This is a genomic window from Streptomyces sp. NPDC043896 (assembly GCF_056435605.1).
The window spans coordinates 39,993-89,409 of record NZ_JBWKEE010000024.1; the positions used below are offsets into that span (position 1 = coordinate 39,993).

The 49,417-nt window shown below is 71.8% G+C and carries 72 protein-coding genes and 1 tRNA gene (2 of these 73 only partly in view); 16 read left to right on the forward strand and 57 right to left on the reverse strand.

Features of this window, described 5'->3' with window-relative positions:
- Both AC069X_RS29295 and AC069X_RS29300 read left to right on the forward strand, forming a co-directional pair.
- Positions 1 to 203: the 3' portion of a cyclic pyranopterin monophosphate synthase MoaC gene (locus tag AC069X_RS29295; RefSeq protein WP_478733371.1), read on the forward strand. The gene continues 70 nt to the left of window position 1, outside the view; 203 of the gene's 273 nt are visible here — the last part of the coding sequence; its start codon lies off the left edge, out of view; its stop codon occupies positions 201 to 203.
- A complete protein-coding gene (locus AC069X_RS29300) occupies positions 136 to 876 on the forward strand; it encodes a TerD family protein (RefSeq protein WP_478733133.1) in 741 nt (246 codons plus the stop codon). The genes AC069X_RS29295 and AC069X_RS29300 overlap by 68 nt, the downstream gene beginning before the upstream one ends.
- A gap of 106 nt (positions 877 to 982) precedes the next feature.
- Here the strand turns inward: AC069X_RS29300 and AC069X_RS29305 are convergent, their stop codons facing one another.
- Positions 983 to 1,756: a TerD family protein gene (locus tag AC069X_RS29305; protein ID WP_478733135.1), complete on the reverse strand. Its 774-nt coding sequence runs from the start codon at positions 1,754 to 1,756 to the stop codon at positions 983 to 985.
- 194 nt (positions 1,757 to 1,950) lie between these two features.
- Between AC069X_RS29305 and AC069X_RS29310 the strand changes: the two genes are divergently transcribed.
- From AC069X_RS29310 to AC069X_RS29325, 4 genes are read left to right on the forward strand one after another with little or no spacing between them, the layout of a single operon-like run.
- Positions 1,951 to 3,126 (forward strand): HpcH/HpaI aldolase/citrate lyase family protein, encoded by a 1,176-nt coding sequence (locus tag AC069X_RS29310; protein WP_478733137.1) that lies wholly within the window; start codon positions 1,951 to 1,953, stop codon positions 3,124 to 3,126.
- 11 nt (positions 3,127 to 3,137) lie between these two features.
- Positions 3,138 to 5,624 (forward strand): phosphoribosyltransferase, encoded by a 2,487-nt coding sequence (locus AC069X_RS29315; RefSeq protein ID WP_478733139.1) that lies wholly within the window; start codon positions 3,138 to 3,140, stop codon positions 5,622 to 5,624.
- Positions 5,621 to 6,454: an HAD family hydrolase gene (locus tag AC069X_RS29320; protein WP_478733141.1), complete on the forward strand. Its 834-nt coding sequence runs from the start codon at positions 5,621 to 5,623 to the stop codon at positions 6,452 to 6,454. The genes AC069X_RS29315 and AC069X_RS29320 overlap by 4 nt, the downstream gene beginning before the upstream one ends.
- Positions 6,451 to 7,110 carry an O-methyltransferase gene (locus AC069X_RS29325; protein WP_478733143.1) on the forward strand — a complete coding sequence of 220 codons (660 nt, stop codon included), beginning with the start codon at positions 6,451 to 6,453 and terminating at the stop codon, positions 7,108 to 7,110. The genes AC069X_RS29320 and AC069X_RS29325 overlap by 4 nt, the downstream gene beginning before the upstream one ends.
- A 78-nt stretch (positions 7,111 to 7,188) precedes the next feature.
- Here the strand turns inward: AC069X_RS29325 and AC069X_RS29330 are convergent, their stop codons facing one another.
- The 3 genes from AC069X_RS29330 to AC069X_RS29340 all read right to left on the reverse strand — a co-directional run bounded on the left by AC069X_RS29330 (position 7,189) and on the right by AC069X_RS29340 (position 9,437).
- A complete protein-coding gene (locus tag AC069X_RS29330) occupies positions 7,189 to 7,395 on the reverse strand; it encodes an FmdB family zinc ribbon protein (RefSeq protein ID WP_388936127.1) in 207 nt (68 codons plus the stop codon).
- A gap of 9 nt (positions 7,396 to 7,404) precedes the next feature.
- Positions 7,405 to 8,124, reverse strand: coding sequence for a DUF4383 domain-containing protein (locus AC069X_RS29335; RefSeq protein WP_478733145.1), 720 nt, complete (start codon positions 8,122 to 8,124; stop codon positions 7,405 to 7,407).
- A 68-nt stretch (positions 8,125 to 8,192) separates the two neighbouring features.
- Positions 8,193 to 9,437 (reverse strand): hypothetical protein, encoded by a 1,245-nt coding sequence (locus AC069X_RS29340; RefSeq protein WP_478733147.1) that lies wholly within the window; start codon positions 9,435 to 9,437, stop codon positions 8,193 to 8,195.
- Positions 9,438 to 9,543: 106 nt separating this feature from the next.
- Here AC069X_RS29340 and AC069X_RS29345 point away from each other — a divergent pair.
- Both AC069X_RS29345 and AC069X_RS29350 read left to right on the forward strand, forming a co-directional pair.
- A tRNA-Val gene (locus tag AC069X_RS29345) sits at positions 9,544 to 9,618 on the forward strand.
- A 547-nt stretch (positions 9,619 to 10,165) separates the two neighbouring features.
- Positions 10,166 to 10,408: a helix-turn-helix domain-containing protein gene (locus tag AC069X_RS29350; protein WP_478733149.1), complete on the forward strand. Its 243-nt coding sequence runs from the start codon at positions 10,166 to 10,168 to the stop codon at positions 10,406 to 10,408.
- A gap of 196 nt (positions 10,409 to 10,604) precedes the next feature.
- On the opposite strand, the gene AC069X_RS29355 is transcribed toward AC069X_RS29350, so the two are convergent.
- The 4 genes from AC069X_RS29355 to AC069X_RS29370 form a co-directional block, all read right to left on the reverse strand.
- A complete protein-coding gene (locus tag AC069X_RS29355; RefSeq protein WP_478733151.1) occupies positions 10,605 to 10,868 on the reverse strand; it encodes a hypothetical protein in 264 nt (87 codons plus the stop codon).
- Positions 10,869 to 10,942: 74 nt separating this feature from the next.
- The gene (locus AC069X_RS29360; protein ID WP_478733153.1) at positions 10,943 to 11,578 is read right to left on the reverse strand and encodes a class I SAM-dependent methyltransferase; all 636 of its coding nucleotides are present in this window, start codon (positions 11,576 to 11,578) and stop codon (positions 10,943 to 10,945) included.
- 234 nt (positions 11,579 to 11,812) lie between these two features.
- Positions 11,813 to 12,325 (reverse strand): glycine-rich domain-containing protein, encoded by a 513-nt coding sequence (locus AC069X_RS29365; RefSeq protein ID WP_478733155.1) that lies wholly within the window; start codon positions 12,323 to 12,325, stop codon positions 11,813 to 11,815.
- Between the two features lie 263 nt (positions 12,326 to 12,588).
- A complete protein-coding gene (locus AC069X_RS29370; protein ID WP_478733157.1) occupies positions 12,589 to 12,795 on the reverse strand; it encodes a hypothetical protein in 207 nt (68 codons plus the stop codon).
- Positions 12,796 to 13,110: 315 nt separating this feature from the next.
- Between AC069X_RS29370 and AC069X_RS29375 the strand changes: the two genes are divergently transcribed.
- Both AC069X_RS29375 and AC069X_RS29380 read left to right on the forward strand, forming a co-directional pair.
- The gene (locus AC069X_RS29375; RefSeq protein ID WP_478733158.1) at positions 13,111 to 14,343 is read left to right on the forward strand and encodes a helix-turn-helix domain-containing protein; all 1,233 of its coding nucleotides are present in this window, start codon (positions 13,111 to 13,113) and stop codon (positions 14,341 to 14,343) included.
- Positions 14,344 to 14,355: 12 nt separating this feature from the next.
- Positions 14,356 to 14,826 (forward strand): hypothetical protein, encoded by a 471-nt coding sequence (locus AC069X_RS29380; RefSeq protein ID WP_478733160.1) that lies wholly within the window; start codon positions 14,356 to 14,358, stop codon positions 14,824 to 14,826.
- A gap of 58 nt (positions 14,827 to 14,884) precedes the next feature.
- Here the strand turns inward: AC069X_RS29380 and AC069X_RS29385 are convergent, their stop codons facing one another.
- The 35 genes from AC069X_RS29385 to AC069X_RS29555 all read right to left on the reverse strand — a co-directional run bounded on the left by AC069X_RS29385 (position 14,885) and on the right by AC069X_RS29555 (position 40,104).
- Positions 14,885 to 15,262 carry a hypothetical protein gene (locus AC069X_RS29385; protein WP_478733162.1) on the reverse strand — a complete coding sequence of 126 codons (378 nt, stop codon included), beginning with the start codon at positions 15,260 to 15,262 and terminating at the stop codon, positions 14,885 to 14,887.
- Positions 15,252 to 15,686: a hypothetical protein gene (locus AC069X_RS29390; protein WP_478733164.1), complete on the reverse strand. Its 435-nt coding sequence runs from the start codon at positions 15,684 to 15,686 to the stop codon at positions 15,252 to 15,254. Before AC069X_RS29390 ends, AC069X_RS29385 begins: the two co-directional genes overlap by 11 nt.
- The gene (locus AC069X_RS29395) at positions 15,686 to 15,949 is read right to left on the reverse strand and encodes a hypothetical protein (RefSeq protein ID WP_478733166.1); all 264 of its coding nucleotides are present in this window, start codon (positions 15,947 to 15,949) and stop codon (positions 15,686 to 15,688) included. Before AC069X_RS29395 ends, AC069X_RS29390 begins: the two co-directional genes overlap by 1 nt.
- Before the next feature lie 21 nt (positions 15,950 to 15,970).
- Positions 15,971 to 16,894, reverse strand: coding sequence for an N-acetylmuramoyl-L-alanine amidase (locus AC069X_RS29400; protein ID WP_478733168.1), 924 nt, complete (start codon positions 16,892 to 16,894; stop codon positions 15,971 to 15,973).
- A 60-nt stretch (positions 16,895 to 16,954) separates the two neighbouring features.
- Complete coding sequence (locus tag AC069X_RS29405; RefSeq protein WP_478733170.1) at positions 16,955 to 17,494, reverse strand: hypothetical protein; 540 nt, start codon at positions 17,492 to 17,494, stop codon at positions 16,955 to 16,957.
- Positions 17,494 to 18,030, reverse strand: coding sequence for a hypothetical protein (locus AC069X_RS29410; protein WP_478733172.1), 537 nt, complete (start codon positions 18,028 to 18,030; stop codon positions 17,494 to 17,496). The genes AC069X_RS29405 and AC069X_RS29410 overlap by 1 nt, the downstream gene beginning before the upstream one ends.
- Before the next feature lie 11 nt (positions 18,031 to 18,041).
- On the reverse strand, positions 18,042 to 20,351 hold the full coding sequence (locus tag AC069X_RS29415; protein WP_478733173.1) for a carbohydrate binding domain-containing protein: 2,310 nt from the start codon (positions 20,349 to 20,351) through the stop codon (positions 18,042 to 18,044).
- Positions 20,348 to 22,768 carry a hypothetical protein gene (locus AC069X_RS29420; RefSeq protein ID WP_478733175.1) on the reverse strand — a complete coding sequence of 807 codons (2,421 nt, stop codon included), beginning with the start codon at positions 22,766 to 22,768 and terminating at the stop codon, positions 20,348 to 20,350. Before AC069X_RS29420 ends, AC069X_RS29415 begins: the two co-directional genes overlap by 4 nt.
- 135 nt (positions 22,769 to 22,903) lie before the next feature.
- Complete coding sequence (locus tag AC069X_RS29425) at positions 22,904 to 23,335, reverse strand: hypothetical protein (protein ID WP_478733177.1); 432 nt, start codon at positions 23,333 to 23,335, stop codon at positions 22,904 to 22,906.
- 14 nt (positions 23,336 to 23,349) lie between these two features.
- Positions 23,350 to 23,853, reverse strand: a complete 504-nt coding sequence (locus AC069X_RS29430) for a hypothetical protein (protein WP_478733179.1) — start codon at positions 23,851 to 23,853, stop codon at positions 23,350 to 23,352.
- Between the two features lie 2 nt (positions 23,854 to 23,855).
- Entirely contained in the window at positions 23,856 to 24,842 is a 987-nt protein-coding gene (locus AC069X_RS29435) for a phage tail tube protein (RefSeq protein ID WP_478733180.1), read from the reverse strand.
- A complete protein-coding gene (locus tag AC069X_RS29440; RefSeq protein WP_478733182.1) occupies positions 24,842 to 25,045 on the reverse strand; it encodes a hypothetical protein in 204 nt (67 codons plus the stop codon). The genes AC069X_RS29435 and AC069X_RS29440 overlap by 1 nt, the downstream gene beginning before the upstream one ends.
- Positions 25,046 to 25,060: 15 nt before the next feature.
- Positions 25,061 to 25,522 (reverse strand): hypothetical protein, encoded by a 462-nt coding sequence (locus AC069X_RS29445; protein ID WP_478733184.1) that lies wholly within the window; start codon positions 25,520 to 25,522, stop codon positions 25,061 to 25,063.
- Positions 25,522 to 26,358: a hypothetical protein gene (locus tag AC069X_RS29450; protein WP_478733186.1), complete on the reverse strand. Its 837-nt coding sequence runs from the start codon at positions 26,356 to 26,358 to the stop codon at positions 25,522 to 25,524. The genes AC069X_RS29445 and AC069X_RS29450 overlap by 1 nt, the downstream gene beginning before the upstream one ends.
- Positions 26,359 to 26,368: 10 nt before the next feature.
- A complete protein-coding gene (locus tag AC069X_RS29455; RefSeq protein WP_478733188.1) occupies positions 26,369 to 26,758 on the reverse strand; it encodes a hypothetical protein in 390 nt (129 codons plus the stop codon).
- Between the two features lie 11 nt (positions 26,759 to 26,769).
- Positions 26,770 to 27,180 carry a hypothetical protein gene (locus AC069X_RS29460; protein ID WP_478733190.1) on the reverse strand — a complete coding sequence of 137 codons (411 nt, stop codon included), beginning with the start codon at positions 27,178 to 27,180 and terminating at the stop codon, positions 26,770 to 26,772.
- A gap of 59 nt (positions 27,181 to 27,239) precedes the next feature.
- Positions 27,240 to 28,715 carry a phage major capsid protein gene (locus AC069X_RS29465; protein ID WP_478733192.1) on the reverse strand — a complete coding sequence of 492 codons (1,476 nt, stop codon included), beginning with the start codon at positions 28,713 to 28,715 and terminating at the stop codon, positions 27,240 to 27,242.
- A 2-nt stretch (positions 28,716 to 28,717) separates the two neighbouring features.
- On the reverse strand, positions 28,718 to 29,710 hold the full coding sequence (locus AC069X_RS29470) for an HK97 family phage prohead protease (protein ID WP_478733194.1): 993 nt from the start codon (positions 29,708 to 29,710) through the stop codon (positions 28,718 to 28,720).
- Positions 29,710 to 31,083, reverse strand: coding sequence for a phage portal protein (locus AC069X_RS29475; RefSeq protein ID WP_478733195.1), 1,374 nt, complete (start codon positions 31,081 to 31,083; stop codon positions 29,710 to 29,712). Before AC069X_RS29475 ends, AC069X_RS29470 begins: the two co-directional genes overlap by 1 nt.
- Positions 31,080 to 31,277, reverse strand: coding sequence for a hypothetical protein (locus AC069X_RS29480; protein WP_478733196.1), 198 nt, complete (start codon positions 31,275 to 31,277; stop codon positions 31,080 to 31,082). Before AC069X_RS29480 ends, AC069X_RS29475 begins: the two co-directional genes overlap by 4 nt.
- Positions 31,259 to 32,761 (reverse strand): terminase, encoded by a 1,503-nt coding sequence (locus tag AC069X_RS29485; protein WP_478733198.1) that lies wholly within the window; start codon positions 32,759 to 32,761, stop codon positions 31,259 to 31,261. Before AC069X_RS29485 ends, AC069X_RS29480 begins: the two co-directional genes overlap by 19 nt.
- Entirely contained in the window at positions 32,721 to 32,984 is a 264-nt protein-coding gene (locus AC069X_RS29490; protein WP_478733200.1) for a hypothetical protein, read from the reverse strand. The genes AC069X_RS29485 and AC069X_RS29490 overlap by 41 nt, the downstream gene beginning before the upstream one ends.
- A 272-nt stretch (positions 32,985 to 33,256) precedes the next feature.
- Positions 33,257 to 33,697 carry an ATP-binding protein gene (locus AC069X_RS29495; RefSeq protein WP_478733202.1) on the reverse strand — a complete coding sequence of 147 codons (441 nt, stop codon included), beginning with the start codon at positions 33,695 to 33,697 and terminating at the stop codon, positions 33,257 to 33,259.
- Positions 33,682 to 33,921: a hypothetical protein gene (locus tag AC069X_RS29500; RefSeq protein ID WP_478733204.1), complete on the reverse strand. Its 240-nt coding sequence runs from the start codon at positions 33,919 to 33,921 to the stop codon at positions 33,682 to 33,684. The genes AC069X_RS29495 and AC069X_RS29500 overlap by 16 nt, the downstream gene beginning before the upstream one ends.
- Positions 33,921 to 34,205 carry an HNH endonuclease gene (locus AC069X_RS29505; protein WP_478733206.1) on the reverse strand — a complete coding sequence of 95 codons (285 nt, stop codon included), beginning with the start codon at positions 34,203 to 34,205 and terminating at the stop codon, positions 33,921 to 33,923. Before AC069X_RS29505 ends, AC069X_RS29500 begins: the two co-directional genes overlap by 1 nt.
- A gap of 13 nt (positions 34,206 to 34,218) precedes the next feature.
- Entirely contained in the window at positions 34,219 to 34,788 is a 570-nt protein-coding gene (locus tag AC069X_RS29510) for a hypothetical protein (RefSeq protein ID WP_478733208.1), read from the reverse strand.
- A gap of 85 nt (positions 34,789 to 34,873) precedes the next feature.
- Positions 34,874 to 35,173, reverse strand: coding sequence for a hypothetical protein (locus tag AC069X_RS29515; RefSeq protein WP_478733210.1), 300 nt, complete (start codon positions 35,171 to 35,173; stop codon positions 34,874 to 34,876).
- Positions 35,167 to 35,928, reverse strand: a complete 762-nt coding sequence (locus tag AC069X_RS29520) for a hypothetical protein (RefSeq protein ID WP_478733212.1) — start codon at positions 35,926 to 35,928, stop codon at positions 35,167 to 35,169. Before AC069X_RS29520 ends, AC069X_RS29515 begins: the two co-directional genes overlap by 7 nt.
- A 3-nt stretch (positions 35,929 to 35,931) precedes the next feature.
- Positions 35,932 to 36,378 carry a hypothetical protein gene (locus AC069X_RS29525; protein WP_478733214.1) on the reverse strand — a complete coding sequence of 149 codons (447 nt, stop codon included), beginning with the start codon at positions 36,376 to 36,378 and terminating at the stop codon, positions 35,932 to 35,934.
- A gap of 351 nt (positions 36,379 to 36,729) precedes the next feature.
- The gene (locus tag AC069X_RS29530; protein ID WP_478733216.1) at positions 36,730 to 36,867 is read right to left on the reverse strand and encodes a hypothetical protein; all 138 of its coding nucleotides are present in this window, start codon (positions 36,865 to 36,867) and stop codon (positions 36,730 to 36,732) included.
- 21 nt (positions 36,868 to 36,888) lie between these two features.
- Entirely contained in the window at positions 36,889 to 37,527 is a 639-nt protein-coding gene (locus tag AC069X_RS29535; RefSeq protein ID WP_478733218.1) for a hypothetical protein, read from the reverse strand.
- A 125-nt stretch (positions 37,528 to 37,652) separates the two neighbouring features.
- On the reverse strand, positions 37,653 to 38,204 hold the full coding sequence (locus AC069X_RS29540; protein ID WP_478733220.1) for a hypothetical protein: 552 nt from the start codon (positions 38,202 to 38,204) through the stop codon (positions 37,653 to 37,655).
- On the reverse strand, positions 38,201 to 38,755 hold the full coding sequence (locus tag AC069X_RS29545) for a hypothetical protein (protein ID WP_478733221.1): 555 nt from the start codon (positions 38,753 to 38,755) through the stop codon (positions 38,201 to 38,203). The genes AC069X_RS29540 and AC069X_RS29545 overlap by 4 nt, the downstream gene beginning before the upstream one ends.
- Entirely contained in the window at positions 38,755 to 39,738 is a 984-nt protein-coding gene (locus AC069X_RS29550) for a DUF2637 domain-containing protein (RefSeq protein ID WP_478733223.1), read from the reverse strand. Before AC069X_RS29550 ends, AC069X_RS29545 begins: the two co-directional genes overlap by 1 nt.
- Positions 39,739 to 39,807: 69 nt before the next feature.
- Positions 39,808 to 40,104 carry a hypothetical protein gene (locus AC069X_RS29555; RefSeq protein ID WP_478733225.1) on the reverse strand — a complete coding sequence of 99 codons (297 nt, stop codon included), beginning with the start codon at positions 40,102 to 40,104 and terminating at the stop codon, positions 39,808 to 39,810.
- 138 nt (positions 40,105 to 40,242) lie between these two features.
- On the opposite strand from AC069X_RS29555, the gene AC069X_RS29560 reads away from it, so the two are divergent.
- The 6 genes from AC069X_RS29560 (at position 40,243) to AC069X_RS29585 (ending at position 42,283) form a co-directional block, all read left to right on the forward strand.
- Positions 40,243 to 40,548, forward strand: a complete 306-nt coding sequence (locus AC069X_RS29560) for a hypothetical protein (protein WP_478733227.1) — start codon at positions 40,243 to 40,245, stop codon at positions 40,546 to 40,548.
- Positions 40,526 to 40,699 carry a GIY-YIG nuclease family protein gene (locus AC069X_RS29565; protein WP_478733229.1) on the forward strand — a complete coding sequence of 58 codons (174 nt, stop codon included), beginning with the start codon at positions 40,526 to 40,528 and terminating at the stop codon, positions 40,697 to 40,699. The genes AC069X_RS29560 and AC069X_RS29565 overlap by 23 nt, the downstream gene beginning before the upstream one ends.
- 270 nt (positions 40,700 to 40,969) lie before the next feature.
- On the forward strand, positions 40,970 to 41,293 hold the full coding sequence (locus AC069X_RS29570) for a hypothetical protein (protein ID WP_478733230.1): 324 nt from the start codon (positions 40,970 to 40,972) through the stop codon (positions 41,291 to 41,293).
- Between the two features lie 62 nt (positions 41,294 to 41,355).
- Positions 41,356 to 41,589, forward strand: a complete 234-nt coding sequence (locus AC069X_RS29575) for a hypothetical protein (protein WP_478733232.1) — start codon at positions 41,356 to 41,358, stop codon at positions 41,587 to 41,589.
- A gap of 109 nt (positions 41,590 to 41,698) precedes the next feature.
- Positions 41,699 to 42,010 (forward strand): hypothetical protein, encoded by a 312-nt coding sequence (locus tag AC069X_RS29580; protein ID WP_478733234.1) that lies wholly within the window; start codon positions 41,699 to 41,701, stop codon positions 42,008 to 42,010.
- Positions 42,011 to 42,067: 57 nt separating this feature from the next.
- Positions 42,068 to 42,283: a hypothetical protein gene (locus tag AC069X_RS29585; RefSeq protein ID WP_478733236.1), complete on the forward strand. Its 216-nt coding sequence runs from the start codon at positions 42,068 to 42,070 to the stop codon at positions 42,281 to 42,283.
- Position 42,284: 1 nt separating this feature from the next.
- On the opposite strand, the gene AC069X_RS29590 is transcribed toward AC069X_RS29585, so the two are convergent.
- From AC069X_RS29590 to AC069X_RS29655, 14 genes are all read right to left on the reverse strand, one after another.
- Complete coding sequence (locus AC069X_RS29590; RefSeq protein ID WP_478733238.1) at positions 42,285 to 42,968, reverse strand: hypothetical protein; 684 nt, start codon at positions 42,966 to 42,968, stop codon at positions 42,285 to 42,287.
- Between the two features lie 89 nt (positions 42,969 to 43,057).
- Entirely contained in the window at positions 43,058 to 43,651 is a 594-nt protein-coding gene (locus tag AC069X_RS29595; protein ID WP_478733240.1) for a hypothetical protein, read from the reverse strand.
- Positions 43,652 to 43,751: 100 nt separating this feature from the next.
- Entirely contained in the window at positions 43,752 to 44,024 is a 273-nt protein-coding gene (locus AC069X_RS29600) for a hypothetical protein (protein ID WP_478733242.1), read from the reverse strand.
- Positions 44,021 to 44,260, reverse strand: coding sequence for a hypothetical protein (locus AC069X_RS29605; protein WP_478733243.1), 240 nt, complete (start codon positions 44,258 to 44,260; stop codon positions 44,021 to 44,023). The genes AC069X_RS29600 and AC069X_RS29605 overlap by 4 nt, the downstream gene beginning before the upstream one ends.
- The gene (locus tag AC069X_RS29610) at positions 44,257 to 44,433 is read right to left on the reverse strand and encodes a hypothetical protein (protein WP_478733245.1); all 177 of its coding nucleotides are present in this window, start codon (positions 44,431 to 44,433) and stop codon (positions 44,257 to 44,259) included. The genes AC069X_RS29605 and AC069X_RS29610 overlap by 4 nt, the downstream gene beginning before the upstream one ends.
- Positions 44,430 to 44,978: a thioredoxin domain-containing protein gene (locus AC069X_RS29615; RefSeq protein WP_478733247.1), complete on the reverse strand. Its 549-nt coding sequence runs from the start codon at positions 44,976 to 44,978 to the stop codon at positions 44,430 to 44,432. Before AC069X_RS29615 ends, AC069X_RS29610 begins: the two co-directional genes overlap by 4 nt.
- Positions 44,979 to 45,023: 45 nt before the next feature.
- On the reverse strand, positions 45,024 to 45,434 hold the full coding sequence (locus tag AC069X_RS29620; protein WP_478733249.1) for a hypothetical protein: 411 nt from the start codon (positions 45,432 to 45,434) through the stop codon (positions 45,024 to 45,026).
- Positions 45,435 to 45,486: 52 nt separating this feature from the next.
- Complete coding sequence (locus tag AC069X_RS29625; RefSeq protein WP_478733251.1) at positions 45,487 to 45,801, reverse strand: hypothetical protein; 315 nt, start codon at positions 45,799 to 45,801, stop codon at positions 45,487 to 45,489.
- A 14-nt stretch (positions 45,802 to 45,815) separates the two neighbouring features.
- A complete protein-coding gene (locus AC069X_RS29630) occupies positions 45,816 to 46,478 on the reverse strand; it encodes a zinc finger domain-containing protein (protein WP_478733253.1) in 663 nt (220 codons plus the stop codon).
- Positions 46,475 to 47,437: a mucin-2 gene (locus AC069X_RS29635; protein ID WP_478733255.1), complete on the reverse strand. Its 963-nt coding sequence runs from the start codon at positions 47,435 to 47,437 to the stop codon at positions 46,475 to 46,477. Before AC069X_RS29635 ends, AC069X_RS29630 begins: the two co-directional genes overlap by 4 nt.
- A gap of 96 nt (positions 47,438 to 47,533) precedes the next feature.
- On the reverse strand, positions 47,534 to 47,968 hold the full coding sequence (locus AC069X_RS29640) for a hypothetical protein (RefSeq protein WP_478733257.1): 435 nt from the start codon (positions 47,966 to 47,968) through the stop codon (positions 47,534 to 47,536).
- Positions 47,969 to 48,092: 124 nt separating this feature from the next.
- Positions 48,093 to 48,401: a WhiB family transcriptional regulator gene (locus AC069X_RS29645; protein WP_478733259.1), complete on the reverse strand. Its 309-nt coding sequence runs from the start codon at positions 48,399 to 48,401 to the stop codon at positions 48,093 to 48,095.
- Positions 48,398 to 48,832: a hypothetical protein gene (locus AC069X_RS29650; protein ID WP_478733261.1), complete on the reverse strand. Its 435-nt coding sequence runs from the start codon at positions 48,830 to 48,832 to the stop codon at positions 48,398 to 48,400. The genes AC069X_RS29645 and AC069X_RS29650 overlap by 4 nt, the downstream gene beginning before the upstream one ends.
- Positions 48,829 to 49,417, reverse strand: partial view of a hypothetical protein gene (locus AC069X_RS29655; protein WP_478733263.1) — the 3' portion only. Its footprint extends 41 nt past the window's final position; 589 of the gene's 630 nt are visible here — the last part of the coding sequence; its start codon lies off the right edge, out of view; the stop codon is at positions 48,829 to 48,831. Before AC069X_RS29655 ends, AC069X_RS29650 begins: the two co-directional genes overlap by 4 nt.

Consider the following 49,417-nt stretch of genomic DNA (forward strand, 5'->3'; position numbering starts at 1 on the left):
ACGTACCCCCCCCCCCCCCCCCCCCCCCCCCCCCCCCCCCCCCCCCCCCCCCCCCCCCCCCCCCCCCCCCCCCCCCCCCCCCCCCCCCCCCCCGCCGCACTGTCCGCTGCACGGACCGACCTGGGGGGTTGGAACATGGGGTTCTTCGACGGGATCAGGGGCGCTCGCGCCATGGGCTTCGACTCGGGCAACGCCTCGTCTAACACCATCGAGCTGACCAAGCGGCACCCGACGGTGTCGCTCACCAAACAGCAGGCCGTCCACGGCAACATGCGCGTCAACCTCTCCTGGCGGATGCGCACCTCCGACTTCGGCGGCCGCTCCGGGCAGAGCGGCCAGCTCTTCCGGCACCCGTTCAAGCTCTTCAAGCCGGACATCGTGCAGGCGCACACCCAGGGCATGGTCAACGTCGACCTGGACATGGGCTGCCTGTACGAGCTGACCGACGGCACCCGTGGCGCCGTACAGCCGCTGGGGAACCTGCTCGGCGACCTGAACGAACCGCCGTACGTGAAGCTCAGCGGCGACGACCGGTTCGGCTCGGGCTCGGGGGAGACCCTCTACATCAACCTCGACCACGCCGACGAGATCAAGCGGCTGCTCGTCTTCGTTTACATCTACGACCAGACCCCGGCCTTCGACCGGACCCACGCCCTGGTCACCCTGTACCCGACCGCCGGTCCCAGGATCGAGATCCCGCTGGACGAGCGGCATCCGCAGGCCCGCTCCTGCGCGGTGCTGTCGCTGGAGAACGTCAAGGGCGAGATGATCGTCCGCCGCGAGGTGAAGTTCGTGTACGGGTTCCAGGCGGAGCTGGACCGGCTGTACGGCTGGGGGCTCCAGTGGGGCCGGGGCTACAAGAGCACGAAGGCCTGAGCGCGGGGGCCGGACGGCCCCCGCCCGCGCCCGCCAGGCGGCACCGGTGACGCCAGTGGCACCAGTGGTACCAGTGGCGCCCGCGGCATCCGCTGCGTCCGCGACGTCAGCGGCGGATGAACTGCGGGCCCTGCACCGGCATCCGGAACGACGGGTCTCCGCCCGGAGCCGGTACCGGCACCGGGGACACCTGCTGCGGGTACCCGTAGGCCGGCTGGGCGGCCGGCGGGGCCTGGGTGACCGGGGTGGACGCCGGGGGCCGCATGGCGGCGGTCCGGTCGTCCCCGGGCGCCGGCGCCGCGGCCGGGGCGGCCTCGGCCGCCGCCTCACCGGCGTTCTCGTCCACGGAGATCCCGTGGTCGGTGGCCAGCCCCACGAGGCCGTCGGAGTACCCCTCGCCCAGGGCGCGGAACTTCCACCCCTCGCCCCGGCGGTACATCTCCCCGCAGATCAGCGCCGTCTCGGCGCCGGTCTCGGGGCGGACGTCGAAGTGGGCCAGCGGTTCCGGGGCGCCGCCCGGCGTGGCGTCGTACAGCTGGATCCGCAGGTCGCGGACCTGCTCGAACGGCACGTCCTCGGCGGAGGCCACCACCAGGATGCGGTCCACGGCCGGCGGTACGGCCCGCAGGTCCGCCTGGACCGCGTCGGTGACCCCGTCGCCCACCTGCTTCTTGCCCAGGCGCCACACGGACCCCGAGGGGTGCCGGGGCTGGTTGTAGAACACGAAGTCCTCGTCCGAGCGCACGCGCCCGTCCGCTCCCACGAGCAGCGCCGAGGCGTCCACGTCCGGCACCTGGGGTCCGGTGGTCCAGCGCAGCACCGCCCGGACCGCCGTGGCGGTGACCGGGATGTTGGAGCCCTTCTGCATCGCGTGCGTCATGCCCGTCATCCTGCCCTCCCGGGGCCGACCGGGACAATGCGGCCCCCCGTAGGGCCTTGTCCCGAAGGCGAGAGCTGGGCATGGTGCAAGAGGGTTACCTGAACTTCATGTGCTTGAGGAACTCTTGACTCGCGTTCGTACGTACTATTACCGGCCACGCCAGTTGGGCCGCCGAGGCAGTACGGGGGAAGCACATGCGTCACTTCGGGCACATATCGCCCACGGTCCGCAAGGACCTCTTCCACCAGGAGCCGGCGGAGTTCGACCTGGCCTCCCCGGCCCGCACCCTGGCCGCCGCGCTCGGAGCGACCCTCTACAGCCCCGCCATCCGGCCCAGGCTGGCCGACGACATCCGCAAGCAGGCCGGCCGGGGCGTCGCCTCCATGGTCCTCTGCCTGGAGGATTCCATCAGCGACGCCGACGTCCTCGACGGCGAGGAGAACCTCGTCCGGCAGTTCGCGGCCCTCGGTGCCGAGGGGCCGGGCCCCGAGGGGCTCCCGCTCCTCTTCATCCGCGTCCGCACCCCCGAGCAGATACCCGACCTCGTCCGGCGCCTCGGCGGTTCCGTCCACAATCTGGCCGGATTCGTACTACCGAAGTTCACCGAAAGCCGCGGAACGGCCTTCCTCGACGCCGTCGCCCACGCCGAGGCCGCCGCCGGACTGCCCCGCCTGTATGCCATGCCGGTCCTGGAGACGCCCGACCTCCTCCACCTGGAGACCCGCGTCGAGGCACTCGCCGGCATCAAGCGCACCGTCAACCGCTACCGCGAGCGGGTCCTCGCCCTGCGCCTCGGCGTCACCGACTTCTGCTCCGTGTACGGCCTGCGCCGCACCCCCGACATGACCGCGTACGACGTCCAGATCGTCGCCGGCGTCATCGCCGACGTGGTCAACGTCCTCAGCCGCGCCGACGGCACCGGCTTCACCGTCACCGGCCCCGTCTGGGAGTACTTCCGCAGCCAGCAGCGCCTCTTCAAGCCGCAGCTGCGCCGCAGCCCCTTCCTGGAGGAGGGCGTGGAGGAACTGCGCACCGCGCTGATCGAACACGACCTGGACGGCCTGTTGCGCGAGATCGAACTCGACCGGGCCAACGGCCTGCTCGGCAAGACCTGCATCCACCCGGCCCACGTCACGCCGGTGCACGCGCTGTCGGTGGTCTCCCACGAGGAGTTCAGCGACGCCCAGGACATCCTGCGCCCCGAGCGCGACGGCGGCGGAGTGATGCGCTCCGCCTACACGAACAAGATGAACGAGGTGAAGCCCCACCGGGCCTGGGCCGAGCGCACCATGCTGCGCGCCGAGGTCTTCGGTGTGGCGAAGGAGGAGGTCGGCTTCGTCGACCTCCTGACGGCCGGGCTCCAGGTGTGAGCCGGGCTGCCATGACGAGGAAGGGCAAGACGATCGACACGGTCTGGTCGGGAACCTGGGTCGCCGAGCGGCTGGGCGTGGACCTGAGCGAAACCGCCGGCGCGGCGTCGCCAGGGCTGAAGGAACTGCTCGGGCTGGCCCTGCGCCGCAACCCGAAGCGGGCGCACCTGCTGGTCTCGCAGGTGCTGGGCAAGCACGTCCCGCAGTCGCCCGGCGCCGTGTACGCGGCCGGCCACGGGCTCGGCGTACGCGTCCGCGAGCTGCTCGGGGACTCCGCCGCCCGGGCGGTGGTCCTCGGCTACGCCGAAACCGCCACCGGGCTCGGCCACTGCGTCGCCGACGGTCTGGGACCCGCCCCCTACCTGCACTCCACCCGCCGCCCCGTACCGGGAGTGCGGCCCGCCGGTGGCTTCGAGGAGGCCCACTCGCACGCCACCTCGCACCTGCTGCTGCCCGAGGACCCCGGGTTGCTGGCGGGGGAGGGGCCGCTGGTCCTCGTCGACGACGAGTTCTCCACCGGCAACACGGTCCTGAACACCATCCGCGATCTGCACGCCCGCCACCCCCGCGCGCACTACGTGGTCGTCGCCCTCGTCGACATGCGCTCCGCCCCCGACCGCGACCGGCTCACCGCCTTCGCCGCAGAGCTGGGCGCGCGGGTGGACCTGGTGGCCCTGGCCTCGGGGACGGTCGCCCTCCCGGAAGGGGTGCTGGACAAGGGGCGGGCGCTGGTCGAGGAGTACGAGGCCGCAGCCGCCCCGGCCCGGCAGGACGACGCCCGCGCCGTCGGCCCGGCCGCCGCGGCGCGGCAGGCCCTCCGGGTGCCGCTCGGCTGGCCCGCCGGGCTGCCCGACGGCGGCCGCCACGGCTTCACCCCCGCGCACCGCGAGGCACTGGAGGCCGCCCTGCCCGCCATGGCCGCCCGGATCGCCGGCGCGCTCGGCGCGGAGCCCGGGAGGGTCCTCGTACTCGGCAACGAGGAGCTGATGTACGCACCGCTGCGGCTCGCGCTGGCCCTGGAGGAGTCCGGGGCGGCCACCGAGGTGCGGTTCTCCACCACCACCCGCTCGCCCGTGCTCGCCGTGGACGACCCCGGCTACGCCATCCGCACCCGGCTGGTCTTCCCCGCCCACGACGTCCCCGCCGACGGGCCCGGCGACCGCTACGCCTACAACGTCGCCGGCGCGGGCTTCGACACCGTCGTCGCCGTCGTCGACTCCGCCGGGGACACGCCCGAGCTGCACGCGGGACTGCTCGCCGGGCTCGCCCCGCACACCGGCCGGGTCGTCCTGGCCGTCGTCCCGTCCTACACGCCCGAGACCCCCGACCGGCAGGAGCCGACCGTGACCGAGCCGCCGCTGCCCGAGCCGCTGCGGGGGCCGGCCTTCTCCTCGTACGCCCCCGAGGACGTCGGCTGGCTCCTCCAGGACCTGTCCGGCGTACGGCTGGAGGCCCCGACCGAGGAGCGCGAGGAGGCCATCCAGGCGGGCGGCGCCCATTACGCCGAGTCCCTGCCCGTGGAGTACCAGCCCTCACCGCAGTACCAGGAGCTCTACCGCAGCGCGCTGGACGCCTCGGCGGCCCGCATCGCCCGCGCCGTCGGCACCGTCACCGAGACCGTCCTCGCCGAGCGCTCCCCGTCGCCCGTCCTGGTCTCCCTGGCCCGCGCCGGCACGCCCGTCGGCGTGCTGATGCGCCGCTGGGCCCGCAAGCGGCACGGCCTGGACCTGCCGCACTACGCCGTCTCCATCGTCCGCGGCCGCGGCATCGACGCCAACGCGCTGCGCTGGCTCGCCGCCCACCACGACCCGGCCGACGTCGTGTTCGTCGACGGCTGGACCGGCAAGGGCGCCATCACCCGCGAACTGCGCGAGGCCCTGGCGGAGTTCCCCGGTTTCGACCCGGAGATCGTCGTCCTCGCCGACCCCGGCTCCTGCGTGCGGACGTACGGCACCCGCGAGGACTTCCTGATCCCCTCCGCCTGCCTCAATTCCACCGTTTCCGGACTCGTCTCGCGTACGGTGCTCAGGTCCGACCTGGTCGGCCCCGGCGACTTCCACGGTGCGAAGTTCTACCGGGAGCTGGCCGGAGCCGATGTCTCCGCCGCCTTCGTCGACACCGTCGCCGCCCGCTTCGACGAGGTCGCCGACGCCGTCGCCGCCGAGGTCAAGGAGCTCCTCGCCGCGGACCGCACCCCGACCTGGGTGGGCTGGGCGGCAGTGGAGCGGATCAGCGAGGAGTACGGCATCCACGACGTGAACCTGGTCAAGCCCGGCGTCGGCGAGACCACGCGGGTGCTGCTGCGCCGTGTGCCGTGGAAGATCCTGGCCCGGCGCGGGGCCGGCCCCGACCTGGATCACGTACGCCTGCTCGCCGAGCAGCGCGGGGTCCCGGTCGAGGAGGCCGACGACCTGCCCTACACGTGCGTGGGACTCATCCACCCCCGCTTCACGCGCGGCGCCACGGGCGCCGACGGAAAGGCTGTGGCATCCAAGTGACCCGCCGAGAGACCGTCCTCGTAGCCAGTGACCTCGACCGTACGCTCATCTACTCGTCGGCCGCCCTCGGCCTGACCATGCCCGACCCGCAGGCCCCCCGGCTGCTGTGCGTCGAGGTGCACGAGGGCAAGCCGCTCTCCTACATGACGGAGACGGCGGCCGCGCTGCTGGCGGAACTGGCCGCGGACCCTTCGGCGGTCTTCGTCCCTACCACCACCCGTACCCGCAAGCAGTACCAGCGGATCCGCTTCCCCGGACCCCCGGCCCCGTACGCGATCTGCGCCAACGGCGGCCAGCTGCTGGTGGACGGGGTCCCGGACCGGGACTGGCGGCGCGCGGTGGCCGGGAGGCTCGCCGAGGAGTGCGCTCCGCTGGAGGAGGTGCAGGCGCACCTGCTGGCCGTGGCCGACCCGGCGTGGCTGCGCAAGGCGCGGGTGGCGGAGGACCTCTTCGCGTACCTGGTCGTGGAACGGGCGCTGGTGCCCGACGAGTGGCTCAAGGCCCTGACGGAGTGGGCGGAGGCACGCGGCTGGACGGTCTCCCTCCAGGGCCGCAAGATCTACGCCGTCCCGCGCCCGCTGACCAAGAGCGCCGCGATGCGCGAGGTCGCCCGACGCACGGGCGCGTCCGCCACCCTCGCCGCCGGCGACTCGCTGCTGGACGCCGACCTGCTGCTGGCGGCCGACCGGGCCTGGCGGCCGGGGCACGGCGAGCTGGCCGACGCCGCCTGGACCGCGCCCGCGGTGACGGCCCTGAGCACGGCCGGGGTCCTGGCCGGTGAGGAGATCGTCCGGGAATTCGGCCGGGCGGTTGCGACACTGACCGCATGACCAAGGGCAACAGCACCAAGATCACCGATGAGCTCTACCAGTACGTCCTGGCGCACAACCCCCCGCTGGACGAGGTTCAGCGGGGGCTCGTCCGGACCACCTGGGAGAAGTTCCCCGAGTCGGCCGGCATGCAGTCCGCGGAGGAACAGGGACCGCTGCTGGCCTTCCTGGTCCGGCTGACCGGCGCGCGCCACGTCGTGGAAATCGGCACCTTCACCGGCTTCTCGGCCCTGTCCATGGCCCAGGCCCTCCCGGCCGACGGCCGCCTGATCACCTGTGACGTGTCACAGGAGTGGACGGCGTACGGCCGCGAGGCCTGGGCGGCGGCGGGCGTCGCCGACCGCATCGACCTGCGCCTCGCCCCGGCCCTGGACACGCTGCGCGCCATGCCGGCGGAACCGCACATCGACATGGCGTACATCGACGCCGACAAGCAGAACCAGATCCTCTACTGGGAGGAACTGGTACCGAGGCTGCGCCCCGGCGGGCTGATCGTCACCGACAACACCCTCTTCCACGGCACCGTCCTCGACGAGTCGCCCGCCGGCCGCGGCGCCGCTGTCCGGGCCTTCAACGAGCACGCCATGGCCGACACCCGGATGGACTCCGTCCTCCTGGCCATCTCGGACGGCCTCACCCTCTCGCGCAAGCGCTGAGGCGGCGGAGCTCCTCCGGGCGGCCGAGCCCCTTCGGGTGGCGGAGCCCCTTCGGGTGGCGGAGCCCCTCCGGCCGGCTCAGCAGCAGCCGCCCCCGCCGCAGCACCCGCCCCCGCCGGCCGGAGCGGGGGCACTGCTGGTCCCGCCGACGGCGACGGCGGAGAGCAGCTTGACGGTGTCCGCGTGCCCGGCGGGGCAGTCGGCGGGCGCGGACGACTCGGCCATCGGCCGGCTGACCTCAAAGGTGTCGTCGCAGGTCCGGCAGCGGTATTCGTAACGAGGCATGCGCACAGGCTACGCAGTGCGGTGCCCGGGGTGGAATCCCTCCCGGATCCGCGCCTCGCGCGCCGCCTGTTCGGGGTGCCGGGCGCGCCAGTACGGGTTGTCGTGCGGCAGGGCGCTGCCCACCCGCCCGTACATCCCGAACCACATCAGCATCACGCCGACGACGAAGCTGAACAGCACGTTCTGGATGCGGAACGCCAGGAAGTTCAGGCCCGTGTCCAGCAGCGCGAGGTTCACGAACCCGCTCGCGATGAAGGCCAGTCCCAGCACGATGTTCAGGGTCGAGGCGAACGTCCCGCCGATCACCATCCCGGCGAACAGCAGCGCGCCGATGCAGATCGACAGGACGCTCAGCGCACCGTTCGTGTTCAGGGCCAGCACCGTGTCGCCACCGGTGTCGAAGAACCCGACGCGGTCGATCAGCCCCAGGACCCCGAACACCACCAGCAGCAGACCGGTCAGTCCCGCGCCGACCCGGTACACCTTGCTGAGCTTGTGGTCGGACGGCAGGTGCTCGTCCAGCCGGGCGTTGACCGGGTGCAGCACCCGCTCGACCAGGCGCGGCCCCTGCCGCTCCGGAGGCGGCCCGTACGGCTCGTGGGGCACGTAGGGGGCGTAGTGCTCGTGGGGCTCCGTGCAGCCGTAGGCCGCGTGCGCCACGTACGGCTCGTGCGGCACGGGGGGAGCCGCCCGGTGCCTGCGGGGCAGGTGGAACGTGTGGGCAGCCATGGCGCCCTCCTCTGTCCGCTGTTCCGTTCCAGCATCCGCCTCCGGCCGGGGGCCCCGCTACCCGACCGCTACCCGACCGCCCGCTGGTCCCGGATGTCCGTCACCACCCGGGCCACGGCCGCCCGTACCCGCTCCATCTCCTGGAGGAAGTGCCAGTAGTCCGGGTGGCGCCCCTCCAGCCCCGCCAGCGCACGCTCCAGCCGCGCCACCGCCTCGTCCAGCGGCCGCGCGTGCCGCGGATCGGGCACGCTCCGGCCCGCCATCGCCAGCCGCTGCGCGTCCCGGATCGCGAAGCGCGTCCGCTCCGCCTCGGCCTTCGGGTCCCGCGCCACCGCCTCCAGCCGCGCCAGCCGGTCCTGCGCGGCCGACACCGCCTCGTCGGTCGCGTCCAGCGCGGCCCGAACCGCCTCGACCAGCGTCGTTACGTCCGCCCAGCGCTGTTCCTCCCGCGCCCGGCCGGCCTCCGCCAGCCGGTCCTCCGCCTGCGCGACGTCCCGTACTGCCTGGTCGGGGACGTGCTGGAGGTCCTGCCAGCACGCCGCGCTGAACCGGCGCCTCAGCTCGCTGAGCACCGGATCCACCCGGTCCGCCCGATTGCGCAGCGCCTGTGCGCGGGTCCGCAGGCTCACCAGCCGCCGGTCGATCTCCGCAGCCCGCTCCGGCAGCCGCGCCGCCTCGGCCCGCACGGCCTCCGCGTCCCGCAGGATCCGGTCGGCCCGCTGCACGGTCGCCTGCACCCCGTGCTGCGCGGCGCCCTGGTTCAGCTTCGTCAGCTCCGGCCCCAGCGCCGCCAGCCGCGCCGCGAGGTCGTCGGCCCGCATCCCCCCGGCCCGAGCCGCGTCCAGCGCGTCACTCGCCGCCAGCAGGGCCGCCTTCGCCCGCTCCCGGGCCGGCGCGACCTGCGCCAGCTGCGTCTCCGCCTTGTCCAGCAGCGGCTGCAGCCCCTGGGCGAACCGCTCCAGCTCCCCCTTGACCCGCACCAGCTCGTCCCGCGCCCGGGTCAGCTGCTCCCGCGCCCGCGCGGCGGCGGACCCCTCCAGGTCGACCCGGTCCAGGTCGTGCGCGTCGACGGCCTCGATGTAGCCGTGGCTGACCTCGTCGATGCGCCGCCCGAGCGCCGCGAACCCCTCGACGGCCTGCCGCGCGGCCGGAGACCCGTCGGCGGCGGCGATGGTCTCGATGGAGATCCGCAGATCCCGCTGCGCGGTGTCCAGCTCGTAGAACGCGGCCGCGGCGGCATCCTTCGCCGCCTGCGCGTCCGCCCGCCGACTCTCGTCCCGCCCGCCGAACCACCGCCGGGATGCCGTCGTCACAGTCCCACTCCCGTACCCCGTCCACCCGTGCCCCGGTCCATTCTCCCCCACGGGAACGGGATTGCGTGGGGGGTGCACGGTGCATGTAGGCTGTCCACTCGTCCACGGGTGCGTAGCTCAGGGGTAGAGCGCTGCTCTTACAAAGCAGATGTCGGCGGTTCGAAACCGTCCGCGCCCACCAGTAGGAAGTGGCAGGTCAAGGCCTGTTGTTGACCCCCCAGTCGTGTTCGACTGGGGGGTCTTCCTTGTTTCGGACGCCACATCGACGCCACATCGCCACCGTCAGGGCCTCGGTCATCACCCAGATGGGGGGTCACAACTGGCAGATCATCGGGTTACAGTGCAAGTCGAGCAGGGCCGGCGCGCCTCCCCGCGTGCGCCAGATTGACGCTGCTCACAACCTGAGGTGTTCGGGCGGGGAGGCCCGGCCCTCGGGGCAGGAACCCCCCGTCGCGGAAGTCGGCGGGGGGTTCTTCCGTACACGCTAGACCGCCCGGCCCCTTCGAGGGGACCGGGCGGCCGCCCTGATCGGAATCAGGGCCAGGGAGGCGCGCGCTGGCGGATTGACGGACGCCAGCCACACCATCCCGCTCACCCTTGATCGCGCGAGGCGCGCGGGCGAGTTCGGTCGCCCCGGGATTGGCTCTCTAGTGCCGCGGGGCTTCAAGGTCACGCAGTGTAGGTTTTGCCCTACATACTTTCGATCATGATTTGGTGAGCGTGGACGGGTGCCGCGCTCCGTACCTCCGCCTCCTCATGTCATCGAGAGGCGACGACGCATCGGTCGGCAAATCCGCGAGGCGCGCCTAGAGCGGAACCTGACGCAGGAGCGTGTGGCTCAGCGGGCCAACGATATGGACCGCGCCACGTACGTGAACATCGAGCTGGGTAAGGCCAGTCCGCTCCTGGATTCGCTGATCCTGATCGCGGACGCCATCGGCGTGCCCCTCTCCCACCTCGTTCGGGATTAGGTCAGCCTAAGCGGATTGGGTGCTTCAGCATGCGTTCACCGTACTGGCTGAAAACCGTCGCCGCATCAGTCATGTTCCGGCCAAAAGTGCAGGTCGAGCGGGAATCTAGCCGATTTCGACCAGACCGGAACGGCCGCGTGCAGCCCCGGCCGGCGGAAGGGGTGCCGACCGGGGCGACCGTGCCGGCCAGCTACGTCTACGCGGGCGGTCGGCTGGCCGCTGGGGGCGGGGGCGCGGCGCTCGGCTCGGTGGGCCTCAGGCGTCGCCACGGGAGCCCGAAGATACCGAGCGGCGGGAACAAGGCGACGCGCGTCGGGTACCCCTCCTCGGCGCATTGGACGCACAGCAGGTCGCGACTGTGCCCGTCCTGGCTGGTGCGGGCGATCTCGACCGGCTCACGCCAGCAGGCCTCGCAGATGGTGACGTCGGTAGGGGTCGCGGTGAAATCGGTGGTGATCACGAGATCGAGGCTCCGGGTCGAGGGGTGAGTCGGGTCTGCTCATCGGCGACGGGCGCGCTGTGCTCGTGCGGTGCCTACCCCCAGGCGCGGAGCACGATCGTTGGTTCCGCTCCGCTGCCGCGGGGCGGGTGGATGGTGACGGCTGAGGGTGAGAGGAAGCCAGCCTCCTCCAGCATGTTGGCCCACTGGTAGGCCTCGCCCTCCCAACGGGGCACGGTCGTCGTACCGGCCCGCGCGGCAGTAGGGCCGTGGACGTTGAAGTGCTTCCCCGGGGGCAGGTGGGCCAGCACCAGCACGCCGCCGGGCCGGAGGCGCGCGCGGATGGCCGGGAGGAGCAGCTTCGGGTCTGTGAACCAGTGAGCGCCGTAGGCCGAGTACACGGCGTCGTAGACGGCGGGGGTGGTGCGGAGGAAGTGGGTGGCGTCGGCGTGGTGCACGTCGATCGCTGATCCCCACCGTGCGGTTGCGGCGGCGACTTGTACGCCGGAGAGGTCGACTCCGACGGCGCGGACGGCGAGCGAGGCGAGGTAGGCGAGGCGGTCGCCCTTGCCGCAGCCGAGTTCCAGCACCTCGGAGCCGGGGCCGACCTCCAGGAGTTCCACGCCAAGGCTGTAGCCGGGGTGGACCGTCCAGCTGAAGGGTGGAGGTGGGCCGTGGCGGCCGGCCAGGGCGAGGCGGGCATAGCTGTCCCAAGAGGACTCAAGCGTCATGAAGGGGACTCCGCAGAGAAGGGGCCCGGCCGCGCGGGGCGGCCGGGCCGGGCTTGCGGTCAGTCGTGAGACGGCGGCTGCACGATGAACCCGCGGGCCGGAGGTTGTTCCGGGTCACGGGACGTCGGCAGCTGCGCCTCACGCCAGGCCTCGACTAGCTCGGCGTACCGAGGGTCTGTCCACTCCTGCATGTGTCCTCCCATCGGAGTGGAGCGTAGCGCCGGGCAGGGGTGTTCACTCGCTGGGCGGCGGCGGGGGCGGGTCCGGCAGGCACTGCGGCGTGGGCATCGGCACGATGGGCCCGCAGTTCGGGGCGTGCTGGCAGGACGCGGCCACCTCGACGATCCCGTTGTCCGGGCCCCGCCACAGCTCCCGGTCCACAGGGAAGCCGGCGGCCTCGATCGCGGCCATGGTCCGGTCGATGAAGTCGGGGTCGTAGCGGCCGGAGTCCGGGGGCTCGGGGTAGTGGTGCACGAACCCGCCGAGCCGGTCGCACAGCGCCCGGTAGATGGCGGTGTGCAGGATGAGGGCGTGCCAGCCCTCGTCGACCACCCGGGACGGCGCGATCCCGAGCGCGCCGCTGGCCGCCGCGGCGACGAACTTGAGGCCCTCGACGACGACCCGTTCGGCCATCGTCCAGCCCATGTCGGGGTTGTCCTTCGCGACGGTCGCGGTCACCGCCATGAAGTCGTCGGGGGCGAGGAGGTCGCGGGCGTCGCGAACGCCGGGCTCCCGCGTGAGGGTCATGGTGCCGGTCTGCGCCGGCGTCGGCGGCTGCGGCTGCCTGGCGCCGCACGGCGGAGGCGGAGGGACGGGACTGGACATGCTTCTCCCTTGGTCGTGTGCAGATCAGTGGAGGTCGGCCGGATCGTTGTCCGTGATCGGCCGGCATTTCGGATCCCCGAGGGTGTGGGCGTACTGATCGGGGCGAGCCCCGGACGCCGAGTCCACGCGGATAGTGTCGTACGTCGTGCTGCGGATGGTGCGGTCGCACCGGCAGCAGATGCGCATCAGGCAGGTTGGACGTTGTCGACGGCCGTGGTGAACTCCCGGCCGGACGCGCCCCGGATGTATGCCAGCTCCATCCAGTGCTCGATCCCGGTGTCGGAGACGTTCTCGTTGATCACGGCCATCAGTTCGCCTTCAGCGCCGGAGGCGATGTCACGGACCTGCTTCCGGAGCAGGCGATGAGGCTGGTATTCGTACGTCTCACTCACCGGGGGCCTCCGACGCTGCCGATGAAGCGCTCCCAGCCGACGCGTGCCCGGGTCGAGCACGTTGGCGCTGGGCGCCGGCGCCAGCCGCTCGCCCGGGCTGGCCGGGGTGTTGATGCCGAGGGCGCCTCGGTGCAGCTGCGGATGATGCGGCCGGTCACGGGTCACTCCCTACCGTTGTCAGCGGGTGGTGAGAACAGTCTTCGGCGGGGTGGCTGCGTGGGACCATCTCCGATGCGGCATGCGCATACGGATATGCGTGCGGCGGGTACGGCAGTTACCTGGAGCGGATGAAACCCGAGACTGGGGGCAGGCGCGTTGAGGATTTCGCCGACGGTCAAAGAAGCGTCGCGGGCGAAGGACTACGGCAGGGTCATCGAGCTGGTCCGAAAGGACGCTCGGATGACGCAGGAACAGTTAGGCCAGGCGTGCGGGCTGTCCCAGTCAGCCATCTCCCGGCTGGAGAAACGAGGTGTCGGGGCGTACGCGACTGACGTCCTGGCAGCGGCCGCCGTAGGCCTGGGCATTCCGGGTTCCCTCGTGGGCCTCGCCGACGCGGCAACACGAGATGGGTTCGAGCACGTGGAACGACGCAACTTCATGGGTGGCCTGGGGGCAGCCGCCGCTACCCCGATACTGTCAGCCCTCCCCGACCCTGGCGATGGCCCAGGGCAGGCCGCGCCGCTGAGGCTCGGGACCGCCTCATACCGTCGGATGGACGGGTCAACGCCATCTCGTGATCTCGCTGAAGCCGTTCAGTCCCACCTCCGGCTGGTGCAGAAGGTGGCCCAGGCGGCCGGCAGCGACCAGGAGCGAGCACGGCTCGCTGGCGTCGGCAGCGAAGCCGCGAGCCTGGTGGGCTGGCTGTCGTGGGACATGGGAGACCACGGTTCTACCCGCATGTGGTATGGCTCGGCGATCAAGGCCGCGCGTGCCGCCGGGGACCCCCTTCTTGCCGCCTACCAGGCTGGGACCATGGCCCAGTTTGAAGCGGACGCGGGTAACGGAGCCCAGGCACTCACCTGGACTCGGACCGCCCGCAAGTACCTGGACGCGCGTAGGCCAGCCGTCGCGGATGCTTGGCTGTCATCGGTCGAGGCCTTGGCCCACGCCGCAGCGGGCGACGAGCGAGCAGCAGACCGAGCCCTGACCACCAGCCGGACCCTGGCAACGCGGTTGGGCTCGGTAGAGCCCCCGCCGTGGCCGTGGGTCTTCACCTTCAATGAAAGCAAGGTGGCGGCTGCCCGCGTCACCTGCGGGGCACGGCTTGGTCTGCCCACCTGGGTGCTGGAAGCCGACGCCGAAGCCCTCGCCACCGGCCACGCCAAGCAGCGGGCCCTTCTCATCCTCGACATCGCCGCCGGCCATCTGGCGGCCGGGCGGGTCGAGGCCGCGTTCGCGTTCGCTGGCCGCGCGCTGGACACGGGGCTCCAGTACCGTTCCGGGAGGATCGTGGACCGTGCCCGCGCGGTTCGCCGCTCGTACCGAACGACGTCGTCACCCAAGGTGGTGAGGGAGTTTGATGAGCGGCTGCACGACGTCTACTTGTAGGGGAGGAATGCCATGCGCGTAGGGATCACTGGTCACCGAGGGCTGAGCGCTGAGGTGGAGCAGCAGGTACGTGACCTCCTCGGCGCCGCAGTGCGCGAGCACGGCACTGACTTGGTGGGCGTCTCCTGCATCGCGGACGGCCCCGATTCGTGGTTCGCCGAGTACGTCCTTGCCCACGGCGGCCGCCTCGAAGTCGTCCTCCCCGCAGCCCAGTACCGTGAAGGGCTGCCCGCAGAGCACTGGCCGTTGTACGACGAACTGATCAGCCGCGCCGCCGACGTGCACCGCACCGGGCTGGACGCCTCCGACTCCTCAGCGCACATGGCCGGGAGCGAGATCCTCGTCGGCCTGGTTGATGAACTGCTGGCCGTCTGGGACGGGAAGCCGGCGTGGGGATACGGAGGTACCGCCGACGTAGTGGCATACGCCGAACGCACCGGCGTCCCCGTACGGATCCTCTGGCCCGAGGGCGCGAGCCGCTGACACCCCCGGACGCACGAAGGCGCCCCCTCCCGCCCGTAGGCGAGAGGGGGCGATGCAGTCAGTCGATGCTGTACGGGATCAGCTCGGGCGGGACAGGCTCCGGCTCCACGCCGCAGCTGCGCAGGCGCCGGTTCGCCTGGCGGATGATGCGCAGCGCCTGGCGGAGCAGCCGCTCCAGCGTGGTAACCCGAACCGTCTGCGCCTCGACCAGCTCGGTCAGGTGGTCGACCTTGTCCTCCAGGCCGCGGATCCGGCCGGAGAAGTGCTGCCAGATCTCGGGGCTGACCTCCAGCGCCGGTCGGTCCTCCTCCTCTAACGGCCCCGCCGCCGGCGCCGGGCGGAGCGCCCGCGGCGCGGACATCCGGGCCACGAGCACCGACCCGATCACGCCGACCACGGCGATCACCACACCGAGGACCGTGCTCTCACCGCCCATCGGCCACCCCCTCACATGATGCGCATCCGCGTGTCCGCCCCCCTGTCAGTGCTGCGACGATCACCACCAGCAGCAGGATCGCCGCGAAGGGCGGCACGCTTGCCCAGGCCACGCCGTAGGTGCCGGTCGCGGCGGCCGCGATGTAGGCCAGCCCCCAGATCAGCGGCGGGCCTGCGGCCCCGGCGAACCCGGCGAGGTCCCGGCCGGGGCGGAGCGCGGCCGTCACGACGCCGAGCGCGCCGCAGGCGATCCACACCCCGCCCCAGGCCTCCAGGCACATTACCCGCAGCAGCGGGGCGGCTGCGGCGATGAGGCCGGGCCGGTCGGCGACGATCAGCCCGATGCCGTAGGTGATCCACAGGATGCCGAGGCCGGCCAGGGCCAGGCCCCGCCACTGGAGGTGCCGCCATAGGGCGGCTGCCATCAGACGCCCTTGACGGTGGACGCCGAGTTCGGGTCGCCGACGAGGCGGGCCGCGAGGCCCTTCAGGAACGACCCGGCGGCCATCAGGCCGACGAGGCCGGCGCCCTGCCAGAACGAGACGTCGAGCATGTCGGCCGGGCCGGCCGCGACGAGGACGCCGCCGACGGCGCTCACTCCGGTCCACAGGGTTCGCTCGGCCACGTCCTTGGCGTACGTCGCTCCGGTCTTGACGATGGTGCTGGCAGGCGGGAACGGGCTGGTCATGAAGATCTCCTTGGGGGTGGGTCAGACGTTGGGGACCTGGAGCTGATTCCAGGTGGTGGGTCCCGGCGGCCACGTCGCCGCGTCGCCGGTGTGGCCCAGGGACCGCTGGTAGGCCTCGTACGCGTTGACGTCCGCGCGGCCCAGCCGAGGGCCGGGGCCCACGGAGTAGTAGCGGCCGAAGCCGCGGGCGACGAGCCGCTGACCCATCGCGGTGAAGATGGGCGACTCCTTGCCGAGCGCGGCCGTCGAGCCGTTCATGAAGAACGCCTTCCCCGGGTACGGCTCGTACCTCGAAGGGGGCGGCGGGGTGGGCGTGGTCGGCGGGTGCGCGGGTGCGGCGCCGAGCCGGGCCGCGATCCGGTCCCGCATCGACGCCATGGTGAACCCGCGCGGGTCGACCTTGTCGTCCGACCACTCCAGGTGTCCGATGACGCTCTTCGCTGTCCAGCCGTGGGCCCGGCAAACGGCCGCCGATGCCCGCTCGATTGCGTCGAGCTGCTCGGGCGTCCAGGGGTCGTTGCCGTCGCCGAGGTTGACGCACTCCCAGCCGTAGAAGTGCCGGTTGCCGTCGACCCCGTCGACGTTCCCGGTGTCGGGGACCGGTGGCCGGGCGCTGTACTCCTCGGCGCGTACGGCGTTGAGGGTGTCGATGTCGCCGCCGCCGGCGTGGTTGGTGCGGCCGTACCCGATCAGGTGGACGATGCCGGCCTTGTCGATGACGCCGTGGCAGAGCGGGCCCGGGAGGCTGGTGTAGCCAGCGCGGCAGAGTTCGACGGAGGCGGCGGAGCCGGAGCTGACGGTGTGGTGCACCATCACCCCGTGGACCGGCCCCCAGGGGCCCTTGTGGTTGCGGTTGTGGGTGCGCCAGCCGTCGTGTTCCTGCACGCGTACGCCCTCGGCGAGGAGCGCGGCGATGAACCGGTCGGCGGACAGCGGATCAGACATGCTGCCTCCAGGGCATGACGAATGGCCCCGGCCGGCGGCGCGGGGCTGAAGGGGGGGGGGTCAGCTGGTGGCCTGGCTGATACAGGTCATGCCGAGCGTGACGCTGACGTTGAGGGAGCCGCCGGAGTTCTGGTTGCAGTACAGCTCGACGTAGTGGCTGGCGGTCGTGAAGACAACGACGCCGGAGATGGTGCTCTGGCAGTTCCCGCTGGATTCCACTTGGGTGCCGATGCGGGCCGTCGTGATGATGGTGCCGGTGCCGTTGTACCGGAACTCGCTGCGGGCATCGTTGGTGCTGAGACCGCTCGGCCAGGAGATCCCGCCGTGAACCAGATAGGTGCCCGCGCGCGGGGCGACCAGCCGGGTCGAACTGCCGCCCGACCACATCGACGTGTCGTTCGACGAGGCGATCGAGCTGAACTGCACGGCGGTGTAGTTCGAGGCGTGGTTCGGGATCGCGAACGAGCTGGTGGTGACCTGCGTGCAGCAGAACAACCCGACCAGCCCAGTGAACTGGGCGCGCACCTCGGCGTTCATCATGGCCGCCGTCACGACCTCGCCCACCACCCACGTCCGCGGGGTAACGACCGGGGCCGCCATCAGATCGCCTTCCCTTCGGGCAGGGGCCGTTCAGGCAGCGGCGGCCCGGGATCCGGGCGCGTCTCCTTCTCGGCCGGCGCCGGATGTCCCGGCCGGGGGGCCCGGCGCGGTCGCTCGCCGTTGTCGTCGGGCAGGGGCGGCCGGTCCCACGACGTATCGTCGGCCTGCCACCAGTTCCGCTCGGCCGGGACCTGGTCGGCGACCGTGCGCTCCGCCGCGGCCGGATCCTTCGGGAACACGACCGGCACCCAGCCGTAGCCGCACTCCGGGCACGCCAACCGCGGGTCGGACGGAGTGACGATCTGCGCGCTGCCACACGTGCAGTCGGCGACCCACCGGCCGTGGTTGATCCGGGCGTAGATCGGCGGCTCGCCCAACAGGACGCCAGCCGGGGGTGCCAGCCTGCGCTGTGCCTGCTGCTCGTACCAGCGCCACACCCGCTCCGCGGGCGGGACGTGGTCCCAGGCGTCCGAGGCCAGCCGCGGCGGGGGCCGGTAGAACCCTTCAGCGCGCTGTACCGGAATCGTCTCGCGCATGCGGCCTCCTCTCAGTAGGCGAGCCGGGTCGTGGTGCCCAGCACGGAGTACGTGGTGTCGTCGAGTGCCCACACCGCGTCCGTGTGGGCGCGCGAGCAGTGGTAGGTGATCAGATGGGACTCCTGTCCGATCTGCTCGGTGTACCCCTCGACCATCGCCGAGATCGTCGAGGCGGCCGCCTCCGCGGGCAGGCTGGTGATCTCCAGCACCGAGGAGATGTCCGCGTCGAGCAGCGCCCGGTAGGTGGCGATCGGCATCGTGTACGCCTGCACCGGGACCTCGCGCAGCTCGGGCTGCGGGACCGCGTACCGGGATACCGTCCAGTACGCCGCGTCGACGACCTCGGCGTCGGTGGTCTTGAGGATGGTGGTGGTGCGCTGGTACGGGCCGAACGCCGTGATGGACGACGGCGCCGTGATGCGCTGGGTCGCTCCTCCCGGGCGCGACGCCGTCACGGTGTTGATCAGCTTCTGGTCGTCGATCGGCACGTCGACCGAGTCAGTCTCCAGATCCGCATAGGTCAAGCTCACGGCGGTCGGCGAGTTGTAGCGCACCGTCCGGCTCTGGAAGAGCAGCGCGTGCCCGTCGCGGTGGCTCGCGAGTTTCCCGCCCTCGGTCTCCTCAACCTGCCGCATCATCTCCAGCGCGGACTGACCGCCGGCACCCTGGGACGCCACCGGGCTGAAGTCCCCGACAGCGTCGATGGCCGCGATGCCCGCGTACCCGGCCAAGCGCATGACCCGGTCGTCGGAGTCCTCGCCAGAGAAGCCGACGGCACCCGCCGTGTAGTGGCCGGTCAGGAGGCTTGTGGTGATGGACGACGTGTAGATCGCGACGTGCGCGACGGAGCCGTCCCAGACCGTTCCGTTGCCGCCGATGCTGCAAAACCGCAGGGCGTACATGATGGAGACCGTGATGGGGATCGCGCTGCCGCCGTTGATGTGGGCAGCGGCGGTCTCCTCCTTGTAGACGAGGTGGTGCCAGGCTCCGTCGGCCAGGTTCGTGCTGGTGATCACGTTGGTGCTGAGGCTGCCGCCGGCGTTGGTGTGCTGGATGACGGGATAGCCGCTCGCGTTGAGACCGAACGCCATCTGGTACTGGAAGCTGGTGCTGCGGACCGACAGGAACGTTCGGTTGGCCACTGTCGTCTTGAACCAGGCCTCGAAGGTGATGTAGTCGCTGGTCGTCGACTCCTCGACGAAGACCCCCATGTCCGCGTCCATACGGATGCCGTTGGCGGATCCTGCCGGAGCAAGGCTGATGGCGGTCTGCTCTGTAGCGGCTGGACCCGGCTGCTCACCGAAGGCGAAGGTGCCGCCGGAACCAACCTGGGCGCTGACGAGAGATCCGCCGCCGGCTCCGGCGATGTCGCCTCCAGAGGTGGACGTCGACGGCTCGGTGAGGGGGTAGTAGACGACGGGGCTGAGCTGGAGGACCTCCTCGGTCAGCAAGCTGTTCAGCTGCGGCAGTCGGCCCAGGTGCTTGAAGAGATCGGTGGCTGTGACGGCCACCTCGCTGTGCAGCCCGGCCCAGCCGGATCCCCACTGGTTCACCATGCCGTAGAACCGCCAGTGGCTGACCGACCCGTTGCTGTCGAACGAGGTCGCGGCGGCGCCCAGCTCAAGCTGGATGTCGTCGACCCACGCGACATCCCCGAAGGTGGGGAGACCGGCGGTGGTGGTCAGCTGCACCGTGTGGCTGGTCGACGTCGCGGTGAACGTCAGGCTGATCCGCTCCCACGCGTTCGTCGTAGACGAAGCGGTGCCCAGGGTGGTGTTGTCTAGCATCCAGCGGACGGCCGGGTCGCCGGTGGGCACCCACACCCACCCGGAGATCGTGTACGTCCGCCCGATCTCCAGGCCGTACGCGGTGTGCTGGACCACCCCGCCGTGGGCCAGCACCACACTCCACGTGATCTTCAGGGAGTAGGTGCCGCTGTGCGCCCGCGCCGTGTCCGTCGCCAGGGTGGCGGCGAACGAGACCGCCGGCGCGTACCAGGGCGCGACGAGCCCGTCCTCGAAGGAGGGGTTCTCGGTGAGGTTCTTGCCGGCGGCCGTCAGCACCCCGAGCTGGACCGGGCAGTTCGGCCGGACGTACGGGTAGTACGGGCTGCTGGCCAGACCGGGCGAGAACCGGCCGTCCGCGTTGTCCAGAGTGAACGACAGCGTGGACGGCTGGGTCTGCGACACCTCGTCCGAGGCGCCGCGCGAGATACGGATCCCCGCGGCCAGGTCCAGCCACGGGGACAGGTCGGTCCAGTCCACGGACAGGGCGGTCGGGGCGTACCCGAACGCGCACCGGAGTACCAGCCGCATCGTCATCGCATGATCACCCCCGTGTCTAGGCCGTATGTCCGCTGGAGTTCGAGCAGCATCCGGCGCAGCTGCTGGCCCACGGCCACCGGGTCGAGTGCGCCCTGCACGGTGATCTGCGGGGCGAACGTCACCCCGCCGCCCCCGGCGGACCGGACGCCCGTCGCCGCGACCGCCGCGGACGACTCGCTGCCGATGGCGGGCAGGCGACCCTCGTTGATCGCCTCCAGGAACGGGACACCGAACCGCGCGACCGAGGCCGCCCGGACGACGAACTCGCCGTTGGACAGCATGTGAGGGATGCTGTCCGACGTGCTCGTTCCCGGCCCCCGGATGAGACCGCCGGTGGCGAAGCCGGGCATGTACCCGGCGAACGGCATGATCGTCTGCATGACCCGCAGGACCCGGATGTATACCGTCTCGTCCGGGATGGACCGCAGGTCCCGCTTGGCCTGCGCGACCTTGGCCTCCAAGTCCCTCTTGTTCGCGAGGAGCGCCGCCCGCTTCTCCGGCGGCACCGTCCGCAGATCCCGGTTGGCCTGGGCAATCTGCGACTGCCAGGCAGAGATGTTCATCTCCAGCCGGTTCCTGGCGAGCCGCGGCCCCACCGTCGCGCTGAACGAGGCGGTCATCGCCTCAGCCGACGCGAGCCCGCTGATGAACTTGCCCTTGAACTGGTCGAACTCCGACGAGGCCGTGCGCAGCTTGTCGCCCACGCCGGGGATCCAGCCGAACGCCTTCGTCGCTCCGCCCAGGATGGCGTCCATCGCCCCGAGCGCCCAGATCGACAGGTTCCGGAACCCCGACATCAGCGTCGGCAGCGCAGCAACGCCGGCCTGAACGAACCCGACGATCGCGTCGGCGCCCCGCCGCCCGAACTCCATCAAGCCGATCTTGTTCTCCATGATCAGCGCGTGCAGCCGCTGCAAGGGCCCCTTGACGCCCTCGATGCCGGCCGTCGCGGGGAGGAAGGCGTTGGCGATGGCCCGGCCCGCGCTGATGAACGCGGGCTTGAGGTAGTCGATCATCAGGCCGATCGCCTTCAGCCCGTAGTGCAGGTCGTCGATGACCGGGCGCGCGAGGCGGATCCCGAAGCTGATCGCGTCGAAGAGCCCGGCGAACGCCTTGCCGGCGCCCGCCAGGGTGGTTCCGAGGATGGGGCCGAAGGTTCGCGAGAACTCGCCCGAGAGGCGGCCGATGGCGGGCAGAAGAGAGTTGATCATCGAGAACAAGCCGGTCAGGAACTTGCCGCTGCCCTCGACTCCGGTCTCCAGCCCCTTGAACATGCCAGGCAGGCCCTTAGCCAGCAGATCACGCAGCCCGCCCGACAGCGCGGTCAGGGTCGGGCCCGACGCTGCGCCGAACGTCAGGAAGCCGCGCGACAACCCGCCGAGCCCAGAGGTCAAATCCTTGACGAACACCCCGCCGAGCTGGAGCACGCGGGTGAAGTCCTTCTGGAACCCGGCATCCTTCATCAGCCGGCCGAGACCGGAGGCCGCGTTGCCGAACCCGCCACCCATCTTGACCATGGAGTCGCCGACGATCCGGATGGCCGGGTCCGCCTCCTTCAGCGCCTTGGTGAACCCTGGCAGCATGGCGGCCTGGATCTTGTCGCCGAACCCCTCGAACTGCTTCTTCGTGTCGACGAGCTGCTTCGTGAAATCCCGGGCCTGGGGGGTGAGTCCCTTCAGTGCCTTCGCGAACTCCTCCTTGCCCTTGCCAGCGGCCGCCATGGCCTCGCCGATGCCGGAGAATCCCAGCCCGAGGGTCCCGGCCGCGACCCCGGCGCCAGCCAGCATCGGCACGACCGCGCCCAGCGCCGGCAGCAGCGAGAACCCGGCGATGCCCGCCACCGCCCACAGGGCGCCGCCCAGCCCGCCGCCCTTGCTGCCAACGTCCGCCGCCGCGCTCGCCGCGGCCGCGCCTACACGCCGGATCGACGGTGCCGCGCGGTCCGTGTTGCTGGTCAGCGTGCGGGTCCGTGCCGCCGAGGAGTCGGCTGCCGCGCCCATCTCCGCGACCTCGGGCGCTGTTTCGCCGGATGCCTGCGCCAGCTCGGCCGCGGCAGCGGCCGCCGACACATACCGACCGCGCAGATCCCGGAGCCGACCGTTGGAGTCGCGCGTGAACCGGGAGACAGCCTCGTTCGACTCGTCGGCCGCGTCACCGATCGCCTGCACGTCGGGCGCAGCCTCGGCGGCCTGCTGGCCCATCGCCTCGGCCGCGCGGCCTGCTGCGGCCATGCTGCCGGCCAGCTCAGTCAGGTTGCCGCCCGCGTCGCGGGTGTAGGCGCGCATCTCGCCGCCGGACGCGTCGACCGCGTCGTTGATGCGGCGGTGGAAGCGGTCGGCGGACTCGCCGATGCGCCGGAACACCGGGCTGAGCTGGTCGCTGCCGTCGAGGATGAACACCATCCGCTCAGCCATGATCGCCTCCACCCTTCGCCGCTTCCGCCTGGTGGCGGTCGATCCAGTCGCAGAAGATCTCGAACTCTTCGACCGTCAGCTCATCGACGTCGCGGGGGCCGAGATGCAGCAGGTGGGCGAAGAGACCGCAGTACCTCAGCCGTCGCTCGGCGAGATCTCCGCCGTCGCCTCTTTTGGGGGCTCGGCCGCTTCCTTCAGCGCGACGTCCACGCACGCCGGATCGGCGGCGTACACCCGCAGCTCGGCGATGGCCTGCGACTGCTGCTCCGTCGGCAGGCGGAGGATGTCGGCGGCGTAGAGACGCACTTCCCGCTCGTCGAACCGGCTGGTCAGCTCGGACGCCAGGGGATCGAACTCGGACCAGCGCAGGGACGGCTGCTCGCGCTTGAGTAGCACCCAGGCGACGCCGCGCAGCGCGGTGGGGTCGTCGTCCCGGACACCGAGCTTGATCTCGGACCACGTCATGTCCGTGGTACGCGCGACGATCTGCGCCTCCGAGGTACGGACCGCGCGCATGTCGAAGCGCTGCTCAGGTGTCCCGCCCTCGGGCGTGTACACGATGATCAAGAGGGGTTCTCCGTTCAGTCGATGCGGGCGCGGATGTCGCCGAGGATCCGCTCGACCTCGCGCTCCATGCGGGGCCGGTGGCGGCGGATCGTGTTCTCCCACCACAGCGGTGTGGTGGTCTGGGTCGCCCACCGGCGCCGGTTCCCGAACACGGGGTGGCGGATGCGGCCGCTGTTCATGACGGCCGGCATGCGCCGCAGGTCCGGAGGCAGGGCACCCCGGTCGATCCACACCCTCGCGCCCGGGTTGCCGGTGGTCCGGACCGTGATCCGGATCGCGGCGGCGATCGTGGCGCGCAGCGGCCGCGTCGTTGGGGACGGGCCGCTGCGGCCGGCGCCGCCCGCGCTGCGGATCGGCAGGGTCCGCACCGTGCGCTGGAGGTCTTCGCGCAGCGGCTCGGCGGCGCGCCGGATCCGGCGGTGCATGGCGGCGCGGACGGGCGGCCCGCCCGCGGCCCGTAGGCGGGCGGACAGCTCCAGCAGGCTGCCCGTGTTGAGGATGCGCATGTCGCCGGTCATGGCTACACGGCGGTGTCGGTGCTCATGTAGGTGATGGCAACTTGGTTGGTGCCGTCGTAGAGCGCGGTGAACTGGTACGTGGGCTTGATGACGTCGAAGCCTTCCATCACCGGTGGAGCCTCATCGATCTTGATCGCGGGCAGGGTGATCCGGAACGTCTCGTCGTAGGAACTGGCGATGTTCGCGCCGATGAACTCCAGCACGAACGAGGTGGCCGCGTCTGAGGTGTGCAGGTCGTCGAGGGTGGTGTTCACGTAGTCCATCTCGACGCTGCCGGTGATCTTCACCAGGTCGTTCGCGATGGGCTCCTTCTTCAGCCCGGCCTGACCGGCGTAGACCCGGTCCGTGGCCATCGGCCGCTCGAACTTCACCGACACCTTGCGGACCCCGTCGAGCGCCGCCTCAGAGGCGTATGTGCCGGTCTTCACGGCCATCTGCCCGAAGTGGAAGGGCTTCCGGGACGGGTACGAGGCGCTGGCCAGGGTCTGGGCCTCGTCGCAGGTCTTGCCGTCGATCTCCCACGACGACATCAGCATGCCGCCAGCCTCGCAGCTGAATTCGGCGCCGGTGACCTTGCAGCCCAGGAACGACTTGTCCGTGACCGTGCCCGTCGTGAGCGGCACGCCCTTCTGGATGGTCAGCGACTTCCCGAACGAGTCGGCGAGGGTGTGTGTCTGGAGGTAGGCTGCCGAGCCGCCCTGCTGGGCTGGCGTGACCGTGGTGCCCATCAGGGCCTGGAGCAGCAGCCCCATGCCGGTGTGGGTCACCTCCATGTCGATCGACCCGGACACCTCTACCTGGGTCAGTACACGCCGTGTCGACAGGGCGAGCAGCCGCCCAGCCGCAACGCCGGCGCTCGTCGCGGTCGTCTTCTTCAGGACGAGCGATTCCTTGGTGAACTCGAGGAAGCGCGTCGGCGCCACGAACGTGCCGTATGTGACCTCGGCGACCATGCCGAGCTGACCGCCCAGACCGGATCCGATCGCCATCAGACGTCACCGTCCTTCGTCTTGGCCGCGGCCTTCGCCGGGGCGGTCTTGGGTTCCTCGACGCCCTCCCAGTTGGGGGGCTGGCAGACGTAGCCGCCGTAGCGGGCATCCGGCACCTCGACAACCTCGTCGGGCTGCACGACGCGGCCGCCCAGCTCGGGCACAGTCACCGCCTCCGCGCCGACATAGCGAACCTTGGCCATGGGCCTACTCCTTGATCAGATGCGGGCCCGGCAACGGACCGTGACGGGAAGGGCTGCGAGAACGCCGTCCGCCTGGACCTGGATCAGGTCTCCGGCGGTGAGGTGCGCCCACTGGACCGTGCCGTTCAGCGTGGGGGCGGTGGGCGCGGTGTCGGTGGCGCGGAGCGCGTTCTCGACCTCGGCGAGGATCTCGAACGCGCGGCGCCGGCGGGCGGCGATGTCGGTGCCGCCCGAGCGGGACTCGATGTAACAGGCGATGTCGAAGTTCTCGTCGCGGGTGCGGGCGCCGGCCGACGCGAAATCCTGGTTCAGGCTGACCGCGACATCGGCCCCGGGCTGGAACCCGACGAACAGGCTGTCTCCGGCGAGGTTGGTCGTCGGGGGCCCGTCAACCACCCTGACCTTCGCTAGGCCGGGGGCGGCGGCCAGGATCGCGAGCAGCGCATCGACCGCGGCCGGGACGGCGGAGGTTGCCATCAGGCCACCCCCGGCGGGAGCCGGTGCGGCTCCATCAGCTGCATGGCCCGGTTGGGGATGGCGTACCCGAACCCGGCGACGGGCTCGGTCACGGAGAAGTCGTCCCCGCCGCCGACTCCGGCCAGCGCCCGGGACGCCCCGTACTGGGTACGCCACAGGTGTTGGAGGATGATGCGAGCCGCCGACGACAGGTTCGCTGGGACCAAGGTCCGGCCCACGACGTAGGTCATCCGGAGGGGTCCGTACAGGCGGCCGCCGTCCAGCCGCCGCACGACGCCGTTGCTGTCGATGTCCAGGCTCGCGCCGGGGTACGTCTCGGAGCCGGTCAGGATGCCGACGGCGGAGGTGACGGACAGGACCGGCGTACGGCGCAGCGCGAGCTGGTAGGTGCCGCTGCTGCCGATCGTGTGGTCCTCGACGACGGTGCGGCGGACGCACGGCCCGCACAGCCCCTCGATCAGCTCGGTGACCGACTCCAGCCACTCCCGGATCTGCTCGTCGTCGCTGGTGTCGCCGGGGGCGTACCGCAGGTGGCGGCGGCCGTCGGCGAGGGACAGGATCAGCGGTGGCGCGGCGGCGCGCACGTCGACCATGTCGGTGTACGCGGTGCCGGGGCTGGTGAATGCCCAGCGGACGCCGTGGCGGCCGGGCTGCACGGTGGGGTAGTCGGCGGTGTACAGGCCTGTGTCGGCGGGCGGGTTGGTGACGCTCGGGCTGGTGGTCGTGCCGTCCGGCAGGGTGATGGTGAGCGTGACGGCTGCCGCGTTGGTGAGCGTGCCGGCCGGGTCCCGGCATTCGGCCTGGAGTCGGACGGTGTCGCCGAGGTCGTACGGCACGGCTCACCTCCTACTCGGCAGCGGGGGCGAACTCGTCGCGGTGCTTGAGGATCCCGGCGCGGGCCTGCCCGTGCTCCTCGGCGTCGAGGATCCGGCGCCGCTCGTCCTCGTCGTCGGTCGCGGCCAGAGCGGCGAGGACGCCCTTGACGTTGTCGGCGCCCGGGTCGTACGGCTCGGGCGGCGGGGGCGGCGTGCCGACCGTACGGACCTCGCCGGGCCCGGCCGTGGCCGCTTCGACCCGGTGGGCGCGGCGGGCGGCGACGTGGGCGTCCACGTCCTCGAACAGGTGGGAGTGCGTGCGGAGGACGGGGTCCTTGTCGGTGACGAGCTGGCCACCGGCGTACACGATCGGCTGGCCGTCCCTCCACACGGTGAACGGGGCCGTGCAGCGCTTTGCCATGACGGGGGTTCCTAGCTGTGGGAGATCGGACGGCGGCGGGGGAACGCGCGGACGATTGTCGCGCCGAACGTCCCGCCGCTGGTGGCGCCGCTGGTAGTGACGGACGCGCGGAGGTAGCGCTTCGAGCCGATGTAACCCAGCTCGTAGACCACGTCGTCGTCTGCCGCGACCAGGGTCGGCGCAGCGCCCTGAAGGTCGGCCGCCGCGACGGTGCCCCAGGCGCTGTTGTCGTCGGACTCCTGGAGGATCACGGCATGCGATCCGTCGGTCATGGTGCCCGTGTGGACGATGAGCATCGCCGACCGGCAGGCGTCCTTGTTCTGGTGCAGGTCCACGGTGGTGCCGTTGACGGTGCCGTTCGTGCGCGTCGCGACGGTGATCGTCGCCTGGGCCCGCGCCAGGCCGTACAGGCTGTTGCGCATGTGCGGTTCTCCTTCCGGGAGAAGGGGCCCCCGCCAACACGGCGGGGGCCCGGCGGGGATCAGGTGACGTTGAGCATCCGGAACGCGCCGTCGTTCACGCTGTCGGCGCCGACGCGGTAGTACGCGTACCAACCGCGCTGACCGGTCGGACGCCGGTTCGCACCCACGAGGTGCGGAATGAACTCGACGGTCATACCGACCCGGTCGGCGATGACGTAGTTGCTCCAGTCGCCGTACACCGCGAGGTAGTTCTCCGCGGACCCGGTGACCGTGCCGTCCATGTCCTCCGCCTCCAGGGCCGGGCGGCCCAGGAGCATCGGCGGGACGTCGGCGCCGATGCGTTCCCACATCTGCGCGCCGCCACCGGTGTCGAATTGGCGGACCAAGTTGTAGACGGCCCTGTTGGCCACCCACGAGGCGTTCGCCCGGTAGCGGGCCGGGAGCGCGTTGTCCGTCTTGTAGATGTCGGCCGCGGCGAACGTGTCCGTGGTCGTCGAGGTGACGATCGAGCTGGTGCCGGTCAGGGCCGTGATGATGCCCGTCGGCTGCCCGGACCCGGAGCCCGTGGCGAACGCTGCGGCCTCCAGGACGTCACGGCCGAAGGCCAGGAGCCCGGCGACCTCCTGGGTCGCGTTCGCCTCGTCCTCCAGGGCCTCGATGGAGATCGGGACGAAGCCGGACGCCTTGTGGATCGGCACGGTGGGCTGGGCGAACGTGGTGGTGTCGTCGGAGACCTCCGCGCCCTCGGCGTCCCAGCTCCACGACACCGCGCCGGAGGACACGCCGTTCCAGACGTCGCCGGTCGCAACGACCTTGCGGGCAGCCTCGCGGATCTGGTTGCGGCTGCCGTTCGCGGTGATGATGACGGTCGGGTCCAGCTGGAACGGGACGAGGTAGCCGCCCGCGCTGTCGGTCAGCGACATGGCCCGCTCCAGGGCCCGCTGCTCCTCAGGCGAGATCATGTGGCCCCGGCCGCGCGCGACCTTGGACCAGGCACGCAGGTACTCCGGCGAGGACGTTGCCAGGCACAGGCGGGCGATCCGAGAGTCCGCGTCGTCGAACCGCTCGATGATGTGCGTTCCCGCCGAACGAACGCGGTCGTTCGCGCCCGACATCCTCTCGATCGCGGACAGTGCGCGGGCCCGCAGCTCGCCCGCGACCTCTTCCTTCGACCGAGAGAACGTCCGCATCTCGGAGAGGTCCCACGGGTTGCGGAACCGGCGGTCCTCGACCGAGTCCGGATTCAGGATCGGGTCGGCGTCGTACCCGTCAGAGCCGTACGACGTCCCGGCCGCCGGACGGACGCTCGCGGCGGACGGCCGGCGCTCGCTCACGGTCGCGGCGGAGCGGACCCGCTCCAGCGCTGCCATGCGCTCCAGCTGCCGGCGGTGCTGGTCGACCTCGGCGAACTCGCGAGTCAGCTCGTCGAACTGCTGCTCGTCCTCGGCCGTGAGGTCCGTCTTCTCGCCGAGCCGTTCCAGCTCGGCCTTGATGTCCTGGAGGCGGATCTTCGCCTGCGGGTGGGAAAGTTCCATGGCTACGCGTCCTTCGCGTCGATGAGCGCCAGCGTCTCGTTCATGCGGCCGGTGATCTCTCGGATCTGTGCGCGCAGGCGGTCGGTGGCAGGGGATGAGGACGGGTGCCCATCGGCGGGCGGCGCGTCGGTCGTGCTGGGGGCAGGCGGGTGCTCGGGGGCGAGCGGCGCGCCTTGGAACTGGCGGAGGGAGTCCCGGACGGCGGCCGCCATCCGATCGGGGTCGATGCCGCCGCTGATGTCGACGACGAGGTGTTCCCCGCGCTGCACCTGCCCGGGGGGGCCGAACAGGATCGAGGCGGCTACCTCGCGGCGCAGTTCGGGATCCTCAGGCACGGTCGGTGCAGCCGCATCGCGGGCCAGGGACTGGCGGATCTCCCGCGCGGCCTGCCCGTCGTGGGCCAGCTCATCAGCCATGCCGCGGGCCCGAACAGACACCGCGGTGCCCCCGTACGCGGGGAACACGACCGGGCCGAGTTCGCGGCACCGGACCTCGATGATCTCTCGCTGGAGCGGCCCGCGGTCGCCGGGCATCCACAGCAGCTCGCCGACCTCCTCGGGCCGGACCACCTTGCCCGCAGCGTCGCGCCACTCCTCGCGGATCACCTCGAACCGGAACGACATCCCCGAGACGGAGCCCTCGGCGATCGCGGCCCGGACCGGCTCCATAAGCCAGTTGTCCGAGATCCGGCCCTCGACGTACAGGCCGTGGTCGTCCTCGCGGAGGTCGGTGATGGTCCCGATCGGGATGGAGCCGATCAGCGGGTGGTGCCCGTGGTCGAACTGCATGACCGGCGTGGATTCGCGGATCGTCTTCCGGAAGGCGCCCTTGCGGATCGTCTCCGAGAACGCCCCTTCCCAGGAGTCGATCTCGGTCGCCTCGCCGAACACGGCGGCGTACCCGGCCAGGGTCCGCCCGTCGTCCCCCTCCGGGGCGCTGGCGCGGAACGGCGCGGACCGGGTCAGGTCGCGCGCGACGGCGTGTGCTGTGCCCATCACGGGCCCTCCTCAACGGTCGGTGGCGCCGGCTGGGCGGCGGTCGGCAGAGTCGATCCGGGCGGCTGGAGCTGCACGGAGTACAGGCCGGTGTGGGCCAGGAGTCCGAAGTCGCCGGCCTCGACCGCGGCCACGGCGGACTCGGGGGTGAAGCCGGCGTCGGCCAGGCCGCGGATGGTTTGCGCGCGCCGCCAGGCGATCTCTGCCGCGTCCTTCTGGTCTTCCCGCAGGAACGGCACGTCGCGGGGGTCGCACCACAACCTGATGGCCCCGCTGTCGCCGGCGGTCGCCGGGCGGACCAGGTGGGCGAAGCTGCCAGCGACGTTGGCCCACAGCGGGTGGATCGTGCCGTCCGCGAATCGGCGACGCGCCTGGCTGTAGTTGGAGTAGGTGGCCGCGGCCAGGCCCTCGGACAGGCCGACGATGACCGGGGGCACCCCGGCCGCCGCGGCGATCCGAGTCTCCCCGGCACCCTGGACCCGCGAGAAGTCCATCTGCGAGAAGGAGTTCCCGACGACCTCGACGTCCGCGCCGCCGCCCAGGTACAGGGTCTTGTAGGCGTTGGCGGCGCCGCGGTGCCCCGCGTCCATCTTGGCCACGAACCGCTCGAAGGCGTCGACGCCGATCTCGCGCGGCATCGTGACCACCAGGTTCGGGGTTGCCGCGTTCTCGAAGAACCGCTGCTTGTGGGCGCTCATGAGGCCGTCGGTGGCGGTCTCCCGGAGAATCGGCGTCATCCACGACATGCCGCGGTACGTCGCAAGCGGGTCGGGCTTCGGGGCGAAGTGCGCAACCTCTTCAGGGAGGAACGGCACCGGCTCGCCCCCGCTGTGGGGGCCGTTCTCGGTGTATAGGTAGCCGATCCGCCGCCACCCCAGCACGCCGCCACGCAACTGCCGGGGCTCCAGGATGATCTGAATCCAGTCGGGGCGCAGACGTACGAGTTCGTCACCGTCGCGGGCCCAGTACGAGTTACCGGCGAGGTCGGCGTCCTGGATGACCCGGGCCAGCAGGTCCTGCGTGGTGCCGCCCGGCCAAGGTTGTTCCAGGAGTCGAAGGTCTGTGCTCCCGAACATCTCGGACGGCCGCCCGTTGTTGAGGCGCTGCCAGGTGAACCGCGTGCTGCTGAACACGTCCTTGCGGACGTCCAGGCAGGCGCTCAGCACGCCGTTCGTGGCCGCCCGGACGGCGTACCCCTGGAAGTCGTTCGGGACCGGCTCCGTGGCCTGCTTGGGCATCGTCTGCTGGATGCCCATCGGGTAGTACGAGGCGCCGCCGAACTGGAAGCTGTTGACGTAGTCCTCCAGGCTCCCGATCTGCCGCTCCTCGACCGGCGCGGTACGGGCCCGGCGGGCCTGCCAGAGACTTGTCACGGGCTACCCCTCTCCGAGCGTCGCGGCGGGTCCACATCGGCCAGGAGCAGGCAGTAGGCCACCAGCAGCACCCCAGCCACGACCAGGGCCACCGGGAGGCCCCAGGCCAGTCCCAGGCCAGCCACGACGAGCAGCCCGCCGAGGAGCACGCCCAGGCAGGCGATCACGGCACGGCTCACCTGAATGCGGCCCATGGCTCCGGCTCCTCTTCTTCGTCGACGCGGGTCCGCAGGCCCCAGGCGGCGAGTGTCACGGCCACCAGGGGGCTGATGTCGACCGAGACGCCGCGGCGGGCCCATGCCCATGCCTCGCCCAGCTCGCGCTTGCGGGCGCCGGCCAGGGCTGCGGCGAGCGGGGCTTGGTCGAGGTGTACGAGGGTCTGCTCGGTCACCGAGTCGTAGAACTGGCCGCAGGCCTGGGCGACCTCGCGGACCTTGGGGACTCGGACGGTGAGCCCGGCCCGCTCAAGGTCGGCGATCAGCGCGCCGGCCGGGCCGCCGCCGTCGACGACCCAGGCACATGGGTTCCAGCGTTCTTGCAGGTCAAGGGCGCGCTCAACAACCCAGCCGACGCCGGGCCGGTGGTCGACGACCTCGACGTGCACGGCGCTGCCCGAGGTGCCGGCCACTCCGATCGCGGCGTGGGAGCGCTCCGGCGTCATGTCGATGGCGAAGCACACCGGATCGGACGGCTGGGATTCAGCGTCCGTCAGAGCCCGCCACGCGTCCTGGCCGATCACCGACCACGCGTCGACCCGCTCGGACGGGTAGTCACCGACGCCGAGCCGCTCGCGCCCGAACACCGGGCCCGACATGGACAGCCGCTCACGGCCGACGTGCTCCTCCGAGATGCGGATCCCGAACGCCGGGTTGGCCTTCGCCCACGTCGCCGGGTCGGCCGGGTCGTCGTGCGCCGTGCAGTCGCCAGGGCACTCGTCGACGTGAGGATCGGCCGACCACTCGCAGTAGGCGAGGGTGGGATCCGGCTCGCCCTCCTGGGCCAGGAGAGCCCGCTCCCGGAGCCGCCCGAGCTGCATGGACGGACCGCCGATACCCGCACTGCCCAGGTACCAGATCTGCGGGTTGGGCCGGGCGGACATGGTGGGCATGAGCGCGCCGACCGCGTCGTCGCCGAGGATCATCGCTTCGTCCCAGATGTTGCAGTCCCCGGAGAAGCCGCGGCCGCTGCCGCCAGAGCGGGCGAGAAACCGTAGCCGGGCGCCGGTGAGGAGCTCGATGCACTCCTCGCCGGTGGTCCGCCGTACGCGGGCGACCCGCCGGCGGAGGGTGTCGGTGTTGGTGACCAGCGCGACGATGCGCCGGAACGCCTCGATGCTGGTCTTGAACTCGTGCGCCGAGTGCAGGATCAGCTGCTCGCCGAGGAGGAACAGGCCGGCCAGCTCGCGGGCTTCGATGATGCCGCCCTTGCCGTTCTGGCGGGGGACGTTGACCGCGACTTCAAACGCGGCCCAGCGGCCGTCGGCGCGCTCGCCGAGACCGACGTCCAGGACGTGCTGCTGCCAGGGGTCGAGCTGGAGCCCGGCCATCGCGGCCAGCTCGACGGCCTCCCGCCCGGAGGAGGAGACGAAGGGCGGCGCGGTGAAAATGCGGGGCCGCTGGGCTCCGAGCCGGGGGAGGTCAGGCGCCGCGCCGTGCGGCGCGTCGAGCAGCGAGGTCATCGAGCCCGTCCTCCTCCGCCTTGCCGGGTGCGACCGCGCGCAGCTTGTCCAGAGTGGCGCGCAGCTCCCGGCCGACGACAGCCGCGGTCGTTGCGGCTTCGGCTCCGTCGAGGTGCTGGGCGAGGGTGATGGCCAGAGAGCAGAGGCCGGGGGCGAGGGTGGTGACGCCGAGCGCGATGATCTCGTCGCGGGTGGCGATCTCGTTGATCATGGCCACTCCCATGTGACACACCGTCACGGTGACGGAGAGTCGCTATTTACCGAGTTCGAGGTTCGCGGTGAAGATCTTTCATTCCGGCCACGCAAAAATTCGGGCGACAAGTGCGGTTTGGGTCGCCCGCCGCCTCGAAATCCTCGACGGCCATGCACCCCCCACCCCTGCGCGAGGTGCCCGTGGGTGTTGCGGTTCGTGACAAGTTTTTGATCAAGAGCGAGAGGCCGAACGGCCAGGCAGGGTAGGGGGTGGAGGGGTCCACCCCGAAGAACGCCGGGTGCCTACCAGGGGCGGGATGCCTGGACTCCTGCTCGCTCGCCCACGGCCCGGCGCCGACGGCTGTACCACCGGGCGGCCACGGCCTCCATGCCGGGGTGCCGCATGTCGCGGCAGCGCTGCATGACGATGTCCCGTCCGGGGTCGACGATGATGATCCGCGCGTCGAGTCGCCGGTAGCGGGCGGTGGCCTTCTCGCTGGGCATGGTGTGGATCAGGTAGACGTCGGTGGCGTCGCGGTGCTTGACCGCCTCGTCGATCGCTGCGAAGCGGGCCCGGAGTGCGACCTTGCGCAGCGTCTCGTCCTGGTTCCAGTTGGGGGCGCCCGGCCCGGACAGGGCGAGGGTGATGCGGTCGAGGTCGATGACGATGTCGGTGGCTGCGGCCCGTGCGGTGATCCAGCTGGACTTGCCTGCGGCCGGGGGCCCGGTCACGACGTAGAGCACGGCGGCGTGCCCCGCTTCCTGGCGAGGTACCAGCTGCCGGACGGGCTGAGCCACGCGGCCCGCAGGGAGACGCCGCACTCCAGCAGGCCGCGCCGTAGGTCTCGGTCGTAGGCGGCGAGGACCAGCTTGGGTGGGTAGTCGTTGGCGAGCACGGCGAAGGCGTTAGGGCCGTGGGCCTCCACTGCGGTGAGCAGTGCCGTGGTGGTGAGGTCGGATCGCTTCATCACCATCTCCTCGACGTGCCTTCGACGCGGATGGTGAGCCGGTTGCCGCGGCGGGAGTTGCACCGCCGGTGTGCGGACCTTGCGTTGGCTGGGTCGAGGAGGTCGCCCCCCTTCGAGAGCGGGGTGACGTGGTCGAGGGTGAACGCGGCCGGGTGGGTGCCGGCGGCGGGGCCGCTGATCTCGTAGGGGATGTCGTGGCCGCAGATCCAGCAGGGGAGGCCGAGGGCCCGCTGCGTCGCACAGAGGGCCCGGTAGCGGCGGCCGTTGCGGGGGTTCTGGGCCACGGCTCGCCCCCTTCTACGAGGCTGGCACGTTCCACTCGGCGGGCCGCGGCAGGATCTGGGTGGTGTAAAGGACGCGCTCGGGTCGCTGGTTGGTGGGGACTGCGAACACGGTCTTGCCGCGCACACAGTCGCCGGGGTTGAGCTTCGCTTCGGCCGGATACTCGGGCTTGGGGAAGTCGCCGTATGTCGTGCCGCTGGGCTCGATGCGTGAGCCGTCGGCGTAGGCGAGGACCCAGGGGAACCGGCTGGTTGCGATGTTGCCCTTGACGCTGCACACCTTGATCTCCAGGGCTGCCCAGGTGTAGCCGGTGGTGCCGAACTCGGCGTCGGGGCTCTGCTGCGCGGTGATGCCCTGCTGGTAGCCGAGCACGGTGGCGGTGGCCGTGGTGGTGGCGGTGTTGGTGGTCACGGCCTGCCCGAAGCCGTAGCGGGTGGCGCTCGGGGATGGCGAAGCGGCTGCGGCCGGCGGGGTGGGGCTCGCGGGCGGTGCCGTCTTCGTGGTGGTGCTGCTGCTGGTGGTGGTGCAGGCGGTCGTCATGAGAATGGCAGCGGCCGCGATGGCGGCCATGGAGCGGGCGTGCATGGGTCCCCCCGGGACGTGAGTTCAGGGGGGCATCATGCGTTGCTGGTGGTGGTCGTGGTGCCGGAGTGGCCGATCTGTGACTCGGTCAGGTGACGGTGAGCGTTCCGGCGCGGCGTACGACGTTCTCGACGCTCGGCGGGTCGATGTTGATCCAGACGTGCCAGTCGCCGCGGCTGAGCGTGGTTGTGCCGCCGGGGCCGACGAGGATCCGCGCGGTCGTGGAGCCGTCCCATTCGCCGTTGAGCCAGTCGCCGGAGCCGGGGTTGCCGCGGTTCGTGTCGGGGAGGAACGCGAACCGCGGCGTGGTCCCGGTGAGGATGGTGCCGGCTGGCGCGGCGGTGACGGTGACGTTCAGGAACTCCCTGCTGCTGGCGGGGATCACCATGGGGCGCTGACCTCCCACTCCGTGCTCGGGGCGCCGAGGGTGAGGGTGACGTTCAGGCGCGTGACGACGGCGGCGAGCGGCTGCGCGGTTTCCGCGGCGGCGGCCGTGGTGAGGGACTTCGTCTTGGCTCGGCCCAGGGGCTGCGCGGTCTCGATGGCGGCGGCGGTGCCGAGGGCGAGGGTCTGGCCGGGCGGGATGTTGACGTAGTCGACCTCGATGACGTCGGGGGTCCCGGCGTCGCGGTGCCCTTCGACGAGGAATGCGAGGTTGGTGTCTGCGGCCCAGGCCGGTGTGCTGGCGGTTCTGCGGTTCGTCCAGGTGTTGCCGTCGGGGCTGGTGTCCCAGTAGAGGGTGCCTGCGGCCTCGCGGAGCCTGAGCCAGGCGTGGTCGGAGGCCGAGTAGGTGAGGAAGACGGCGGCGCCGTCGGCGTAGCCGACGCGGTTGTAGAGGCCGACCGCGTTCTGAGCGGGGTCGACGATGAACCCGGCGTCGGTGCCGCCGGTGCTGCTGAGGACGAGGACGGAGGCGGCGGCGGTGGTCGCGCCGGCGGGCGTGGGGGCATAGAGCCGCAGGGCGACCTGGGAACCGGTGAGGGTGTAGCTGCTCGCGGACTTGAGGCCGGCGAAACCGGTGGTGCAGGGGATGCGCCCGCGGCCGCCGGCTTCGTTGGGGTCGCCGTAGCTGCCGGACCAGCGGACGGCGGTGTCGAGGCTGCCGTCGGCGAAGTCGTCCTGGAGCGTGCCGAAGAGCGCCACCGGTCACGCCCCGGAGGCGATGCGGGCCAGGTCGGTGACGATGGCGGTGATGTCGCTGCCGTCGGGGGTGACGGCCCAGTCGTGCTTGGTGAGCGGGATGAGGTCAGCGTCGGTGCCGCTGGTGGTGTCGGGGTCGTAGCAGATGACGAGGGCGCTGACCGGGCTGCCGGTGGCGGCGGTCCAGACGATGTCGGCCGTGTCGACCTCGACGCGGTCGTCGGTGTCGTTGACGGTCACGGTGACCGAGCTGAGGGCCTTGCGGCCCATGCCCGTCTGCTCGTTGGACGCGCCGGCGAGGAGCGCGGCGAGGGTGTCGTAGTCGCGCATCACGCTGTCCGCGACGATGCCGGTCGTCTCGATCGGGACGGCAACGAGCGCGTCGTTCGCGGCGGGGAGGGAGGCGTAGTGGGCCAGGCGGCCCAGCGCGATGTTGAAGACGATGTTCGCCATGGAGGGCCCTCCCTGGGCTGTGTGCGGGGGTTGCCGCCCGGGGCCCTCGTCCCGGGCGGCTGCACCCGCCTCCACCCGCGCTGGGTGGTCTGGGAACGCGGAAGGCCCCCACCGGGTGTGGTGGGGGCCTCGCGTTGATTTTGGTGTCCGGGCACGCCGGAGATGCCCCAAGGATGGGGCAGCGCGGCCGGGTTTGCAACTGATCGGAGAGAAGAGCCCCCGCCGCACGGGGGGTGGCGGCGGGGGCTCGGGTGGCCAGCGCGGGTCGGGTGGGAGGCGCTGGTACCCCTCCAGGACGGCACACGCTACGCCTCGTCTGGCTGGAACAACACCCCTCTTGGATGGCTGATTTCAGCGCTCCGGCTGGCTGCCGGTCTGGGGCTGTGCCTGCTGCTGGCGCTCGGCCTGCTGCTCGACGAGTCGGCGGCTCTCCTCGTTGCGGCGGAGCAGCTCGGCCTCGCTGATCGTGCTCTGGAACGGGTGGCCCATCGGGTAGCTCCTCGGGGGACGTCAGACGGTGTACGCGCGCTGCTCGGTGAGGTCGGTGACGGTGACCTGGGCCCCCGTCGCGCTGCGCGTGACTCGGATGCCGTTGTTGCTGTTGTTGGCGCTCTGATCTGCACCAACAGCGTCAGCAACAGGGGCCGGAGAGGGGGTGGAGGGGGGAGGGATGTCGGAGACGCGGAGGCCGGTGCTGGTGCCACGGCCGTGCATCCGCACGTCGGAGATGGGGATGCCGGCCGCGGTGAGGACCCGGCGGGCGGTCCCAGGCGGGGCGTCGAGGTGGGTGTCGATCGCGGTCAGGTGGACGTGCGGGGTGCCCAGGAGGCGGGCGGCGTCGAGGACGCCGTCGAGGCTGGGGCCGACGGGGTGGTCCTTGGCCAGGGACACCGGCTCCGGCTCGGCTTCGGGCTCCTGTTCGGGCTCTTCGGCGGCCGGGGCCGGGCGGGGCTTCCAGTCGGGGTGGCCGGCCCGCCACGCGGAGATCAGCCAGAGCCCGAGGGCGGGCCACAGCAGCGACGCGTCGAGGCGGCGGGCCGCGGCGGTGGCGATGCTGACGCCGATCTTGCGGAGGACCCAGGCGGCGGCGAGGAGGATGCACAGCCGGACGGCCCAGGCGAGGCCGGTGGCGTCCGACAGCCAGGCCATGGTGCGGCGCCAGGTGTCGCGGATTCAGGCGGCCACCCGACCGGTGAGGTGCGCGGTGAGGCGCTGGGAGCCGACGGTGAGGCGGCCGGCGGCGGCCCGGATCCACTGGGCGCTCGTGGGGGCGGTCACAGGAAGGTCCCGTGAACGGCGGTGCCGAGGAGCTGCGCGCCGGCCGAGTTGACGGTGGGGATGACGAAGTTGCCGATCACCGCGAAGGTTCCGGTTCCGATGGCGAGGAGCGTGCCGGACCAGACGCCGGTCTTGAAGCCGGACTTGGCGACCTTGGCGACCTGCTTCCGGAGCAGCCAGAGGCAGATGACGAGGGCGGTGACGACGAGGGCGCCGTCTTCCGTCAGGTGCGGGGCGGCTGCGGTGGCGACGACGCTGGACCGCTGGCCGGTCATGGTCGACATGACGAGGTCGCCGAGGCTGTTGCCGCCCCAGCGGAGGACGCCGGATGCGGTGCCGAGCAGGCCGGCGGGGCACGCGACCATCAGGGTGCCGAAGGCGATGCCCGACCAGAAGGGGATCAAGGCCTTCGGGTCGCGGGCGGTGCCTCCTCCGGCCGGTCCCCCGCCGGCGGTCTTCCACCAGCGGGCGTGCTGGACCACGAGGAGGGCGAGTCCGATGGCGAGACCGGCGCCGGTCAGGGCGGTCGAGGTGAACTGTGTGTTCATGTGCGGACTCCGGTGATCAGGTAGACGGCGGTGGTGACCGGCAGGCTGGTGGCGGTGGCGATGAGGGCGGCGGCGAGGAGGATCCGGGCGCGGGCGGCGCGCAGCTTCGGCCGCCAGAGGTCGGGGTGGGCGTTCTCGGCTTCGACGCGGCGGGCGTTGTCGAGGAGGGCGAGCACGGCCAGCGGGATGGCGGCGAGCGTCCACGCCCCGGCGAGGCCCTGGCTGTCGCGGACGGAGTCGAGGACCCAGGCCCACGGGCCGGAGACCGGCATCGCGCAGAGTAGGCAGCCCGCGTTGTAGCCCCAGCGGATCCGGCGCCACCAGGCGGGCCGCTCCGGCTCGGAGGCGGCCCACGAGAGGGTGACGTGGACGTCGACCGCGCCGGGCGGGGGCGGCGCGTACGGCGGCGGTACGGGCGGTCGCGGGGCGGGCGGCGCCGGCGGGGGCTGCCACCAGTCGACGGGGCGCGACGGCGGGGGAGGGCTGGGGGGCTGGGCGGGCAGCGGGGCGCCGGGCGGGATGATCCGTGAGGGCTGGATGGGGTGCGCCATCAGTTGTAGCCCTCCCCGCCCTGGCCGGTGCCGGGCAGCGTGGGCTGCGCGGGCGCGGGCGGCTTGTTGCGGGAGCGGACGGTGCGGACATACGCCTCGTCGACCTGGAGACCCGTGGTGCGCCGCACGCGCTCTACGACCGCGGCCGCCTTCGCGTCCGGGCCCAGGACTGATGCGGCGTCGAGGATTGCGGTGCTCTTCGTGACGCGCCCGGCGGCCTTGACCTGCTGTGCATCAGGCGCATCGTCGCGCTCCAGGGTGATGCGCTGCGGTGCCGCGCCAAGGACCAGCGCCACCTGTACCGGGGAGACGTGGACCCCGTAGGACTTCAGCTCGGCGGCGAGTTCGGCGGGCGGGGTGGTGGGCTTCGCGGAGTGGGCAAAGCGGATCGCGTCGGCGGGGTCCATTCCCGCGAAGTGCTCGCGCAGGACGGCTGATGCGTCGTGGCGCTTCACGGTTTGCGGCTGCGGCGCAGGTGATGCGCTGCTGGTGACGTGGGTGACGACGCGCTGTTTCGTGGCGGCCCAGGCGTCCTCGGTGGCGATGAGCCAGCCCCACAGGCCGAAGCGGGGAAGGGTGACGGGGGTGTCTCCGGCGTCGGCGCGGTGGCGGGCACGGACGGCGGACCAGGCGAGCCCGGAGACGAGGAGGAGCGCCACGGTCGGGGTCGCGAACATGATGGTCGCGCCGAGGTCGCCGTTGATGTGCTGCGCGTGGCGGTGGTTGAGGTAGATGGAGAAGCTGGCCATGGCCAGCGTGGCGAGGTGGGGGCCGAGCGCGGACCGGTTCTCCTTGACGGCCTGTCCGGCGAGGAAGAGTGCGGCGATGGCGGTTCCGTCGTAGACGGCGGCGGTGAGGATCGCGAGGCCGGCGGGGACGCCGTAGATGCTGTGGGCGACATAGTAGAGGGACCAGCCGGTGATGCCGGCGGCGGCTCCGCCGATGAGGGCGAGGCTGGCCCACCAGATGATGCGGGTGCGCACGTGGTGCTCCGGGGTGTGCGGGGCCGGGGCCGCGCGGGTGGTCAGCGCGGGCCCGGCCGGTCGGGTGGGTCAGGCGCGGGCGGGGGCGAGGAGGAGCGCGTACTCGCCGCGGGTGATGTCGCGGGTGATCTCCGGCATGACGGCGAGGAGGTCGCGGATCAGGTCGTCGGCCTCGTCGGTCCAGTCGAGCGTGTCGACGGCGTAGCGCTGGGCGATGGCGAGGCGGGCGGCGTCGGTCATGACGTGGTGCGCGCGGCCGTCGGTGAGGCGCTTGACGGCGTAGGCGAGGCCGGCGCGGACGCGGGTGTCGCGGTCGGCCTGGCGGAGGGCTTCGTCCGGCTGGGAGAGCTGGGTACGCTCGGGCATGGCTGTTCCTCCTGGTAGGCAGGTGGGACGGCTGGCCCCGGCGGAGCTGCGAACTCCGACCGGGGCCGTTCTGCTGTGCTGGATCCAACGTAGCGACCTCGTTGCCATATGGCAACGAGGTCGGGGAAGATGGTGCCCATGGTCGAGGCCGAAGGAGGGCCGGAGATGGTGAGCTTCCGCGAGCTGGCGCGCCGCCTCGTCGCTGACGGGGTGGTGCAGAGCATCACCCATCAGCGCATCTCGAAGATCGCCGAGACGGACCCTGAATTCCCGCCCGTCGTGCCGGTGGGCAGGGCGAAGGCGGTGGACTATCGGGTCGCGCGACCGTACTTCGCCACCCGGAAGAGTCGCCAAGGCCAGCGGACCGATCTTCAGTCAGCAGAGAAGGGCGTCACGGATGGTGCGGCAGATCGAAGGGCAGATGATCCATCGAGCCGAGGGTGAGGAGGTGGCGCTCTACCAGCTGTTCGACTCCGTGGGCGGGTTGCTGTACGTCGGCGTCAGCAAGGACCCGCTGAACCGCTGGGCTGAGCACCGAGCGAACGCCTGGGGGCGGCATGTTGCTCGGTACACAGTGACCTGGCACCCCACCTGAGCCGAGGCTCGGCGTGCCGAGCAGGCGGCCCTGACGGCTGGCGGGGGTGCGCACAACATCCACGGCACGCCACGCCAAGGCAGTCACTGGCGTGCGGTCGCCGCTCGAACGCAGCAGATCGCCCAGAGCGTGCGCGGTACGAAGTGCCCGAAGGCCGAGCCGGCCGACTAGCTGCTGCTCATGCGCCCCCGGTTTTCGATAAATCGGGGGCTGGCCGGCCCTGGCCAAGTGGGCGGTAGGCTGCGGCCCACCGAACCGAGGAGCATCACGATGGCTAAGCGCGGCCTCTCCCACCCCGAGCACCTGCGGCTGGGGCAGGTCCTTGCCGGACTCCAGGTTGCGTTGCTGCGCGCGGAAGTGGACTTGGAGAACGCCTATCCGCGATCGGGGGAGCGAGCCTTCCCGGCGAAGCAGCTGGGGGCGGCGGGTGATGCGTTGCGTGAGGCACGCAGGGCGCTGGAGAACGCCGTGTTCGAGGAGCATCCGACGGTGGCCGCGACGGAGGACTACTTCCCGTACGAGGAGCATGAGGCGACGGTGGAGGTGCCGCCGAAGCCGGGCAGCAGCGCGGGCAGAGTGCGCTTCGGGCAGTAGGGCTGCGAGCGGGCTCGGCGTGCTGGAGTGGCTAGCCGGACCCTCGGTCGTAGGATCGCGCGGTGGCGAAAATCGAACCCCCCTCCGAACTGCTCGACCTCCAGCGCGCTTCCGACGAAGCGCACCAGGCCGTACGGGCCAACGCGACCGCAGAGGCCTGGGCGGTCTGGCGGGAGCAGGTCGACGAGGTGCACGTGGCCATCACCAAGTACGCGAAGGACATTGAGACGCCCCGCAATCAAGTCGAGGCCGAGGTGAAGAAGCGGGTGCGTCATCCGGAGATGCCCGCCGAGTAGTCGCGCGTACGACGGAGCCCCTGGTCCCTAGCGGACCGGGGGCTGTGCGCTGCTCGGATGCATCCGGCCGCCCTGCCGTGCCACGGCGGGCGCACCTACGGTGCCGGTCATGACCGATCTCCCCTGGGCGCTCGTGCGCCTCATCGACCCCGACCTCCCCGGCCCGGAAGGGCAGCCTCAGACCTGCACCCAGGAGTGCCCCCGGCCGGCGGTTCTGCACGTTCGGGCCGTCTTCCAGGTCGCCGGGGTATCCGTCAGCGCGGATGCGATGACCGTTCCCGAGCTGCTGGCTGAGGTCGTAGGGGGAGAGGATTCGTCGATCGATCAGCGCCGCGACCAGTACGTGTGTCTGCATCATGCCGGGGTGGCGGCATACGCCGCAGCGTACGCGGTGGCCGCTGGTCCGCTGGGTGCCGTCTGAGCGCCCGTTCGGGCCTGTCCGGATGCGTCCGGATGCCATCCGGGTGACCGTGAGGGCATGGTCGAGCCGCGCGTGATCGTGTACCCGCCCGACGAGGAGGGCGGCCGGCGGGTGCGTGTCGACGGGAGCATCCTCGGGAGGGCCTTCGGGCCGACCGACGTGATCGAGTTTCTGCGCCGTGCGGGCTGGCCGGACGCGGACTCGTGGCCGCCGTGGATGGAGTGGAAGGGCGGCGGCCCCGAGGTGTGGACCCTGGAGCCGCCGCCGGAGTGACCTACGCGGCTGAGGCCAGCGTCCACACCTGCCCGCAGCTGCCGCACCGCGCGGCAGGGTCGGCGCCGCCCCCGCCCCGCATGGTGATGCGGCCGCCGCACCGGCAGGGTTCGGCAAGGACGCGGTCCCGACCGACGAGGTCGAGGGCCTGCTCGATGCGTGCGGCTGCTCCCTCGGCGACCGCGGCGATCCGGGCCCGGTGGTGGTCGGTCAGGGGCGTGAACGGCGACGGGATCGCCGGGCGGCCGCGGAGCCGGCCGGAGGCGCCGTCCCATCGGGCGAGGAGCCACAGCGCGGCCTGGGGTGCGGTCCGTCGGCCGGTGAAGCGCCACCGGGTCGGGTTCGCCGCGTCGGCGGGTACGGTGGCCGGCCGCTGGATGTCGGCGGCGATGGTGTCGGCGAGGTGGAGGAGCGCGGCCTCGACGGCGCGCATGGTGTCGAGGACGCCGAGGTTGATGGGCGCGGCGACCTCGCCGATCTGTCCGGGGTCCCGCTCGCGGGAGCGGCGGTGCGCGGCGTGGGCGCGGGCGTACGCGACCTCGTCGGCGTCGCGCTGGTCGAGGGCGCGGAGGAGATCGGCCTTGCCTGCGGGGGGCCAGCTGCTGGTGCGGCCGTCGAGGGCTTCGACGAGGTCGTCCCAGTGGCGGGTGATGTCGTAGAGGCGGCGGTCGGTGGCGGCGGGCATCGGGGCTCCTGGGGCGTGCGGGGTACGGTGGGTGCCACCTGGGGGCGCGCTGGTCTGGGGAGACATTGGGCGCGCCCCTCGTCGTGTGCTCAGTCGGTGCTGATGGCGGCGCGAATCTGCGCTGTGGCGTGGCGGATCCCGGCGAGCCCGAGGGGCGGCCGGCCGTGAACGTCACCGTCGAGCCGGTCCAACTCGGCGCGGACGCGGGCGAGCGCGGCCTCGGCCTGCTCGGCGCGGTCCCGGGGTGTTCCGGGTGCTCCGGCGTCGAGGGTGGCCACGGTGGCGCGCCAGGTGGCCAGCTCCTGCGCCTGGTGGGCAAGGTCGGCGCGCAGTTGGTCCCGCTCGGCCTCGGCCTGGGCGGCACGCTGCTCGGCTGCCTGCACGTCCTCGACGGCGCCGGCGTAGGCGCGGCGGTTGCTGCGGCAGACGGCGGTGAGGGTTTCGATCCGGTCATACAGCTTGGCGAGTTCCTCGTCGGTGAGCTGGTCGAGGAGCTTCCGGGCGGGCTGCTCGGTCACCGGCTGCTCCTGGTGGGCGAGTAGGGCACGGAGCGTGTCCAGCGCGGCATGGGTGAGGCCGATGTCGACGGACCAGGCCTGGGTGTCGAGGTAGGTGAAGTCCGGGAGGTGGAGGAGGACTCCGTTCCCATCGGGGTTGGGGGTCAGGCGGGGCTGCTCGGTCATCGCCAGTCCTTCCAGGCGCGGTAGAGGGCGTAGGTGCCGGCGAGGATGCCGAGGGCGAGCCAGATGGCGGCGAGCCAGATCAGAACGGTGAGGGCGGTGGTCATCGGCTGCTCCCGGGCTGGGTGACGCGGAGGGCGGGCCGCCGGCCGGTCTTCCGTTCGGCGATCACGGTGTAGCCGCTTTCGCGGAGGGCGGTCGCGTACTCGGCGAGGTGAACGTCCTCGTCGGGGCCGTCGTGGTGGATGCGGACGGTGCGGGGGCTGGCCTGGTGGCAACGGAAGCCAGGGGCCCATGAGGGCCCGGCAGTCGCGTTGTTGTGGCGGCGGGCGGTGAGGGTGCGGGCGATGGTGGCGGCGGCGAGGGTGCAGGTCATCGGGGGCTCCCGTCGGGCTGGGTCTCCAGCACGTAGCCGGTGCGCCGGGGCTGGCCGTTCTTCGTCGTCGGGGTGGGGTGGAGGGTGTGCGCGAGGATCGGCCGGGGGCGCTTGCCGGTGTCGGCGTCGACGACGTGGGCGCGGGCGTCTCCGGCGGTGTACGCCTCGATGAAGATGCGGCGGCCGTCGTCGAGGGGGTTAGCGGCGCGGTAGGTCTGGCCGGCCTTGATGGTCATTGGTCGTCTCCCTGTTGGTTGTTGCGGGCCCAGGACGGGGTGTGTGCGGCCGTGTGGCGGCCTCGCCGGTGGGTGGGGTCCTGCTGCTTGCCGTGGCGGATGAGGCGGCCGCAGAGGACCGCGAAGGGGATCGAGGCGAGGAACCACAGGGCGAGCGCGTACAGGGCGATCACGGGCACTCCTCAGCCGCAACGCGCTCGGCAAGGTGCTCGTCGCAGTAGATCCGGCGCTCCTGCCGGGTGGCGGGCAGGCACTGGCAGTCCAGGCCTTCGCCGTCGACCGGGGGCCGGGCGGACGAGGTGACGGGCGGGTCGATGCCGAGGGCGGCGAGCACGGCGTTCAGCACGGTGCCGGGGTCGGCGCCGGTCCTGCCGGCCGCGCCCTCGATGGCGTGCCAGGCCCGGTCGTGCTCCAGCTCGGACAGCTGGCGGCGCGAGGTCGGGTTCGGGCTGACGCACGACAGGGCCGCGGCACGCATCGCGGGCGAGTCGCCCGGGAATCGGGAGGGCTGGTTGTACGCCATGGTGTAGGCGGCCTGGCGGGCCATGTCGCGCATCCCGGCGATGACCTCCTCGACGCGACCGAGGGGGACGTACACGGCGATCGTGTCCTCGCCAGATGTGGCGGAGAGGATCACGACGGGGTTGCCGGCCTCGTCGCGGTCGGGGTGGGCCCAAAGGCCGTCGCCGTGGGCGTCGGTGTACTCGAAGCGGTTCATGCGGATCTCCTGGGATGAGGGCTGGGGCCGGCTGGCAGCGGCGGGCTACAGGCGGCTGGGGTGCGCGGCGATGTCGGCGTCGGCCACGGCGCGCATGCACGCGGCCTCCGGGTCCTCGTCCGGGACGGCCGGGGTGCCGCGTCGGTCGAGGTCGGACACCCAGGCCGCGCAGACGGCGGCGACCTGGATCAGCTCGGCTCGCAGCGTGGCCGGGTCGGACTCGGCCAGGGCCTCCCGAACCTCCTCCTGGAGAATGTGCCGCCAGGCCAGTGAGCCGTTGGCCGCGGCCTTCTCGCAGACCCGGCGGGCCATGGCGGTCTGGCCGTCGTCGCCAGGCAGGCCCGTGCCGTCGGGGTGCCGCTGGTCGCCGAACTTTCGAAGCTGGTAGGCGCGCTCAGCGTCGAGCGCTTCGGCGAAAGCCTTGAGGCCGGGGGTCGTGAACAGGGTGGGGTACATGAGGGCTTCTCCTGGTGCGCGCGGGACGGGGGAACCGGGTTCAGGCGGCGGGTCAGTCCTGGTCGGCGATGAGGTGCCAGGTGAATCGCTGGTCGGTGGGGAGGCCGAGGGCGGTGAGCGCGGTGCGGAGGTGGTCGTCCCAGGTGCGGTACTGGGCCTCGTCGTGGGGGATGTCGGGGGTCTCGGACATGCGGGTGTCGGCGCTGTGGCAGGCGGTGACGAGGTAGAGCCGGTCGTGGTCGTACGGTCCGGCTTCGAGGTGGCCGACGTCGTTCTTGAGGCGGCCGAGGGCGCGGTCGAGTTCGTCGGTGTCGCGGGCGGGGATCTCCAGCCCGTAGGCGAGGTAGGCGGTGGTCCAGATGGACATGCGGGCTCCTGGGGTTAGGCGGCGTCGGGAAGGCTGCGGGCGGCGTCGAGGCGGGAGGGGTGCGGGGCCCGGCCGCCGGACCGCTTGGTTTCGGGGTCGCGTCCGGGGGTGGTGCGGCGGCCGCGGCAGGGCTGGTTGACGGCGGCGGCGCACCAGGGGCAGGGGACGGCGAGGGGGTCGGGCTGGCCGGTGCGGATGATGCGTTCGCGTTCGGCTCGTGCGGGGCGGTAGGCGGCGAGCTGGTCGCGGACGTGGTTGGGGATGTAGCGGCCGATTGTGTTGAGGCGCTCTTGGACCTCGGCCGGGACGGCGGTGAGTTCGCGGTGGTCGACGGGGGCGGTGCGGCCGGTGGCGACGGCGCGGCGGTGGGCGGTGAGGCCCTGCCGGTAGGCCTCCTCGTCGTCGGGGTCGGCGAGGGGTACGGGGTCGACGTCGCGGTTCATGCGGTCGCGGACGAGGGCCTGCCAGCGGGTGGCGATGTCGGCCGGGAGGATGGGCCACGCGGTGGTGGCGTAGTGCGTGTGGGCGGCCTGGATCGCGAACTCGTACGGGACGTCGGCGAGGATGCCGGCCCACATGTCGATCTGGGCGATCTGCTCGGCTTCGTCGGTGCGGCGGACGCGGGGGTCGGCGAGGGCGATCCGGGCGATGAGTTCGGGGATGCGGTCGGGGTTCATGAGGCACCTCCGGCGGCGTTCTGTTGGCGGATTCGGTCGGCGTGGGCGGACATCTGGGCGAGGTAGGACTGAGCGGCGGACGGCGGGCCGGTGACGGGCCGGGGGCCGGTGAATTCGGTCTCGGGTTCCAGGCCGGTCCAGCCGGGCAGGAAGTAGCGGGCGCTGAACGGCGGCGTTTTGGCGGCGCGCCAGACCTTCTCGGCGTGCTCGACGAGGAGGGGTACGCCGACGCGGCGTACGGCGTCGCGGAGTTCGATCCACTCTTCGGGCGTGAACTTCCACGTGACCCGCATGTGGCGGGCGCTCATGGCCTGGATGAGGGGTTGGATCTCTCCTCGTCCGCTGGCGGCAACCACGTCGGTGCCGGGCCTTTCGGACGGGGGGTAGGGGGGAGGTTCCTCCGCAGGAGGAACCTCGGATTGGAGTGGAGGGGATTGGACACCCGTAGCACCCTGGAGGGTGTCACGCTGTGACATGCCACCCTGACCTGCGGGTTCATCTCCAAACAGGGGTTCATTCTCGTGCGAGTTTCGCCCCGAACTCGCGCCATTTTCGCGTGAGTTTGCGTCGAGATTCGCGTCAGAATCGTGGGACTTTTCCTCGTCGCGCGCCCTGTCGCGGCCCTTCTGCTGCCGCTTCCTGCCGTTCTCCCGCGCGGCTTCGATCTGCTTCCGCGACCGGTTGTAGTCGAGGTAGTCGTGGATGACGTAACCGCCAGCGGCCGGCTGCTCGCACTTGAGGCAGCTGTGGCCAGCCGGGTGGAGCATGCCGACCGCGATGAGCTTCCGCACCGTTGCGGGCGTCCCGTAGTCGCGGACGACGTCGGCGTCGACTTGGCCCTCGGTGAGGTGCCGGGCGGAGTACGAGCCCAGTCGGCAGAACAGCCCGGCCGCCGCGTTGCCCGCCTTGCGGGTCTTCGGGTGGGAGTCGAACCCGTCATCGACGTTGAACCAGGGCATCGGGTGGGTCTCCGTTCGGTGGAGCAGGGGCGGTTGCTGGTGCCCGCCTGCGGCGTCGAACCGCAGGCGCCGGCCGAAATCCGGGCGGGCGGTAGGTCAGGAGGGGCGGCGGGCCTGAAGGACGGATCGGCCGAGGCTGGCGACGACCAAAAGGAGCGCAGATACGGATTCGCTGAACCGTTCCGGGCCCGCCTGGATGGCGGTGGCGTACAGCGCGTTGGTCATGTCGGGGTCGCGGTTGGCGTGGGCGACGAAGAACCGCATGGCCCAGGCCGTTTGGGGGTTTGCGTCGGCGGCCCCCGGCGCGATCTCGGTGAGCCCGAGCATCTCGCCCTTGGCGGGCTCGAACCCGGTCGGGTGGAGGAGCTGGACGGCGCGGGTGCCGGCCTCGGCGAATGCGCAGCACACGCCGTACATCTGCCGCGCGTCCGTGCTGAACCCGATGGCGTCGAGGGCGTCGGCTGCTGCGTCGACCTCGCCGTGGACGGCTGCCGTGTACGCGGTGGCGATGAGCTGGGTGATGTTGTCCATCACGGGGCTCCGTTCTCGTTGACAGGCCGGGGTCGGGGTGCGTGGGTGGTGCAGCGCCAGCCGCAGGGGTAGAGGCGGGGTGGGCCGTCGTGGCCGCCGGCCGGAACGTCGCAGCGGCGGCTTTTCACGCCGCGCCTCGGGACCGTGAGCGGGCGTAGCGGTTGGCGCGCTCCGACGGGGTGAGCCCGGCACGGATTCCGTACCGGTACTTCGCGGACGCCTTGCCCTCGTACGCCATGACGTCGGCGAGGCACTCGTTCCAGACCGGGCAGACGGCGCAGATGTTGCGGGCGTCGCGGTAGGCGGCGTGGTCGTTGAGCTCGGGGTACATCAGCTCGGGGTCGACCGTGGCGCACGCGGCGTACGCAGCCCAGTTGCTGGGGGGTTCGAGGGTGTCGGGGGCGCGGTGGGGCCCGTAGGACTTGGTGATCACAGGGAGCCTCCGAACAGGGCCTCGAAGGCAGCACGGTTGCGCTGCCGGGCGGCGGTGTCGTCCATGTGCGCCGGCGCAACGCACCACGGCACACCGCAGCCGGGCCGGACGGTGCCGATGGGGGACCGGCCGGTGTGCGCGACGAACCCGGCCCGCTGGGCGGTGGTGCGGCGTCCGTGCCAGCGCAGGACCGGCACCCCGCGAGAGACATGGCCGGTCCAGGCCCGGTGGCCGTCGCCGGCGTCCTCGGACCGGGCAAGGACGGCTTCGGCGAGGGTGCAAGTGGTGCGGACGCCGCCCCGGCACTTCGGGATGCCCAAGGCGGTACGGGTCTTGGCGACGGTGGTGTGGCAGACGTGGAGTCGCTGCTCGATCTGGCGGTCGGTGAGGCCGTCGCGGAGCAGCTCGGCAATGTCGGCGCGGATTTTCATCGGGCGGCCGCCTTGTCGAAGCCGGACCAGTCGCAGCCGACGAGCGCGCGGGCGTGAGTGTCGGGGACCTCGGCGAGGCGGTGCCCGAGGTGGTCAAGGCCCATGGCGAGGAGGACGTAGGCGTCGGCCTCGTCGTAGCGGCAGGGCCCTTCGGTGTGAACGCCGTACCGGGAGGCGACCGCGTCGCGGACGAGCCCCTTGAGGGCCGGGCCCTTCAGCCGTTCGCCGTGCTCGTCCCGGTGGACAGTGGATCCGGTGGCGTAGGTGATCCGCTTGGTGGGGGTGATCACGACGTAGGGGATACGGCGCTTCCACAGGTCGTGACGGACCATCCACCGCATCGCGGCGAGCGCGTCAGCGCCCTGTGTTCCCGCGCGGGAGTAGGCGGCGCCCTCGATGACGACGTACTCCGCGTGCCGGTAGAAGGAGGCGAGGCCGTCGAGCTGGAATGCGAGCCTGCTGTGCGTGCTCGTCGTGGTGCAGCGGACCCTGTCGGTCCACCCGGCTCCGGCCACGCCGGAGCCGGTGAGGGCGACGTCGAGGCCGATGACGAGCGGGGGCTGGCTGGTGCCCGCGGCCGGGAGT

Excerpts from the sequence above, each read along its gene's own strand:
- AC069X_RS29300 (WP_478733133.1), top strand. The coding sequence starts at position 136 with ATGGGGTTCTTCGACGGGATCAGGGGCGCTCGCGCCATGGGCTTCGAC.
- AC069X_RS29305 (WP_478733135.1), bottom strand. The coding sequence starts at position 1,756 with ATGACGCACGCGATGCAGAAGGGCTCCAACATCCCGGTCACCGCCACG.
- AC069X_RS29310 (WP_478733137.1), top strand. The coding sequence starts at position 1,951 with ATGCGTCACTTCGGGCACATATCGCCCACGGTCCGCAAGGACCTCTTC.
- AC069X_RS29315 (WP_478733139.1), top strand. The coding sequence starts at position 3,138 with ATGACGAGGAAGGGCAAGACGATCGACACGGTCTGGTCGGGAACCTGG.
- AC069X_RS29325 (WP_478733143.1), top strand. The coding sequence starts at position 6,451 with ATGACCAAGGGCAACAGCACCAAGATCACCGATGAGCTCTACCAGTAC.
- AC069X_RS29330 (WP_388936127.1), bottom strand. The coding sequence starts at position 7,395 with ATGCCTCGTTACGAATACCGCTGCCGGACCTGCGACGACACCTTTGAG.
- AC069X_RS29335 (WP_478733145.1), bottom strand. The coding sequence starts at position 8,124 with ATGGCTGCCCACACGTTCCACCTGCCCCGCAGGCACCGGGCGGCTCCC.
- AC069X_RS29360 (WP_478733153.1), bottom strand. The coding sequence starts at position 11,578 with ATGACGCTTGAGTCCTCTTGGGACAGCTATGCCCGCCTCGCCCTGGCC.
- AC069X_RS29365 (WP_478733155.1), bottom strand. The coding sequence starts at position 12,325 with ATGACCCTCACGCGGGAGCCCGGCGTTCGCGACGCCCGCGACCTCCTC.
- AC069X_RS29380 (WP_478733160.1), top strand. The coding sequence starts at position 14,356 with ATGCGCGTAGGGATCACTGGTCACCGAGGGCTGAGCGCTGAGGTGGAG.
- AC069X_RS29385 (WP_478733162.1), bottom strand. The coding sequence starts at position 15,262 with ATGGGCGGTGAGAGCACGGTCCTCGGTGTGGTGATCGCCGTGGTCGGC.
- AC069X_RS29390 (WP_478733164.1), bottom strand. The coding sequence starts at position 15,686 with ATGGCAGCCGCCCTATGGCGGCACCTCCAGTGGCGGGGCCTGGCCCTG.
- AC069X_RS29395 (WP_478733166.1), bottom strand. The coding sequence starts at position 15,949 with ATGACCAGCCCGTTCCCGCCTGCCAGCACCATCGTCAAGACCGGAGCG.
- AC069X_RS29400 (WP_478733168.1), bottom strand. The coding sequence starts at position 16,894 with ATGTCTGATCCGCTGTCCGCCGACCGGTTCATCGCCGCGCTCCTCGCC.
- AC069X_RS29405 (WP_478733170.1), bottom strand. The coding sequence starts at position 17,494 with ATGGCGGCCCCGGTCGTTACCCCGCGGACGTGGGTGGTGGGCGAGGTC.
- AC069X_RS29410 (WP_478733172.1), bottom strand. The coding sequence starts at position 18,030 with ATGCGCGAGACGATTCCGGTACAGCGCGCTGAAGGGTTCTACCGGCCC.
- AC069X_RS29415 (WP_478733173.1), bottom strand. The coding sequence starts at position 20,351 with ATGACGATGCGGCTGGTACTCCGGTGCGCGTTCGGGTACGCCCCGACC.
- AC069X_RS29420 (WP_478733175.1), bottom strand. The coding sequence starts at position 22,768 with ATGGCTGAGCGGATGGTGTTCATCCTCGACGGCAGCGACCAGCTCAGC.
- AC069X_RS29430 (WP_478733179.1), bottom strand. The coding sequence starts at position 23,853 with ATGACCGGCGACATGCGCATCCTCAACACGGGCAGCCTGCTGGAGCTG.
- AC069X_RS29435 (WP_478733180.1), bottom strand. The coding sequence starts at position 24,842 with ATGGCGATCGGATCCGGTCTGGGCGGTCAGCTCGGCATGGTCGCCGAG.
- AC069X_RS29440 (WP_478733182.1), bottom strand. The coding sequence starts at position 25,045 with ATGGCCAAGGTTCGCTATGTCGGCGCGGAGGCGGTGACTGTGCCCGAG.
- AC069X_RS29445 (WP_478733184.1), bottom strand. The coding sequence starts at position 25,522 with ATGGCAACCTCCGCCGTCCCGGCCGCGGTCGATGCGCTGCTCGCGATC.
- AC069X_RS29455 (WP_478733188.1), bottom strand. The coding sequence starts at position 26,758 with ATGGCAAAGCGCTGCACGGCCCCGTTCACCGTGTGGAGGGACGGCCAG.
- AC069X_RS29460 (WP_478733190.1), bottom strand. The coding sequence starts at position 27,180 with ATGCGCAACAGCCTGTACGGCCTGGCGCGGGCCCAGGCGACGATCACC.
- AC069X_RS29465 (WP_478733192.1), bottom strand. The coding sequence starts at position 28,715 with ATGGAACTTTCCCACCCGCAGGCGAAGATCCGCCTCCAGGACATCAAG.
- AC069X_RS29470 (WP_478733194.1), bottom strand. The coding sequence starts at position 29,710 with ATGGGCACAGCACACGCCGTCGCGCGCGACCTGACCCGGTCCGCGCCG.
- AC069X_RS29480 (WP_478733196.1), bottom strand. The coding sequence starts at position 31,277 with ATGGGCCGCATTCAGGTGAGCCGTGCCGTGATCGCCTGCCTGGGCGTG.
- AC069X_RS29485 (WP_478733198.1), bottom strand. The coding sequence starts at position 32,761 with ATGACCTCGCTGCTCGACGCGCCGCACGGCGCGGCGCCTGACCTCCCC.
- AC069X_RS29490 (WP_478733200.1), bottom strand. The coding sequence starts at position 32,984 with ATGGGAGTGGCCATGATCAACGAGATCGCCACCCGCGACGAGATCATC.
- AC069X_RS29500 (WP_478733204.1), bottom strand. The coding sequence starts at position 33,921 with ATGAAGCGATCCGACCTCACCACCACGGCACTGCTCACCGCAGTGGAG.
- AC069X_RS29510 (WP_478733208.1), bottom strand. The coding sequence starts at position 34,788 with ATGCACGCCCGCTCCATGGCCGCCATCGCGGCCGCTGCCATTCTCATG.
- AC069X_RS29515 (WP_478733210.1), bottom strand. The coding sequence starts at position 35,173 with ATGGTGATCCCCGCCAGCAGCAGGGAGTTCCTGAACGTCACCGTCACC.
- AC069X_RS29525 (WP_478733214.1), bottom strand. The coding sequence starts at position 36,378 with ATGGCGAACATCGTCTTCAACATCGCGCTGGGCCGCCTGGCCCACTAC.
- AC069X_RS29530 (WP_478733216.1), bottom strand. The coding sequence starts at position 36,867 with ATGGGCCACCCGTTCCAGAGCACGATCAGCGAGGCCGAGCTGCTCCGC.
- AC069X_RS29535 (WP_478733218.1), bottom strand. The coding sequence starts at position 37,527 with ATGGCCTGGCTGTCGGACGCCACCGGCCTCGCCTGGGCCGTCCGGCTG.
- AC069X_RS29540 (WP_478733220.1), bottom strand. The coding sequence starts at position 38,204 with ATGAACACACAGTTCACCTCGACCGCCCTGACCGGCGCCGGTCTCGCC.
- AC069X_RS29545 (WP_478733221.1), bottom strand. The coding sequence starts at position 38,755 with ATGGCGCACCCCATCCAGCCCTCACGGATCATCCCGCCCGGCGCCCCG.
- AC069X_RS29555 (WP_478733225.1), bottom strand. The coding sequence starts at position 40,104 with ATGCCCGAGCGTACCCAGCTCTCCCAGCCGGACGAAGCCCTCCGCCAG.
- AC069X_RS29560 (WP_478733227.1), top strand. The coding sequence starts at position 40,243 with ATGGTCGAGGCCGAAGGAGGGCCGGAGATGGTGAGCTTCCGCGAGCTG.
- AC069X_RS29565 (WP_478733229.1), top strand. The coding sequence starts at position 40,526 with ATGATCCATCGAGCCGAGGGTGAGGAGGTGGCGCTCTACCAGCTGTTC.
- AC069X_RS29570 (WP_478733230.1), top strand. The coding sequence starts at position 40,970 with ATGGCTAAGCGCGGCCTCTCCCACCCCGAGCACCTGCGGCTGGGGCAG.
- AC069X_RS29580 (WP_478733234.1), top strand. The coding sequence starts at position 41,699 with ATGACCGATCTCCCCTGGGCGCTCGTGCGCCTCATCGACCCCGACCTC.
- AC069X_RS29585 (WP_478733236.1), top strand. The coding sequence starts at position 42,068 with ATGGTCGAGCCGCGCGTGATCGTGTACCCGCCCGACGAGGAGGGCGGC.
- AC069X_RS29590 (WP_478733238.1), bottom strand. The coding sequence starts at position 42,968 with ATGCCCGCCGCCACCGACCGCCGCCTCTACGACATCACCCGCCACTGG.
- AC069X_RS29595 (WP_478733240.1), bottom strand. The coding sequence starts at position 43,651 with ATGACCGAGCAGCCCCGCCTGACCCCCAACCCCGATGGGAACGGAGTC.
- AC069X_RS29600 (WP_478733242.1), bottom strand. The coding sequence starts at position 44,024 with ATGACCTGCACCCTCGCCGCCGCCACCATCGCCCGCACCCTCACCGCC.
- AC069X_RS29605 (WP_478733243.1), bottom strand. The coding sequence starts at position 44,260 with ATGACCATCAAGGCCGGCCAGACCTACCGCGCCGCTAACCCCCTCGAC.
- AC069X_RS29615 (WP_478733247.1), bottom strand. The coding sequence starts at position 44,978 with ATGAACCGCTTCGAGTACACCGACGCCCACGGCGACGGCCTTTGGGCC.
- AC069X_RS29620 (WP_478733249.1), bottom strand. The coding sequence starts at position 45,434 with ATGTACCCCACCCTGTTCACGACCCCCGGCCTCAAGGCTTTCGCCGAA.
- AC069X_RS29625 (WP_478733251.1), bottom strand. The coding sequence starts at position 45,801 with ATGTCCATCTGGACCACCGCCTACCTCGCCTACGGGCTGGAGATCCCC.
- AC069X_RS29630 (WP_478733253.1), bottom strand. The coding sequence starts at position 46,478 with ATGAACCCCGACCGCATCCCCGAACTCATCGCCCGGATCGCCCTCGCC.
- AC069X_RS29635 (WP_478733255.1), bottom strand. The coding sequence starts at position 47,437 with ATGCCCTGGTTCAACGTCGATGACGGGTTCGACTCCCACCCGAAGACC.
- AC069X_RS29640 (WP_478733257.1), bottom strand. The coding sequence starts at position 47,968 with ATGGACAACATCACCCAGCTCATCGCCACCGCGTACACGGCAGCCGTC.
- AC069X_RS29650 (WP_478733261.1), bottom strand. The coding sequence starts at position 48,832 with ATGAAAATCCGCGCCGACATTGCCGAGCTGCTCCGCGACGGCCTCACC.